The organism is Asanoa iriomotensis (assembly GCF_016862515.1).
GTDB classification, from domain to species: domain Bacteria; phylum Actinomycetota; class Actinomycetes; order Mycobacteriales; family Micromonosporaceae; genus Asanoa; species Asanoa iriomotensis.
Window position 1 is genome coordinate 1 of the sequence record NZ_BONC01000018.1, and the last position, 57,364, is coordinate 57,364.

At 71.7% G+C, this 57,364-nt stretch carries 50 protein-coding genes, 2 pseudogenes and 1 riboswitch (1 of these 53 cut by a window edge); of the genes and pseudogenes, 27 read left to right on the top strand and 25 right to left on the bottom strand.

Translation table 11 applies throughout. The features are described from left to right. Positions 1 to 145 precede the first annotated feature (145 nt). From pstA to pstS, 3 genes are all read right to left on the bottom strand, one after another. Positions 146 to 1,222: a phosphate ABC transporter permease PstA gene (pstA, locus tag Air01nite_RS14745; RefSeq protein WP_203702815.1), complete on the bottom strand. Its 1,077-nt coding sequence runs from the start codon at positions 1,220 to 1,222 to the stop codon at positions 146 to 148. A 70-nt stretch (positions 1,223 to 1,292) separates the two neighbouring features. Continuing rightward, a complete protein-coding gene (pstC, locus tag Air01nite_RS14750) occupies positions 1,293 to 2,411 on the bottom strand; it encodes a phosphate ABC transporter permease subunit PstC (protein WP_203702816.1) in 1,119 nt (372 codons plus the stop codon). Between the two features lie 54 nt (positions 2,412 to 2,465). Continuing rightward, positions 2,466 to 3,575 (bottom strand): phosphate ABC transporter substrate-binding protein PstS, encoded by a 1,110-nt coding sequence (gene pstS, locus Air01nite_RS14755; RefSeq protein WP_203702817.1) that lies wholly within the window; start codon positions 3,573 to 3,575, stop codon positions 2,466 to 2,468. A 281-nt stretch (positions 3,576 to 3,856) separates the two neighbouring features. Between pstS and Air01nite_RS14760 the strand changes: the two genes are divergently transcribed. After that, entirely contained in the window at positions 3,857 to 4,357 is a 501-nt protein-coding gene (locus Air01nite_RS14760) for an anthrone oxygenase family protein (protein ID WP_203702818.1), read from the top strand. On the opposite strand, the gene mshD is transcribed toward Air01nite_RS14760, so the two are convergent. From mshD to Air01nite_RS14775, 3 genes are all read right to left on the bottom strand, one after another. After that, complete coding sequence (gene mshD / locus Air01nite_RS14765) at positions 4,346 to 5,275, bottom strand: mycothiol synthase (protein WP_203702819.1); 930 nt, start codon at positions 5,273 to 5,275, stop codon at positions 4,346 to 4,348. The genes Air01nite_RS14760 and mshD overlap by 12 nt on opposite strands. A 17-nt stretch (positions 5,276 to 5,292) precedes the next feature. Then, entirely contained in the window at positions 5,293 to 6,351 is a 1,059-nt protein-coding gene (locus Air01nite_RS14770) for a polysaccharide deacetylase family protein (protein ID WP_203702820.1), read from the bottom strand. A gap of 104 nt (positions 6,352 to 6,455) precedes the next feature. Further along, complete coding sequence (locus Air01nite_RS14775) at positions 6,456 to 7,163, bottom strand: winged helix-turn-helix transcriptional regulator (protein ID WP_203702821.1); 708 nt, start codon at positions 7,161 to 7,163, stop codon at positions 6,456 to 6,458. 232 nt (positions 7,164 to 7,395) lie between these two features. Here Air01nite_RS14775 and Air01nite_RS14780 point away from each other — a divergent pair, with 232 nt between their 5' ends. From Air01nite_RS14780 to Air01nite_RS14805, 7 genes are all read left to right on the top strand, one after another. After that, positions 7,396 to 8,298, top strand: coding sequence for a hypothetical protein (locus Air01nite_RS14780; RefSeq protein ID WP_239090718.1), 903 nt, complete (start codon positions 7,396 to 7,398; stop codon positions 8,296 to 8,298). A gap of 40 nt (positions 8,299 to 8,338) precedes the next feature. Beyond that, positions 8,339 to 9,127 (top strand): LmeA family phospholipid-binding protein, encoded by a 789-nt coding sequence (locus Air01nite_RS14785; protein ID WP_203702824.1) that lies wholly within the window; start codon positions 8,339 to 8,341, stop codon positions 9,125 to 9,127. Between the two features lie 80 nt (positions 9,128 to 9,207). Then, entirely contained in the window at positions 9,208 to 9,285 is a 78-nt protein-coding gene (locus Air01nite_RS41930) for an Ms5788A family Cys-rich leader peptide (RefSeq protein ID WP_322791022.1), read from the top strand. 165 nt (positions 9,286 to 9,450) lie between these two features. Continuing rightward, on the top strand, positions 9,451 to 10,299 hold the full coding sequence (locus Air01nite_RS14790; protein ID WP_203702825.1) for a sulfurtransferase: 849 nt from the start codon (positions 9,451 to 9,453) through the stop codon (positions 10,297 to 10,299). Between the two features lie 5 nt (positions 10,300 to 10,304). Further along, complete coding sequence (locus Air01nite_RS14795; RefSeq protein ID WP_203702977.1) at positions 10,305 to 10,619, top strand: DUF1416 domain-containing protein; 315 nt, start codon at positions 10,305 to 10,307, stop codon at positions 10,617 to 10,619. A 64-nt stretch (positions 10,620 to 10,683) separates the two neighbouring features. Continuing rightward, positions 10,684 to 11,460: a hypothetical protein gene (locus Air01nite_RS14800; protein WP_203702827.1), complete on the top strand. Its 777-nt coding sequence runs from the start codon at positions 10,684 to 10,686 to the stop codon at positions 11,458 to 11,460. 21 nt (positions 11,461 to 11,481) lie between these two features. After that, positions 11,482 to 13,758, top strand: coding sequence for an ATP-binding cassette domain-containing protein (locus Air01nite_RS14805; protein WP_203702829.1), 2,277 nt, complete (start codon positions 11,482 to 11,484; stop codon positions 13,756 to 13,758). Here Air01nite_RS14805 and Air01nite_RS14810 read toward each other — a convergent pair. Continuing rightward, positions 13,745 to 14,554, bottom strand: coding sequence for an NUDIX hydrolase (locus Air01nite_RS14810; RefSeq protein ID WP_203702830.1), 810 nt, complete (start codon positions 14,552 to 14,554; stop codon positions 13,745 to 13,747). The genes Air01nite_RS14805 and Air01nite_RS14810 overlap by 14 nt on opposite strands. Positions 14,555 to 14,596: 42 nt before the next feature. Here Air01nite_RS14810 and Air01nite_RS14815 point away from each other — a divergent pair, with 42 nt between their 5' ends. Then, positions 14,597 to 15,562 (top strand): Gfo/Idh/MocA family protein, encoded by a 966-nt coding sequence (locus tag Air01nite_RS14815; protein WP_203702832.1) that lies wholly within the window; start codon positions 14,597 to 14,599, stop codon positions 15,560 to 15,562. 647 nt (positions 15,563 to 16,209) lie between these two features. Continuing rightward, positions 16,210 to 16,716, top strand: a complete 507-nt coding sequence (locus Air01nite_RS14820; RefSeq protein WP_203702834.1) for a hypothetical protein — start codon at positions 16,210 to 16,212, stop codon at positions 16,714 to 16,716. Here the strand turns inward: Air01nite_RS14820 and Air01nite_RS14825 are convergent. From Air01nite_RS14825 to Air01nite_RS14835, 3 genes are all read right to left on the bottom strand, one after another. Further along, positions 16,713 to 17,714 carry an inorganic phosphate transporter gene (locus tag Air01nite_RS14825; RefSeq protein WP_203702836.1) on the bottom strand — a complete coding sequence of 334 codons (1,002 nt, stop codon included), beginning with the start codon at positions 17,712 to 17,714 and terminating at the stop codon, positions 16,713 to 16,715. The two genes, Air01nite_RS14820 and Air01nite_RS14825, sit on opposite strands and share 4 nt — an antisense overlap. A 4-nt stretch (positions 17,715 to 17,718) precedes the next feature. Further along, positions 17,719 to 18,345, bottom strand: coding sequence for a DUF47 domain-containing protein (locus tag Air01nite_RS14830; RefSeq protein ID WP_203702839.1), 627 nt, complete (start codon positions 18,343 to 18,345; stop codon positions 17,719 to 17,721). Positions 18,346 to 18,495: 150 nt separating this feature from the next. Then, positions 18,496 to 19,374, bottom strand: coding sequence for a PPK2 family polyphosphate kinase (locus Air01nite_RS14835; protein WP_203702841.1), 879 nt, complete (start codon positions 19,372 to 19,374; stop codon positions 18,496 to 18,498). Between the two features lie 77 nt (positions 19,375 to 19,451). Here Air01nite_RS14835 and sigJ point away from each other — a divergent pair, with 77 nt between their 5' ends. Then, positions 19,452 to 20,420, top strand: a complete 969-nt coding sequence (gene sigJ / locus Air01nite_RS14840; protein ID WP_203702843.1) for an RNA polymerase sigma factor SigJ — start codon at positions 19,452 to 19,454, stop codon at positions 20,418 to 20,420. Here the strand turns inward: sigJ and Air01nite_RS14845 are convergent. After that, a complete protein-coding gene (locus Air01nite_RS14845; RefSeq protein ID WP_203702845.1) occupies positions 20,417 to 20,920 on the bottom strand; it encodes a DUF402 domain-containing protein in 504 nt (167 codons plus the stop codon). The two genes, sigJ and Air01nite_RS14845, sit on opposite strands and share 4 nt — an antisense overlap. A 101-nt stretch (positions 20,921 to 21,021) precedes the next feature. Between Air01nite_RS14845 and Air01nite_RS14850 the strand changes: the two genes are divergently transcribed. Next, positions 21,022 to 23,142 carry an ATP-dependent DNA helicase gene (locus Air01nite_RS14850; protein WP_239090719.1) on the top strand — a complete coding sequence of 707 codons (2,121 nt, stop codon included), beginning with the start codon at positions 21,022 to 21,024 and terminating at the stop codon, positions 23,140 to 23,142. A gap of 578 nt (positions 23,143 to 23,720) precedes the next feature. Here Air01nite_RS14850 and Air01nite_RS14855 read toward each other — a convergent pair. Beyond that, entirely contained in the window at positions 23,721 to 25,001 is a 1,281-nt protein-coding gene (locus tag Air01nite_RS14855) for an AI-2E family transporter (protein WP_203702847.1), read from the bottom strand. Between the two features lie 139 nt (positions 25,002 to 25,140). On the opposite strand from Air01nite_RS14855, the gene Air01nite_RS14860 reads away from it, so the two are divergent. Beyond that, a complete protein-coding gene (locus Air01nite_RS14860; RefSeq protein ID WP_203702849.1) occupies positions 25,141 to 25,473 on the top strand; it encodes a GroES family chaperonin in 333 nt (110 codons plus the stop codon). On the opposite strand, the pseudogene Air01nite_RS14865 reads toward Air01nite_RS14860, so the two are convergent. After that, a pseudogene (locus Air01nite_RS14865) lies at positions 25,464 to 26,810 on the bottom strand (PrsW family intramembrane metalloprotease); the annotation flags it as partial. The gene Air01nite_RS14860 and the pseudogene Air01nite_RS14865 sit on opposite strands and share 10 nt — an antisense overlap. Positions 26,811 to 26,882: 72 nt before the next feature. Here Air01nite_RS14865 and Air01nite_RS14870 point away from each other — a divergent pair. Then, positions 26,883 to 27,524, top strand: coding sequence for an HD domain-containing protein (locus tag Air01nite_RS14870; protein ID WP_239090720.1), 642 nt, complete (start codon positions 26,883 to 26,885; stop codon positions 27,522 to 27,524). Here Air01nite_RS14870 and Air01nite_RS14875 read toward each other — a convergent pair. Next, positions 27,493 to 27,777 (bottom strand): DUF4031 domain-containing protein, encoded by a 285-nt coding sequence (locus Air01nite_RS14875; RefSeq protein WP_203702855.1) that lies wholly within the window; start codon positions 27,775 to 27,777, stop codon positions 27,493 to 27,495. The genes Air01nite_RS14870 and Air01nite_RS14875 overlap by 32 nt on opposite strands. A gap of 23 nt (positions 27,778 to 27,800) precedes the next feature. Here Air01nite_RS14875 and Air01nite_RS14880 point away from each other — a divergent pair, with 23 nt between their 5' ends. After that, entirely contained in the window at positions 27,801 to 29,195 is a 1,395-nt protein-coding gene (locus Air01nite_RS14880) for an FAD-binding oxidoreductase (protein WP_203702857.1), read from the top strand. Between the two features lie 53 nt (positions 29,196 to 29,248). On the opposite strand, the gene Air01nite_RS14885 is transcribed toward Air01nite_RS14880, so the two are convergent. Next, a complete protein-coding gene (locus Air01nite_RS14885; protein ID WP_203702979.1) occupies positions 29,249 to 31,054 on the bottom strand; it encodes a glycerol-3-phosphate dehydrogenase/oxidase in 1,806 nt (601 codons plus the stop codon). A gap of 69 nt (positions 31,055 to 31,123) precedes the next feature. Between Air01nite_RS14885 and Air01nite_RS14890 the strand changes: the two genes are divergently transcribed. Next, complete coding sequence (locus Air01nite_RS14890) at positions 31,124 to 32,047, top strand: GNAT family N-acetyltransferase (RefSeq protein WP_203702859.1); 924 nt, start codon at positions 31,124 to 31,126, stop codon at positions 32,045 to 32,047. Positions 32,048 to 32,111: 64 nt separating this feature from the next. Then, complete coding sequence (locus Air01nite_RS14895) at positions 32,112 to 32,294, top strand: hypothetical protein (RefSeq protein WP_203702861.1); 183 nt, start codon at positions 32,112 to 32,114, stop codon at positions 32,292 to 32,294. A gap of 73 nt (positions 32,295 to 32,367) precedes the next feature. Here the strand turns inward: Air01nite_RS14895 and groL are convergent, their stop codons facing one another. Both groL and Air01nite_RS14905 read right to left on the bottom strand, forming a co-directional pair. Then, on the bottom strand, positions 32,368 to 33,987 hold the full coding sequence (gene groL, locus Air01nite_RS14900) for a chaperonin GroEL (RefSeq protein ID WP_203702863.1): 1,620 nt from the start codon (positions 33,985 to 33,987) through the stop codon (positions 32,368 to 32,370). 533 nt (positions 33,988 to 34,520) lie between these two features. Further along, positions 34,521 to 34,724, bottom strand: coding sequence for a cold-shock protein (locus tag Air01nite_RS14905; RefSeq protein WP_203702865.1), 204 nt, complete (start codon positions 34,722 to 34,724; stop codon positions 34,521 to 34,523). A gap of 242 nt (positions 34,725 to 34,966) precedes the next feature. Here Air01nite_RS14905 and Air01nite_RS14910 point away from each other — a divergent pair, with 242 nt between their 5' ends. Genes Air01nite_RS14910 through Air01nite_RS14920 form a run of 3 tightly spaced genes read left to right on the top strand, consistent with a single transcriptional unit; the run spans position 34,967 to position 36,757 of the window. Next, positions 34,967 to 35,827, top strand: coding sequence for a serine hydrolase (locus Air01nite_RS14910; protein ID WP_203702866.1), 861 nt, complete (start codon positions 34,967 to 34,969; stop codon positions 35,825 to 35,827). An 8-nt stretch (positions 35,828 to 35,835) separates the two neighbouring features. Continuing rightward, complete coding sequence (locus tag Air01nite_RS14915) at positions 35,836 to 36,174, top strand: gamma-glutamylcyclotransferase family protein (RefSeq protein WP_203702869.1); 339 nt, start codon at positions 35,836 to 35,838, stop codon at positions 36,172 to 36,174. A gap of 43 nt (positions 36,175 to 36,217) precedes the next feature. Then, positions 36,218 to 36,757, top strand: coding sequence for a GNAT family N-acetyltransferase (locus Air01nite_RS14920; protein WP_203702871.1), 540 nt, complete (start codon positions 36,218 to 36,220; stop codon positions 36,755 to 36,757). 773 nt (positions 36,758 to 37,530) lie between these two features. Here the strand turns inward: Air01nite_RS14920 and paaN are convergent. The 6 genes from paaN to Air01nite_RS14950 form a co-directional block, all read right to left on the bottom strand. Beyond that, the gene (gene paaN / locus Air01nite_RS14925) at positions 37,531 to 39,210 is read right to left on the bottom strand and encodes a phenylacetic acid degradation protein PaaN (RefSeq protein WP_203702872.1); all 1,680 of its coding nucleotides are present in this window, start codon (positions 39,208 to 39,210) and stop codon (positions 37,531 to 37,533) included. 57 nt (positions 39,211 to 39,267) lie between these two features. Then, positions 39,268 to 40,287, bottom strand: a complete 1,020-nt coding sequence (locus tag Air01nite_RS14930; protein WP_203702873.1) for a GNAT family N-acetyltransferase — start codon at positions 40,285 to 40,287, stop codon at positions 39,268 to 39,270. 41 nt (positions 40,288 to 40,328) lie between these two features. Further along, positions 40,329 to 41,408: a cellulose binding domain-containing protein gene (locus Air01nite_RS14935; RefSeq protein ID WP_203702874.1), complete on the bottom strand. Its 1,080-nt coding sequence runs from the start codon at positions 41,406 to 41,408 to the stop codon at positions 40,329 to 40,331. A gap of 338 nt (positions 41,409 to 41,746) precedes the next feature. After that, positions 41,747 to 43,036, bottom strand: coding sequence for a threonine synthase (gene thrC / locus Air01nite_RS14940; protein WP_203702875.1), 1,290 nt, complete (start codon positions 43,034 to 43,036; stop codon positions 41,747 to 41,749). A 12-nt stretch (positions 43,037 to 43,048) separates the two neighbouring features. Further along, positions 43,049 to 43,184, bottom strand: a riboswitch (SAM riboswitch). Between the two features lie 82 nt (positions 43,185 to 43,266). Further along, positions 43,267 to 44,130 (bottom strand): ABC transporter permease, encoded by an 864-nt coding sequence (locus Air01nite_RS14945; RefSeq protein ID WP_203702876.1) that lies wholly within the window; start codon positions 44,128 to 44,130, stop codon positions 43,267 to 43,269. After that, positions 44,130 to 46,919, bottom strand: a complete 2,790-nt coding sequence (locus Air01nite_RS14950) for an alpha/beta fold hydrolase (RefSeq protein ID WP_203702877.1) — start codon at positions 46,917 to 46,919, stop codon at positions 44,130 to 44,132. Before Air01nite_RS14950 ends, Air01nite_RS14945 begins: the two co-directional genes overlap by 1 nt. 301 nt (positions 46,920 to 47,220) lie before the next feature. On the opposite strand from Air01nite_RS14950, the gene Air01nite_RS14955 reads away from it, so the two are divergent. From Air01nite_RS14955 to Air01nite_RS14990, 7 genes are all read left to right on the top strand, one after another. Next, positions 47,221 to 48,423, top strand: a complete 1,203-nt coding sequence (locus tag Air01nite_RS14955) for a hypothetical protein (protein WP_203702878.1) — start codon at positions 47,221 to 47,223, stop codon at positions 48,421 to 48,423. After that, complete coding sequence (locus Air01nite_RS14960) at positions 48,410 to 51,427, top strand: sensor histidine kinase (RefSeq protein WP_203702880.1); 3,018 nt, start codon at positions 48,410 to 48,412, stop codon at positions 51,425 to 51,427. The genes Air01nite_RS14955 and Air01nite_RS14960 overlap by 14 nt, the downstream gene beginning before the upstream one ends. Next, positions 51,424 to 51,900, top strand: coding sequence for a roadblock/LC7 domain-containing protein (locus Air01nite_RS14965; RefSeq protein ID WP_203702882.1), 477 nt, complete (start codon positions 51,424 to 51,426; stop codon positions 51,898 to 51,900). The genes Air01nite_RS14960 and Air01nite_RS14965 overlap by 4 nt, the downstream gene beginning before the upstream one ends. Continuing rightward, positions 51,897 to 52,358: a DUF742 domain-containing protein gene (locus Air01nite_RS14970; protein WP_203702884.1), complete on the top strand. Its 462-nt coding sequence runs from the start codon at positions 51,897 to 51,899 to the stop codon at positions 52,356 to 52,358. The genes Air01nite_RS14965 and Air01nite_RS14970 overlap by 4 nt, the downstream gene beginning before the upstream one ends. A 121-nt stretch (positions 52,359 to 52,479) precedes the next feature. Next, positions 52,480 to 53,091 carry a GTP-binding protein gene (locus Air01nite_RS14975; RefSeq protein ID WP_203702980.1) on the top strand — a complete coding sequence of 204 codons (612 nt, stop codon included), beginning with the start codon at positions 52,480 to 52,482 and terminating at the stop codon, positions 53,089 to 53,091. 32 nt (positions 53,092 to 53,123) lie between these two features. Further along, positions 53,124 to 53,441 (top strand): hypothetical protein, encoded by a 318-nt coding sequence (locus tag Air01nite_RS14980; protein WP_203702886.1) that lies wholly within the window; start codon positions 53,124 to 53,126, stop codon positions 53,439 to 53,441. Between the two features lie 10 nt (positions 53,442 to 53,451). Next, positions 53,452 to 56,091 (top strand): AAA family ATPase, encoded by a 2,640-nt coding sequence (locus tag Air01nite_RS14990; protein ID WP_239090721.1) that lies wholly within the window; start codon positions 53,452 to 53,454, stop codon positions 56,089 to 56,091. Here the strand turns inward: Air01nite_RS14990 and Air01nite_RS14995 are convergent. Continuing rightward, a pseudogene (locus Air01nite_RS14995) lies at positions 56,088 to 56,324 on the bottom strand (DUF3263 domain-containing protein); the annotation flags it as partial. The gene Air01nite_RS14990 and the pseudogene Air01nite_RS14995 overlap by 4 nt on opposite strands. Positions 56,325 to 56,482: 158 nt before the next feature. Continuing rightward, positions 56,483 to 57,364, bottom strand: partial view of an ABC transporter permease subunit gene (locus Air01nite_RS15000; protein WP_203702890.1) — the 3' portion only. 135 nt of this gene lie beyond the right edge of the window; 882 of the gene's 1,017 nt are visible here — the last part of the coding sequence; the start codon falls outside the window, past its right edge; it ends in the stop codon at positions 56,483 to 56,485.

Sequence of the window (57,364 nt, forward strand, 5' to 3'; positions counted from 1 at the left end):
GCCGCAACCCGACGGACCGATCAGCGCGGTGACCGTCTTCGGGTCCACGTGCAGGTTGATGTTGTCGATCGCCTTGAACGAACCGTAGTAGGCGGTGACCCCGGTCGCTTCGACACGCTTGGCCATTTGTCAGTCCTTCAGGTTGCTAGCGAGGGATGCGGTTGCGGCGGGCGAGCAGCTTGGCCGCGATCGTGAGGATGAGGACGAGTGCCACCAGGGTGAGCGCCCCGGTCCAGGCCCGTGCGGGCGCGAAGCGCGAGGCGTCGCCGGCCTGCTGGAAGACGAACAGCGACAGCGAACCCTGCTGCCCGGTGAAGGGGTTGAAGTTGATCGCCGCACTGCCGCCGGCGACCAACAGCACCGGAGCGGTCTCGCCGGCCGCGCGGGCGATCGACAGCATGATGCCGGTGACGATGCCCGGCAGGGCGGTCGGGATGACGATCTTCAGGATCGTCTTCCACTTGGGTACGCCCAGCGCGTAGGAGCCTTCCCGCAGCGGTGCCGGCACCAGGCGCAGCATCTCCTCGGTCGATCGCACGATCGTCGGCAACATCAGCACGCTCAGCGCCAACGCCGCCGCGAAGCCCGAGAACGCCGGTGCGCCGTTGTTGAACCACGGCGAGACGATCAGCACCCAGAACGCCAGCACGAACAGGCCGGCCACGATCGACGGGATGCCGGTCATGACGTCGACGAAGAACCGGATCAGGAAGGTGAACCGGCCGCGGCCGTACTCGACGATGTAGATCGCGCCGAGCACACCCAGCGGGATCGTGATCAGGGCGGCGATGCCGACCTGCTCCAGCGTGCCGATGATCGCGTGGTAGGCGCCGCCGTTGGGGTCGCGGGCGCCGATGTTGTTCATCGACGAGTTGAAGAAGTCGCCGTCGAACCGCTCCATGCCCTTGGAGATCAGCGTCCAGGTCACCGACGCGAGCGGCAGCACCGCGAGCACGAAGGCCGAGTGGATCAGGGCGCTCCACGTGCGGTTGCGCGCGGACCGGCTGCCCTCGACGGCGCGGACCGCGAAGTAGACGCCGACCATGTAGAGGACGAGGCCGATGACCAGGGTGAGCACCCAGCCACCGAGGCCGGTGCCGTAGCAGATCGCGGCCGAGACGCCGAGCGCGACGACGGCGATGCCGAGGAACGCGACGGCCGGCAGCCGCTTGGTGTGCAACGTCGGATTCTGCCCGGGAGCGGGCAACGTTGTCGTGCTCATACCCGAGCCTCCCTACGGTCGGCGCGGGATGAGCACCGGTGACTGAGCTGGCTGCGCTCGCTTCGCTCGCTCATGCGGCGGACTCCGTGAACTCGCGACGCCGGTAGATGATCGCGCGGGCGATCATGTTGACGATGAGCGTGATCGTGAACAGCACCAGGCCGGAGGCGATCAGTGCGCCGCGACCGATCTCGCCGGCCTCACCGAAGCCGTTGGCGATGTTGGCGGCGATCGAGTTGCCGCCGTTCTCGATGACGTTGAGCGAGATCACGTTGAGGAAGCCGAGCGTCATCGCGAGCGCGATGGTCTCGCCGAGCGCGCGGCCGAGGCCGAGCATCACCGAGGCGATCACACCGGGCCGCCCGTAGGGCAGCACCGCGGTGCGGATCATCTCCCACTTGGTCGCGCCGAGCGCCAGGGCCGCCTCTTCGTTGGCGGTCGGCGTCTGCATGAACACCTCGCGGGACAGCGAGGTGATGATCGGCAGCACCATGATGGCCAGCACCAGGCCGCCGAGGAGCAGCGACCGGCCGAACGGCGCCTCGCCGTTGAAGAACGGCAGCCACGAGAAGTATTTGTTGAGCCAGACCGACAGGTCCCGGACCGGGTCGATGAAGACCATCAGGCCCCACAGGCCGTAGACCACACTCGGGACGGCGGCCAGCAGGTCGATCAGGAAGCCGAGGACGGTCGCGATCCGCTTGTTGGCGTAGTGCGAGAGGTAGAGCGCGATGCCCAGCGCGATCGGCACGGCCACGAGCAGCGCGATGACCGCGCTGACCACGGTGCCCCAGGCGAGCGCCGCGATGCCGAACCGGGCCGGCGTCTCGTTGGCGAACCACTCCTTGGTCGTCAGGAAGTTGGCGTCGTTGGCCTGAAGCGCGGGGATCGCCTTCGCGACCAGGAAGATCGTGATCGCGACGATGATGACCAGCACCATCGTGCCCGCGGCGAGGGTGAGACCGCGGAACGCGTTCTCGGCCCCGAAGCCCTTGCGGCGCGGCAGTGACCCGCCACCGCCCAGCCCACCACCGGTGTGGCGGAGATCCGGCGGCACCGGAGCGTCGCCGCCCGACCGCCCGTCGAGAACGCCGGTCGACGCCGTTGCACCGGCGGGCCGGGCGTGACTGTTGGTCACGCCCGGCCCCCCGGTGCTGACGTCGGCCGAGCGGGAGTGCCTGTCGGCCATCTGCTCGCTCGTTTCGTCTTCGGTTCGGTTGAGGTTCCTAGCCGCCTATGTCGCTCAGGCGAGGTTCTTGATCGAGGCCTGGACCTTGGTCTGCACCTCGGTCGGCAGCGGCGCGTAGCCCAGCTCGGTCAGCGAGCCCTGGCCCTCGGCGCTGGCGGCGTAGCTCAGGAAGCCCTTGACCAGCGCGAGCTTGTCGGCCGGGGTGCCCTTGCTGCAGACGATCTCGTAGGTGACCAGGACGATCGGGTAGGCACCCGCGGCCTTGGTCGCGTAGTCGATCTTCATCTTCAGGTCGTCGCCGGTGCCGGTGACCTCGGCGCCCGCGATGGTCTTGCCGGCCGCCTCGGCGGTCAGCTCGGTGAACTCACCGGCGCCGTTCGCGATCTTGGCCTTGGACAGGCCACCGTTCTCCGCGTACGACCACTCCATGTAGCCGATCGAGCCCTCGGCGCCCTTGACCGACGTGGCAACGCCGTCAGAGCCCTTGGAACCGGTGCCGCCCGGGGCCTTCCACGCCTTGCCCTTGCCGAAGGTCCAGTCGGCCGCGGCGACGGTGCTCAGGTAGTTGGTGAAGTTGTCGGTCGTGCCCGACTCGTCCGACCGGTGCACGGTCTGGATGTTGGTCGACGGGAGCGTCGCGCTCGAGTTGTCGGCCTTGATCGCCGGGTCGTCCCACTTCTTGATGGTGCCCGCGAAGATCTTCGCCAGGGTCTCCGGCTTGAGCTGCAGGCCGTCGACGCCGGGCAGGTTGTAGGCGACCGCCACCGGGCCGATCACCATGGGGAGGTGGATCGCCGGGCCGGTGCCGCACCGGGCGTCGGCCTTCGGCTGCTCCTCTTCCTTGAGCGCCGAGTCCGAACCCGCGAAGTCCGCCGTCTTGGCGATGAACGACTGGATGCCCGCGCCCGAGCCGTTGGGCTCGTAGTTGATGGTCGTGCCGGTGCAGAGCTGCTGGTAGGCCTTGCGCCACTCGTCAACGGCGTTCTTCTGCGCGGACGAGCCGAACGCGTTGAGCGTGCCCGTAGCGCAGTCGGCCGCCGCGGTGGAGGCGCCGCCACTCGCCGACGGCGAGCTGGGCGCCTCGTTGTCCGAGCCGCAAGCGCTGAGCGCGAGAGCGGCGGTCAGCGCGAGGCAGGCGATGGTGCCGTGCCGCTGGAGCTTCACCTGAGGGATATCCCTTCGAAACGGGGTTTCTTCGGTAGGGTCCCGAGGACTGGATGCCCCCGGGCTGAACCGACGCGTAGCCGGCTACCAGGCAAGTTAAGAGGGGTAGGTAGCCGACTCCCCGGGCCCGAGTGAACTGAGGGTGAACAGCTTCGCCCATCGAGGTGGCTACATGCTGAGCCATGGATGTCGATTCCGTTAACCGGTCGCAGACGACCGCGTATGCGCCTGAGCGTGTCAGCGATGGTCACGGCGGGTAGACGGCCAAGAGACTGTTCTCTATGACTGACGTGCTGACCGTACGTGGCGGTTTCCTCGCGCTGGCGGCGCTGGCCACCGGCCTGGCCGCCGGGCTCTTCTACACGTTCGACGTCGCGGTGATGCGCGGCCTCGCGAGCACGGACGACCGTACCTTCGTCACCGCCATGCGCCAGATCAACATCAAGATTCTCAACGGCCTGTTCGCGTTCTCGTTCGGGGGCGCGCTGGTCTTCACGCTGATCGCGCTGGGCCTGAACCGCGAGGGACCGACCGTGTGGTGGATCGTCGCCGCGGCCGTCCTCTACGCGGTGCAGCTCGGCATCACGTTCCGGGTCAACGTGCCGCTCAACGACGCGCTGGTGGCCGACGGGGATCCGGCGAAGATGACCGACCCACATCGGGTACGCACGGCGTTCGAGGCGAAGTGGGTGCGCTGGAACCACGTGCGCACGTGGCTGTGCCTGGCGGCGTTCCTCAGCCTGCTCGGCGCGCTGGCCGAGTACGGCCGGTCACTCCCATGACCGCCGGTAGCTCACGTCCGTCGACCACACGGCGAAACCCAGCCCTGTGTAGAGCCGCACCGCGGGCGTGTTGGACTCGTCGACGTAGAGCATCGCCTGGTCCAGCCCGGCCCCGCGCAGGTGGCGCAGCCCGGCCACGGTCAGCGCGGCGCCCAGCCCGCGACCGTGCGCGTCCGGGTCCACCCCGACCACGTAGACCTCGCCGATCGGGTCGTGCTGGTGGCCACCCTCACCGTGCACCTTGGTCCAGTGGAAGCCGAGCATCGCGCCGGTGTCCGCGTCGACCGCCAGCAGGAAGCCGGCCGGGTCGAACCACGGCTCCGCCATCCGGATCCGCAGGTCGTCGATGGTCCACCGGCCCTGGTCGGGGTGGTGGGCGAAGGCGCGGGCGTTGACGCGTACCCACTCCTGCTCGTCGCGGCCCGGCTCGAAGGCGCGCAGGGTGACCCCCGGCGGCAGCTCCCGCTCGGGCAGCGGTGCGAACAGCGACCGGCGCATCTGGAACAGCACCCGGGCCCGGGTGAAACCGAGCTCGACCCCCAGCGCGCCGGCCGACGGGTGGTCGCCGTGCGCCCACAGGCGCAAGGACCGCAGGCCCGCCTCCTCGGTGGCCGAGATGGCGGCGTCGACCAGGGCCCGCCCGAGACCGTGCCGGCGATGTGCGGGGTGCACGACCAGCTCGGCGGCCGCGCCCTCGACCGCGTCGGTGGTGTCGACGTGCGCGTAGCCGGCCAGCGTGCCGTCAGGCTCGCGGACCAGCAGGTGGACGGCCGCCTGCTCGCCGCCGCGCCGGATGTGCAGCACGACGTGCTCCGAGAACGGGTAGGTGCCGTCGGTGTCACCGGCCTGCGCGGCCAGGTCGAGCACCGCCGCGACGTCGTCGTCCGACAGGTGCGCGAGCCGGATCACGTTGGTCACGTGATCACGTTAGCCCCCTATTTCTGACCACCGTGGATGGGCAGGTCCCGGCCGTGCAGCTTGGGTGGGTCGATGCCGGGCGGCAGGGCGGCGAGGGCGAACTGTTCCTCCAGCTTGGGCAGCATGTCCTTGAGCGCGTCCACGGTGTTCTCCCGCTTGCCGCCGGCGTCGTGCATCAGCACGATCGAGCCCAGGGCGGTGTCCGTGGTGAGCACCTTCTCGACGGCAGCCGCACCCGGCGTGGTCCAGTCCTGGGTGTCCACCGTCCAGTGCAGCGACGACATGCCCAGCTCCTTGGCCACGTCGACGGCCGCCTGCGTCCAGGCGCCGCCCGGGTGCCGGAAGTAGGAGATCTTGGCGTCGGGCACCGCGGCGTGGATGGCGTCGTTCGTCTTCACCATGTCGGCCCTGATCACGGCCTTGCTCTTCGTGCCCAGCGTGACGTCGTGGTTCCAGGTGTGGTTGCAGAGCGTGTGTCCCTGGTCGACGATCTCCCGCACGAGCTCCGGGAACTGCACGACCATCTCGCCGACGAGGCAGAACGTCGCCTTGACGTTGTACTCGTCGAGCAGCGCGAGCACCTCGGGCGTGTACGTCGGGTCCGGGCCGTCATCGAACGTCAGTGCCACCTGGACGGTGCCGGTGGTGGTCCGGCTACCGAACGGGCCGGCCGTGTCGGGCATCAGCGGCGGCTTGCCCGGCCCGACCACGACTGACTGGTTGAACGACGCCGGCAGCGGTGGTCCGGCCGCCACGCCCTGCTTCTGCGGTCCCGCGCCGCCCTGCGGTGCATCGGTGGCGGTCGGCGCGGAGTCGCCCGGCCGCGCCGGGTTGCGGGCGGCCGACTGCGTCGCGCGGGCGCGGCTCGACGGGGACGCCGGCGAGCCGGTGCGCTCGTCGCCACGGTGCCGGGCGCCGCGCACGGCGTCGCTGTCGTAGCTTTGTGCGGCCGACGTGTCGCGCTCGCGCTCGTGCTCCTGGTTGGACGCGTTGCCGACCAGGTAGGAGCTGCCGAGGATCGCCGAGACGATGACCGTGACGATCGCGATGGTCCTGGTTGTGGGTCCGATCTTCACATTGGCTAGCGTATGGATTTTTCGTGTTTAATGTAGCCAAACCAGGACAAACGACGAAGGCCACCCCGAAGTTACGGGGTGGCCTTCCTTGCGATTGCCGAACGTCAGACCGGCAGCAGCTCGTTGTCGGGCAGCGACCGCGTCGGCGGCACGACGAACTTGTAGCCGACCTGGCGGACCGTGCCGATCATCGACTCGTATTCGGAGCCGAGCTTGGCCCGCAGCCGCCGCACGTGCACGTCGACCGTGCGCGTGCCGCCGAAGTAGTCGTAGCCCCAGACCTCGCGCAGCAGCTGGTCGCGGGTGAACACCCGGCCGGGGTGCTGGGCGAGGAACTTGAGCAGCTCGAACTCCTTGTAGGTCAGGTCGAGCGGGCGGCCCTTGAGCTTGGCCGCGTAGGTGTCGGGGTCGATCGTCAGCTCGCCGGCCCGGATCAGCCCGTTGGCCGCGTTGGTGGCGTTGGTCAACCGGCCGACCGCCAGCCGCAGCCGGGCCTCGACTTCGGCCGGGCCGGCGCTGGCCAGGATCACGTCGTCGACACCCCAGTCGGCGTTGAGCGCGATCAGCCCGGCCTCGGTGACCACGGCGATCAGCGGGACGCCGAGCCCGGTCGCGTGCAGCATCCGGCAGGTGGCCCGGGCCTCGGACAGCTCCGAGCGGGCGTCGACCAGGACGGCGTCGGGGCTCGGGCCGCTGACCAGCGTGCGGACGTCGCGAGGCGCGGTGCGGACCGAGTGCGGGAGCAGGTCGAGCGCGGACAACACGCTCGACGGCTCGCCGGCGCGGGCGGTCACCAGTAGCAGGATCTCCACGCGTCAGTCACCTCCGTCGATTGCGGCGCGGGGGCCGCGGCGGGGACCCGGCTTCGCTGACGGGGTGGTGCCAGCCTCGCTCAGCCGTGTTACGCCTGCGTAAACGCCCTCCGCGAGTCGAAATGAGCTTAACCGATGAGAGTGCCGTAACCACCCCGTGGCCGTGCGTTCATTCGGGGCACCGGGACGCCGCCGGAAGCACGGCTTGGGCCGGTCTGGCACGATCGGAGCCGTGTTTCCCTCAGGCTCCCCGGAGGCAGCGCTCGGCGCCGACCCCACCGACGACGACGATCTCGACGAGATAGAGATCACGCCGGTACGGCCGGCGCTGTCGATCGCCATCGCGGCGTTCGCGGGTCTGGTCGGCATCGGGTTGATCTTCGGCGCCCAGACGTCCAGCCCGGGCGCGCGGGGATCGTTCGCCCTCGTGCTGGCCGGCGTCCAGGTGCTCTACGTGCTCGCCTGGCTGATGGCCACCCGCCCGCCGGTGCCGCTCGTGATCGGCGGCATCTGCCTGGTCGCCGCCGGCTGGAGCGACCTGCACGCGGTGGGCTCCGCCGAGCCCGGGGTCGGGACACTCGCCTTCATCGCGGTGGCCGGCACCGCGGCCGCGGTGATCGCCCAGGCGATCCGCCCCGCCGACCGGCGCCGGATCAGCGAGTCGCTGCGGGCGACCCTGCTGCTGGTGGTCGGCGTGGTCGCGATCGCCTCGCTGATCATGCTGAGCCGCAAACCGCTGGGCACCCAGGTGATCTTCCTGGCAGTCACGGCGAGCGCGGTCGCGCTGATGGTCGCCCGGCTGGTCGACGCGGTCTATCCGAAGCCGCGGCTGGCGCCCCAGGTGCCCCGCGGCGCGAGCGGCGTGATCTTCGGAGCGATGGTCGGCACGCTGCTCAGCGCCGTCCTCGGCTCCTTCCTCTACTCCTTCAGCCCCAGCAGCGCGGCGATGGTCGGCCTGGTCACCGCCGTGGCCGCGGTGCTGGCCGACCTGGCCGCCGACTACGCCGAGGCCGGCCGGCAGATGGCCGGCGACCCGCCGACGCTGTGGGTCGCCCGGCACATGCAAGGTCCGCTCGGCGGCTTCGCGCTGGCGGCTCCCGCGGCGTACGTGATGACGGTCCTGTTCCTGACTTGACCCGGCTGGGTAAGGAGGAAGCTGACAACGAGGAGGAACGGTGACGACCACCTACTACGCGGAGGAAACCCGCCCAGCCCGCCGCCGCGGTCGGCGCGTGCTGATCACGCTGCTGGTGCTGCTGGTCGTGCTCGGCGGCGTCCTGGTCGCGGGCGACCGGGTGGCCGCCAACTTCGCCGAGAAGAAGATCGCCGAGCAGGTCAGCCAGCAGGTCGCCGCACAGAAGGTGCAGTCGGGCCCGCCAGAGGTGTCCGTCGGCGGCTTCCCGTTCCTCACCCAGGTCGTGGCCGGCGAGTACGAGAAGATCACGATCGGCCTGCCGGACGTCAAGGGCGACGTCGAGGGCAACACGGTGAGCCTGCCGCGGCTCGACCTGGTGGCGCACAACGTGGTCGCCTCGATCGACACGTTGCGCAGCGGCCAGGGCGACATCGTCGCCAAGACCGTCGACGGCAGCACGACCATCGGCTACGACGAGGTCGCCAAGCTGATCAACCAGCCGGACATCGAGCTCAGCGAGCGCGAGGGCAAGCTGTGGGTCACCGCCCCGGTCCAGATCCCCCTGGTCAACCAGACCTTCACGGTCCGCGGTGCGGCGGAGTTGTCGGTCGAGGGCCGGCAGATCCGGATCCAGCTCAAGGAGGCCACCGCCGACGGGCTGCCCGCGGTGCCGCTGGCCCAGCAGGTCGTCGAAAACTTCATCAAGAACACCTCGATCGCCTTCGATCTGCCGGTGCTGCCTTTCAAGATGGAGCTCAAGCAGGTCAGCCCCACCGCCGACGGGCTCGCCGTCACCGCGACCGCCACCGAGGTGCCGCTCAACGGGTGACCCGGCTCACCGCGCCCACCCCTCCCGGATGGTGGTCAGCTCGGTGACCACGCCTTGCACTGCTGGTAGCCTCTTCACCCATGGGGACGCTCCTCACCAAACGGCGCGCGGTCGACCTGTGCCGCGTGGCCACCTGCCTGTGTTGCCCCGTCATCTGACGGCGGCAAGCTGAGGTCTGTCCCACCTATCTCCTTCCCGGCAGTGCCGCCGTCGCTCGTACCCGTGATCCCTAGTCCCTGGGTCGCGCGCGTGGAGCGGCGATATCAACATCCCCCGCGCGCGTTGGCTCACCACCACCTCCGTACACACACAGGAGTGAACTGATGAGTCGCGACACCGCACTCGTTTCGGCCGACTGGGCCGAGAAGAACCTCGGCGCCCCTGGCGTGGTCTTCGTCGAGGTCGACGAGGACACCAACGCCTACGACGGCGGCCACCTGCCCGGCGCGATCAAGCTGGACTGGAAGACCGACCTCCAGGACCCGGTGCGCCGGGACTTCGTCAACAAGGAGCAGTTCGAGGCACTGCTGTCGGCCCGCGGCATCGGCAACGACGACACCGTGGTGCTCTACGGCGGCAACAACAACTGGTTCGCCGCGTACGCGTACTGGTACTTCAAGCTCTACGGCCACGGCGACGTCAAGCTGCTCGACGGTGGCCGCAAGAAGTGGGAGCTGGACGCGCGCCCGCTGGTCAAGGACGTGCCGAGCCGCGAGCAGACCAGCTACTCGGCGCAGGAGCCCGACACCTCGATCCGCGCGTTCCGCGACGAGGTCGTCAAGGCGATCGGCGCGCAGAACCTGGTCGACGTCCGCTCGCCCGACGAGTACGCCGGCCGCCTGCTGGCACCGGCCCACCTCCCGCAGGAGCAGGCGCAGCGGGCCGGGCACATCCCGACCGCGGTGTCCGTGCCGTGGTCCAAGGCGGCCAACGAGGACGGCACGTTCAAGTCCGACGACGAGCTGCGCGCGATCTACGCGGCCGCCGGGCTCGACGAGGGCAAGGACACGATCGCCTACTGCCGGATCGGCGAGCGCTCCTCGCACACCTGGTTCGTGCTCAAGGAGCTGCTCGGCCACTCCAGCGTGAAGAACTACGACGGCTCCTGGACCGAGTACGGCTCCCTCGTCGGCGTGCCGGTCGCGCTCGGCGACGAGCCGGGGAAGGCGTGACCACGATGACTGTCGACCAGAGTTGCGCCGCTCCGGACCAGGCCGCACCGCTGCCCGCCAGCGTCGACCTGGAGAAGGAGACGGTGATAACCGGCACCGTGACGGCCACCGACGGCACCGTCGTCGGCGGCGCCTACGTGCGGCTGCTCGACGCGACCGGTGAGTTCGCCGCCGAGGTGGTCACCTCACCGGCCGGCCAGTTCCGGTTCTTCGCCGCGCCCGGCACCTGGACGCTGCGCGCCCTGTCCCGGCACGGCAACGGCGACACGACCGTCACGGCGGTCCGTGGCATCACCGAGACCGGCGTACGCGTCGGCTGACCCACACCTGAACACGACGGCGCCCCGGTCACCGGCCGGGGCGCCGTCGTGTCACCATGGCCCGGTGACCGCGACGCGCCGACGACTCTGGGTGGTCGCCGGCCTGGCGACCTGGGCCCTCGTGCTCGGCGCTCTCGCCGTGCTCTCGCACCGCACCGACGAGCCGACGGTCCGCGAGCAGCGCACCCTGACGCAGGCGCTGCGGGTGGTCAAGGAGTCGGTCGGCCACACGGTCAGCCAGGCCGGCGCCGACACCGTGCCGGTGATCTCGCCGCTGTCGATCGACACGGGCTGCCGGATCACGCCGATGCGCTCGGGGGCGACCGCGACGGGCGTGGTGCGCTTCTTCACCAGCGACCCCGACCTGCTCCGCCGGCTCGCCGACGGCTATCCCTCGGCCTACCAGGCCACGGTCAGCACCGACGGTCGCACGATGCGGGCCGACGCCGGCGAGTTCGTCGCGGTGCGCGGCAAGCTGGTCGCGCCGGGCGAGGTGCAGGTGACCGCGACGACCGGCTGCCGCCCGGCCGACGCCGAGATCCAGTACCCGCCGCCGGACACGACGGTGGAGCCCGTCCGGATCCTCACAGCCCTCGGTGCGACGTCCGTCGAGCCCGCGCTGACCGGGGTCGCGCGATGCCCGGCCGGCGGCCCCGCGAGCACGGTCTCGGCGTCCGGCCGCATCACGGCCCCGCCGGCCGACGCGGGCACCCTCGACCAGGGCCGCCAGGTCCTCGCGAACGACAAGGTGTACGCGTACCGGCGCGGCGCCGACGAGGCCGTGGCCGTGGTGCCGACCGGCGAGCACGATGTGCGGGTGTACGTCACGAAACTCTGTTGACGCGTTCCGTACAGTGTACGGGTGCTGACGGACTACATCGAGATCACCGGAGCCCGCGAAAACAACCTCAAGGACGTCACCGTCCGGATCCCGAAGCGCCAGATCACCGTGTTCACCGGTGTCTCTGGCTCAGGCAAGTCGTCACTGGTCTTCGACACGATCGCCGCGGAGGCACAGCGGCAGCTCAACGAGACGTTCACCGCGTTCGCCCGCAACTTCCTGCCCAGCTACGGCCAGCCCGACGTCGACGCCATCGAGAACCTGTCCGCCGCGATCGTCGTCGACCAGAAGCGGCTGGGCGGCAGCTCCCGCTCGACGGTCGGCACGATCACCGACATCAACCCGCTGATCCGGCTGCTCTTCTCCCGGGTGGGCCGGCCGCACGTCGGCTTCTCGAACGCGTTCTCGTTCAACGACCCGCAGGGCATGTGCCCCGAGTGCGACGGGCTCGGCCACGTCACCACCATCGACCTCGACAAGCTGGTCGACCGGTCCAGGTCGCTCAACGAGGGCGCGGTGCTGCACCCCGACTTCGCCGTCGGCGGCTGGTACCTGAGCACCTACCTCATGTCGGGCTGGTTCGACGCCGACAAGCCGCTGCGCGACTACACCGACCAGGAATGGGAGGTGTTCCTGCACGGCACGGGCAAAGTGCCGGTCGAGTGGCAGGGCGGCAAGATCAACACGACGTACGAGGGTCTGGTCGACAAGTTCACCCGGCTCTACGTCAAGAAGGACCTCGGCGCGATGTCCGAGCGCAACAAGGCGTCCCTGCTCCGCTTCGTCACGACGGGCACCTGCCCGCTGTGCAAGGGCGGCCGGCTGTCCCAAGCGGCACTGGCCGCCTCGGTCGAGGGCTACCACATCACGGACCTGCTGGCGATGGAGGCGACCGACCTGCTCGCGACCCTGGGCGAGCTGGCCGGCACGGTCGACGGTGCCGGCGGGCCGATCGTGGCGAGCCTGATCGACCGCGTGCGCAACCTGGTCACGATCGGGCTCGGCTACATCCGGCTCGACCGCGAGACGACCAGCCTCTCCGGCGGCGAGTCGCAGCGCATCAAGATGGTCCGGCACCTGAGCAGCAGCCTGATCGACATGATGTACGTCTTCGACGAGCCGAGCATCGGCCTGCACGCCCACGACGTGCAGCGGCTCAACGAACTGCTGGTCAAGCTGCGCGACAAGGGCAACACGGTGCTGGTCGTCGAGCACGACCGGGACGTGATCGCCGTCGCCGACCACGTCGTCGACCTGGGCCCGAAGGCCGGCGCGCGCGGCGGCCAGGTGGTGTTCACCGGCAGCTTCGCCGAGTTGGCCGAGGCGCCGACCCTGACCGGCCGGTTCATGAAGCACGCGCTGCCGCTCAAGGAGTCGGCGCGGACGCCGACCGGCGCGCTGACGATCCGCGGCGCGACCCGCAACAACCTCAAGAACGTCACCGTCGACATCCCGACCGGCGTGCTGACCGTCGTCACGGGCGTCGCCGGGTCCGGCAAGAGCACGCTGATCAACGAGGTGTTCCTGGGTCTCCATCCGGACGCGGTCGACATCGACCAGTCGGCGGTGGGCGCGTCGATCCGGTCCAACCCGGCCACGTACACCGGGCTCATGGACGACATCCGGCGGCTGTTCGCGAAGGCCAACGGCGTCAACGCGGGCCTGTTCAGCTTCAACTCCAAGGGCGCCTGCACCAACTGCCAGGGCCTCGGCGTGATCTACACGGACCTCGGGTTCATGGAGGGCTTCAAGTCGCCGTGCGAGATCTGCCACGGCCGGCGGTTCTCCGAGGAGGTGCTGGGCTACCAGCTGCGGGGCAAGTCGATCGCCGACGTGCTCGAGCTGACCGCGGCCGAGGCGGCGGAGTTCTTCACCGAGAAGAAGCTGCGCACGGTGCTGTCCGCGGTCAACGACGTTGGCCTCGACTACCTGCGGCTCGGCCAGCCGCTCAGCACGCTGTCCGGCGGCGAGTGCCAACGCATCAAGCTCGCCACGGAGCTGCACAAGACCGGCACGGTGTACGTGATGGACGAGCCGACCACGGGCCTGCACATGTCCGACATCCAGCACCTGCTGGAGATCGTCGACCGGCTGGTCAACCAGGGCAACTCGGTGGTCGTGATCGAGCACAACCTCGACGTCATCAAGAACGCCGACTGGATCGTCGACCTGGGCCCCGAGGGCGGCACCAAGGGCGGCGAGGTGCTGTTCACCGGGCCACCGGCCGCACTGGTGAAGGCCGACACCTACACGGCGGAGGCGGTGCGGCGGGACCTGGCGGCGTTCAGCCGTACCTGAACCGCGGCTCGCCCGTGAGGTCCAGCGTCGGTGTCACGGCGGCGGCCGGCTCGCGCCGCGCCGCCGCCGCGAACACCGCCGGGATGTCGGCACACTCGGCGACCTGCTTCAACGTCATGATCGTCGGCGGCAACATGGCGACCTCGCCGCGCTCGGCCCGCTCGACGGCGTCGGCGGGCCGGATCCACATCGTGTGGTCGGCCTCGCCGGAAACGTCGCGGGTGACCTGCCCACCGGGCAGCGCGGCGACGAAGAAGTAGGTGTCGAACCGCCGCGGCTCGAACTCCGGGGTGATCCACCGGCTCCACGGCGCCAACAGATCGGCCCGCAACGTCAGCGCGCGCTGCTCGAGCAGGTCGGCGAAGGACAGCTCGCGGGCGACCAGCGCGCGCCGGGCGGCTTCCCAGTCGTCACCGCTGACGTCACCGACGACGGTGCCGGAGGACGGGCCGGCGAGCAGCACACCGGCCTCTTCGAAGACCTCGCGGGCGGCGGCGCAGACGATCGCCTGCGCGCGCTGGGGGTCGGTGGCCAGCCGCTCGGCCAGGCCGGTCGGGTCGGCGCCGAGGTCCTTGCGGGAGTCGGTCGGGTCGACACCGCCGCCGGGGAACGCGTAGCGCCCGCCGAACGCCATCGCGGCGACCCGGCGGATCACGTACACCTCGAAGCCGTTGCCCGCCTCCCGCAAGAGCAGCACGGTGGCGGCCAGCCGGGGCGTGACTGGCGTGCGGCCCTCGGCCGCGAACCGTCGCGCATGGTCGACGATCTCGGGTGGTGCTGCGAACTCCTCGACCACCGGCTGAGCCTATCCGCACAGGCGTGGGCTAGCGTGCCTGCCATGACGAGGTGGGGAATTCTCGCGACGGGCACGATCGCCGCCAAGTTCGCCGCCGACCTGCGCCACGCCCCGGGCGCCTCGCTGGTCGCGGTGGGTTCGCGGTCGGTCGAGGCGGCGAAGTCGTTCGCGGGCCGGTTCGACGTGCCACGCGCACACGGCTCGTGGGAGGCCCTGGCCGCGGACCCCGACGTCGACGTGATCTACGTGGCGACCCCGCACTCGGCCCACTTCGAGGCGGCGATGACCTGCCTGCGGGCGGGCAAGCCGGTGCTCTGCGAGAAGCCGGTCACGCTGGACCGCGCCAGCGCCGCGGAACTGGTCTCCACGGCCCGCTCCACCGGCGTCTTCTTCATGGAAGCGATGTGGACCAGGGTCAACCCGACGGTCCGCACGGTCCTGGACCTGATCGCCGACGGCACGATCGGCAGGGTCACGACGGTCCAGGCGGACTTCGGCATCTACGGCCCGTTCCCCCCGTCGCACCGCCTGCGCGCCCGCGAACTGGGCGGCGGCGCACTGCTGGACCTGGGCATCTACCCGGTCACGATGGCGCACCTGGTGCTCGGCGCACCGGACCACATCCGCGCGTGGGCGAAAATCGGCCCGGAGGGCACGGACGAGAACACGGGCATAGTCTTCGGCTACGACGAGTCAGCCGCGGTGGCAGCGCTGACCTGCGGCCTGGTAGGCACGACGCCGGTCGAGGCAACGATCACGGGCACGGACGGCCGCATCGAACTGCCGACGTTCTTCATGGCGGACCGCTACACACTGCACCGCCCGGGCAAGGACCCGGTCACGGTGGCCAACCCCCACCCGGGCCACGGCTACCAGTTCGAAGCGCTCGAGGTGCAACGCTGCCTCGCGGAGGGCCTCCTCGAAAGCCCGTTGGTCCCCCACGCCACCACCCTCGAGGTGATGGGCCTCCTCGACGAGATCCGCTCCCAGATCGGCGTGAACTACTAACAAGATCTATTTTCTCTCGGGTCCGCGGCGGTCCGGACCGCTCCTCCCGCGAGGGACCGCTCCGCTCGCCGGCTCCGCACCAATCCCTGCTCAACCCCGGGCTGTCACCCTGTTTCGCGCAGGCTTTGCTCTGCTTACACATACGCACCGCAGGTCAAGCGGAGTGGTGCGTGGATGGAAGCAGAGCAAGCCAAGGTCAACACCGCGCCCAGGCGGATGTGACTTTCCCGCGATACGACAAGACCGGCGCACGGGCCAGACGGGCGGCGCACCATCCGCCTTGCTCTGCTTCCACCCACGCGCCACCCCGCCGGCTCGGTTGTGCGCAACCGGCGGCAGAGCCGAACCCAAGGTCAACGCCGCCGATGGCCCGCTCGACGGGCGCCCGCCGTCCCCACCCAAACCCATGCGACTTCCTGCCGAACCAACAAGATCAGCGCACGGGCCAGACAGGCGGCGCACCACCCGCCCTGCTCTGCTTCCACCCACGCACCACCACGGCTGACCTGCGGTGCGTATGTGTAAGCAGAGCAAAGCCTGTCCGCGGGGCTGGGCCGGCGAGGTGATGGGGACTCGGGCCAAAGCGGCGCGAGCCCTCTAAAGCCCGGCGAAGATGGGGGAAAGGTCGCGTTTTCGGGGAGGCGATCATGCAGTCGCTGGTCGGGTCGTTGACCGAGGTCGAGCAAGCCCTCGTTCGGGAGACGGCGGGTGACGAGCTTGCCCTGCTCGACGAGGACGAGTTGGTCGCGCTGCATACGCGGGTGCGGCGCGCGCGGGACAAGTACGTCACGAACTACCGGCGTCAGTCGGCGTCGCGCGTGCGGGACACCGGCGGGCGCGGCAAGGCCTATCCCAAGGGCAACCGTGACCGGGACAAGGCCGAGGTGTTCGAGGAGGCGCTTGCCCGGGTCAGCCGCCGGTTGGCCGGCGCCGCCCGGGCCGCCGCGCGGGCGCTCAAGGCCGAGCGGATCGCCGAGGCCCGCGCTGCCACGTTCACGCCGCCGGCCAGCCCGCAGCGGCCCCGGCGTGGCGGGGCCGCTGCGGGCGGCGACCAGGTCGTCGACCGCGCGCCCCGCACGCCTGACCGGCTCAAGCGGCATGCCACCGCCCGCGCCGCCACCAAACGGGTGCAGTCACGCAAGGACAACCGTTAGAACATCGGGCGGACCAGGAAGTACGCCAGGGCCGCCATCGCGCCGGCGGCCGGGAACGTCAGGATCCAGGCGCCGACGATGTTGCCTGCTACGCCCCAGCGGACCGCCGACAGCTTCTTGGTCGCGCCTACGCCCATGATGGCCGACGTGATCGTGTGTGTCGTCGAGATCGGCGCGCCCAGGACCAGGGCGTTGAAGTAGAGGACGCCGCTGGCCACTGTTTCGGCGGCGAAGCCCTCCGGTGGGCCCAGGTGGATGATCCGGCGGCCCAGCGTGCGGATGATCCGCCAACCACCGGCGTACGTGCCGAGGGCCAGCACCGACGCCGACGTCCAGAACGCCCACTCCGGGATCGTGCCCGGGCTGTCCTGGTGGCCGCCCACGTACAACGCCAGCACGATGATTCCGATGGTCTTCGCCGCGTCCTGCATGCCGTGGCCCACCGACATCGCCGCCGCGGAGACCGTCTGTGCCCAGCGGAAGCCGCGGTTGAGCTTGGTCGGGTGGCCGGACCGGAAGACCCGCAGGATCAGCAGCATGGCGAGGTAGCCCAGGGCGAAGCCGACCAGCGGCGAGAGCACCATCGGGAGCACGACGCTCTCGAGGACCTTCGCCCAGAGGACCGTGCCCGATGCGGCCAGCGTCGCGCCGACCAGGCCACCGATGAGTGCGTGGGACGACGACGAGGGCAGGCCGAAGTACCACGTGATCAGGTTCCAGACGATCGCGCCGGCCACGCCGGCGAAGACCACGCCCAGGCTGCCTGCGCCGGTTGGCAGGTTGACCAGGCCGGAGCCGACCGTCTTGGCGACCTTCTCACCGAAGTGCGCGCCGATGAAGTTGCCGATGGCGGCCATCAGCAGGGCCACGCCGGGCGTGAGGGCCCGGGTCGAGACGCTGGTGGCGATCGCGTTGGCGGCGTCGTGGAAGCCGTTGGTGTAGTCGAACGCGAGCGCGACGACGATCACCGCGATAACGGCGACGAGAGCAGTGTCCAACGGGTCAGGATTCCTTGACCGCGATCGTCTGCACGGTGTTGGCGACGTGCTCGAAGGCGTCGCAGGCCGCTTCGAGCTCGTCGGCGACCTCCTTCATCTTGAGCACCGTCAGCGCGTCGTACTCGCCCGAGAAGAGCCGGACCAGCAGCATCCGGTACGACCGGTCGCCCTCGTTCTCGAGCCGGTTGCACTCGATCCAGTAGTCCTCGAGGTCCTTCATCGACTTGAGTCGGGGCATCGCGTCGGCGGTCAGCTTGGCCTGCTGGTCGAGCACGTTGACCAGCTCGTGCATCTCCCGCGGCAGCGCTGGCAGCTTCGTCAGCCCGTACAGGTAGAGCAGGTTGCCGACGGCTTCCAGGTGGTCCATCACGTCGTCGAGCAGCGAGCCGAGCCGGTAGATGTCCTCACGGTCGAACGGCGTGACGAACGTCGAGTTGATCTTCTGGTACAGCTCGTGGGTCAGCTGGTCGCTGTCGTGCTCGACCTCGGTCAGCCGCTCGCTGACCGATTGCACGTCGACACCGGGCAGCGCCAGCTCCTGCAGCAGCTCGGTGCCGCGGACGTGGTTGTCCGCCGCCCTGCTGAACAGCTCGTAGAAGGCGCCGTCGGTTGGACGGAAGGAGAACTTCACGGCACGGACCTCGTCGCGTCGAAGGGGGTGTCCGGACGCGCTGCCGGGGAACGCGTTCACCGAATGCTAAGAAACCTCAGTTCAGAACTTGCGCCGGGCTACCAAGGTCAACCCGACCGCAATCCCCCGTTCACCTTTCGTTCACCTAGATCACCCGTCCGTCTCCAATCGATGGCGCTGCGCTGTCACGTCGTAGTCCGGCTGGGGATAGGACAGCTTCAGGTCCGCGAACGTCTCGCGGAGCAGATGGGCCAGCGCCCAGTCCCGGTACCACTTGCGGTCGGCCGGCAACACGTACCAGGGCGCCTCGTCGGACGCGCACCGGGCCAGCGCCTCGGCGTACGCGGCCTGGTAGTCGTCCCACCGCCCGCGCGCGTCGAGGTCCGCGGGGTTGAACTTCCAGTGCTTGTCGGGGTTGATCAGCCGCTGCATCAGTCGATCCCGCTGCTCGTCGCGGGAGATGTGCAGCATGACCTTGACCACCGTGGTGCCGGCGCCGGCCAACCGCCGCTCGAAGTCGTTGATCTTCTTGTAGCGCGGCCGCCAGACCGACTCCGGCGCGAGCCCGTTGACGCGGACCACGAGCACGTCCTCGTAGTGCGACCGGTTGAACACGCCGACGTAGCCGGTGGGCGGCAGCGCCTTGCGGATCCGCCACAGGAAGTCGTGCCGGAGCTCGTCGGGGGTGGGCGGGCCGAACGCCGTGATCCGCAGGCCCAGCGGGTCCATCGAGCCGGCCACCCGCTTGATCGCGCCGTCCTTGCCGCCGCAGTCCATCGCCTGCAGCACCAGCAGCACCGTGCGGCCGAGTTGCGGCTCGACCGCGGCCTGGGCGAACAGCATCTCCTGCTGCGTGGCCAGCTCGGCACCGATCCGCTCGACCTCGGAGCGGGCCCACAGCTTCGGGTCGTCGCCGGTGACCTTGCGGCCGGGCAGGCCGGGTGTCGACCGGGGGTCGATCGCGCCCAAGTCGACCGGGACGTCCGGGCTGTCCGTTCCCACCCGCCACAAGCTCCGCATATCTGACATATCGGTCACTCCCCGGATCGGTGCCACAGCCGGCGACAATGCCGACGCTGGCAGAATGCCCACAAGGGGAGGTCGGCATGCAAGACCTTGCGAGCGAGTTCGAAGCCGAGCGTGACCATCTCACCGCTGTGGCGTACCGGATGCTGGGCAGTCGGGCGGAGGCCGAGGACGCGGTCCAGGAGGCCTGGCTGCGGTACGCGGGCGCGCTGGCGGACCCGGCGGCCCGGGCCGAGATCCGCGAGCTGCGCGGCTGGCTCACCACCACCACGGCCCGGATCTGCCTCGACGTGCTGCGGTCGGCCCGCGTGCGCCGCGAGGCGTACCACGGTGAATGGCTGCCGGAACCCCTGGTGAGCCGGCTGGCCGATCCGCCGGGCGCGACCGGCGGTTCTTCGCCCGACCCCGCGGAGCGGGCGGTGCGCGGCGACGAGGTCGGCATGGCGCTGATGGTGGTGCTGGAGCGGCTCACCCCGGAGCAACGGGTGGCGTTCGTGCTGCACGACGCGTTCGGTGTGCCGTTCGACGGCATCGCGACGGCGATGGGCACGACGGTGCCGGCCGCCCGCCAACTCGCCTCGCGGGCCCGCCGCGCGGTCACCGAGGGCGCGCCGCGCAACACCGCCTCACCCGCCGAGCAGCGCCGGGTCGTCGAGGCGTTCCTGGCCGCGACCGAGACCGGCGACATCGAGAAGCTGATGGCGGTGCTGGCGCCCGACGTGGTGTTCGTGGGCGACTCCGGCGGCTACTTCCCCGCCGCCCGGCGGCCGCTGGTCGGCCCCGAGCAGGTGGCCAAGTTCGTGCTCGGCCTGGTGCGGATGCTGCCGGACATGGCGGCCGACCTGCGCGCGGAGATCGTCGATGTGGACGGTGGGCTCGGCGTGCTGGTCGACGCGGTCTACAAGGACGGTCGGCCGTTCCGTTGCGTGCTCTCGTTCGCGATCGACGGCGGTCGCGTCACGGCGGCGTACAACCAACTCAACCCCGAGAAGCTGACCCGCGTGCCGGCGGCGGCGCCCGACGCGGCGGGCTGGCCACCCAGGAACTAGACGACGAGCGAGAGCCATTTCCGGTACGCGGTGGCGAACGGCTCGGTGCCGTCGCCGAGGGCCTGTAGGAGCAGCTTGGCCGCGGCCTCGGCCGAGGCGACCAGGTCGTCCGGGTAACCGAAGCGGGCGCGGTGGTCGGCGAACTCGTCCTCGTCGCGCAACTCGACCGTGCCGGTCGCCCGGCGGCGGACCACGTCGAGGTCGAGGTCGACCAGGTGCACGGTGTCGCCGCGCCAGTTGGCCGGTGTGGTGATGTCGCAGTAGACCTCGCTGGTGCGCGGCGGCGGGTTGAACATCCCGGTCCACCAGGCGTCGTGCGGCACAAGCAAGACAAACGGGATCTTCTCCACCGAAGGCCGACCGTGGTAGACGGACTCGGTGCCGGTGGTCACGCCCAGCCAGACGCCCAGGTCGTCTTCCGCCAGGCGACGAGCGGGATAGTCCCTGTGGGCGGAACCGTCATATTTGCGGTAGACCACCCGGACGATGTCGCTCGGCACGCAAACACCCTAGCCGATTCCGGGTAACCGCTCTCGCGTTGCCGGGTTAACGGCACGTGGCGCGGACGAGGTTCGTCGGGGGGTGCGGGTACGGTCGCACGGTGACCTCGACTGCGCGCACCCGACCGTCCGCCGAGGCATTGCTCAGCGCCGCGGTCGGCGCCGTTCCGGGCGGGGTCGCGCGCCCTGGTCAGCAGCAGATGACCGCCGCCATCGCGGAGAGCCTGGAGGCCCGCGAGCACCTGCTGGTGCAGGCCGGCACGGGCACCGGCAAGTCGCTGGGCTACCTCGCGCCCGCGCTGACCGTCGACGGCCCGGTGGTCGTCTCCACCGCGACGCTGGCGCTGCAGTCCCAACTGGTCGACCACGACCTGCCCCGGCTCGCCGACGCGGTCGAGCCGGTGCTCGGGCGCCGGCCGACGTTCGCCGTCCTCAAGGGACGACACCACTACCTGTGCCTGGCCCGACTCGAGAACACCGCCGAGGAGGAGCCCGAGGACGCGCTGTTCGACGCGCCCGCGGCCGCGCCGGCCGCCCCGGTGAAGTGGCTCGGCGAGGCCGGCCGCCTCGGCAAGCAGGTCCTGCGGCTGCAGGAGTGGGCGATGGAGACCGCCACCGGCGACCGCGACGAGCTCGACCCCGGCGTCGACGACCAGGCGTGGAAGCAGGTCTCGATGCCGGCCCGCGAGTGCGTCGGCGCGCAACGCTGCCCCTACGGCACCGAGTGCTTCGCCGAGGCGTCCCGGGTGCGGGCCCGCGAGGCCGACATCGTGATCACCAACCACAGCCTGCTGGCCGTCGACATGCTCGCGGGCCGGCACATCGTGCCGCCGCACAAGCTGCTCGTCGTCGACGAGGCGCACGAGCTGGCCGACCGGGTCTCGTCGGCGTCACAGGCCGAGTTGACCCCGGAGCTGGTCGACCGGGCCGCCCGCCGGGCCCGCCCGATCATCCAGCCGGAGCTGGCCGAGACCCTGCTCGAGGCCGGCGACGCGCTGGCCGTCGGGCTGGCCGAGGCGCCCGCGGGCCGCATCGTGGCCGGGCTGCCCGACGCGCTGCGCGAGGCGTGCACGCTGCTCGACGCCGCCACCCGGGGCGCGCTCGACAAGATCGGTGACATCAAGGGCGACGACCCTGATCCGGTACGCAAGCAGCAGGCCAAGGCCCTGGTCGACGACATCTCCAAGACCGCTCAGCGGCTCCTGGAGGAGGCCGACCACGACGTGGCCTGGGTCGAGAAGCCCGAGCGCCTGGGCCCTGGCCGGCGGGCGCTGGTGGTCGCGCCGCTGTCGGTGGCCGGCACGCTGGCCACCCACCTCTACGACGAGCGCACGGTGGTGGCTACCTCGGCGACGCTGGCGCTCGGCGGGCGGTTCGACACCGTCGCCCGCGCGCTCGGCCTGCCGGCGGGTGAGACGGTGCCGGCACCCCGCGGGGCCGGTGCCGCGGCGGCGCGCACCGCGGTCGCCGCCGCCGCGGCGGCCAAGACCTCGGCCCGGTCACCCAACCTGTCGGTCGCGGCCGGCGAGGTCGCCGAGCGCGGTGGCCCGGGGTGGCGGTCGCTCGACGTCGGCTCGCCGTTCGAATACGGCAAGCAGGGCATCCTCTACGTCGCCGCCCACCTGCCGCGGCCCGCCGCGTCGGGGCTGCCGGAGCAGGCCGGCGAGGAGCTGCTCACGCTGGTCGGTGCGCTGGGCGGCCGCACGCTGGGGCTGTTCTCGTCGCGCAAGGCCGCGCAGCAGGCCGCTGACCTGGTCCGGGCCCGCACCGACCTGCCGGTGCTGTTGCAGGGCGACGAGTCGCTGCCGCTGCTGGTCCGGCGCTTCCGCGAGGACAAGGCGAGCTGCCTGTTCGGCGTGATGTCGCTCTGGCAGGGCGTCGACGTGCCGGGCGATGCCTGCCAGCTCGTGGTCATCGACCGGCTCCCGTTCCCGCGCCCCGACGAGCCGTTGGCCGCCGCACGGGCGGCCGCGGTCGACGCCGGCGGCGGCTCGGGCTTCGCGGCGGTCAGCGTCCCGATCGCGGCGATCCGGCTGGCGCAGGGCGCCGGGCGCCTGATCCGCTCCCACGGCGACAAGGGCGTGGTCGCGGTCCTCGACAGCCGCCTGGAAACGGCCCGGGGCTACGGCGGCTTCCTCCGCAACTCGCTACCGCCGTTCTGGTACACGACGAAACAGGACGCCGCCGTCGGCGCCCTGAAACGCCTCGCCGCCGCGAACTGACCACCCTTGCCCCGGGCCGCCCGGCAGAGGCCCGCAGGGCCGGACCGCCCTGGACCAGCCTCGGACGCGCGGAGGGCGACCAGAAGGCGCGCACGCACGGACCGCGAGTGAAACAGGTTGACGCCGCGCCGGACGGCCGCAGCGGCGCCCTCGCGTTGCGGAGCGGCCGGCTCCGCGCCCGCGCCGACGCCTGCGGCACCGCCCGGACGGTCGCCGCCGCGCGGGCGCCCGGCGCCAAACCCGCGCCGCGCCCCCGCGCGCCTCGCACGTGCGGCCCGGCGTGCGCCGGGCGCCAAGGGGCGGGCGACCCGATCGAAGCCCTCGGCTACGTCGGGCTGCGGTTAGCGCCGCAGCGGGCCCCGCGAGCGCTTTCGTCGCGAGCCGGATGTGTAAACGGTGATCAGCGCAAAGGCCGCGCGGGCGGCGCCGAAGGTAGGCGGGCGAGCGCCGCCGTGGGTCTGTCTTGCTTATGAGTGGGCGCGACCCAGCGCGGGCCTGGCAGCGGAGCGCAGCGGAGCGGTGGCTGGCGGGAGCGACGGTCGTGCCCACCGCGGGCCCGAGCCATGGGCAAATTTTTGTCATCCCCGCGTACTGACCACCTCGACGCCGGGCGGGATGCTGGGTGGGCGGCGTTTGTTGAGGCGGCGGATCGCCGTGTTGAGGACCGCGATCAGGGGCACCGCGATCAGCGCGCCCACGATGCCCGCCAGGACGACGCCCGCGGCGATGCCGACGATCACCGCCAGCGGGTGGATGGCGACCGCGCGGCCCATGATCAGTGGCTGGAGGATGTGGCCCTCGACCTGCTGCACGCCGATCACCGCGCCCAGGATGATCAAGGCGACGATCGGGCCCTGTGCCACCAGGGCGACCAGGACCGCCACCGTGCCCGAGAGGGTGGCGCCGACGATCGGGATGAAGGCGCCCAGGAAGACCAGGGCCGCGAGCGCGAACAAGAACGGGATCCGGAAGACCACCAGGGCGATGCCGATGCCGACCGCGTCGATGAAGGCCACCAGCACCGTGGCCCGGACGTAGCTGCCCAGCGCTCCCCACGAGGCCTGGCCCGCGTCGTCCATCCGCCAGCGGGCGCCGACCGGGAACAGCCGCACGATGAAGCGCCAGATCTTGCGGCCGTCGCGCAGGAAGAAGAACGTCGAGAAGAGCACCAGCAGGGCGCCGGTGAGCACCTCGGCGACCGTGGCCGCGGTGGCCAGCGCGCCGCTGGTGAAGCGGGTCGGGCTGTCGGTCAGCCACGACTGCGCCTCGTCGACGTAGTGGTTGATCTGCGCGTCGGTCATGTGCAGCGGGCCGGTCTGCAGCCAGTTCTGGATCTGCCGGATGCCCTTGGCGGCGTCGGCGCCGAGTTGTGGCGCGCCGCTGACGAACTCGTTGACGACCAGGGTCAGCGTGCCGGCGACCGCGGCCAGGCCGCAGATCATCACCACCACGACGGCGAGCGTGCGGTGCAGGCGCGCCCGGAGCAGCCAGCCGACGGCCGGCGACAGGAGCGCGGTCAGCAGCAGGGCGATCGCCAGCGGGATGACCACGAAGCGCAGGTTGCCGATCACCCAGACCACGCCGTAGACGGCTGCCGCCAGCACCAGCAGGCGCCACGACCAGGCGGCCGAGATGCGCAGGCTGTAGGGCACGTCGGCGTCGTCGCGGCTGGTGGTCGACGGGTGCGTCGCCGGGGGCGGCGTGGGTGGCGGCGGTGGCTCGGCCTCGGGCAGGACCGGGCGGAACGGCTCGGGGGTGCGGGCCTCGACCTCACGGGCCGCCCGGGCGGCGCGCACGGAGTCGCGGCCTGTCTGATAGGCGCGCCGGAGGCTCGCCTGAACCTGCTGGAACCGACTCAAGACTCCCCCCTGACTCGTGAATCGCTCTCCCACCGTAGCGGCAACGCCACCGCGCTCTTAGCCCATCCGACCGGGATTTGCCCGGCGGGTGGTGGGCTTTGCGGGTCCTGCGCGGCCGCGCGGTAGCGTTCCCCGCGTGATGGCCGACTCTGAAACCGAGAAGCTGCCCATCCGGATGCTCCACGACCGCCTGCTCGTCCGTCTCGACGGTGCCGAGGGCGAGCGCCGCTCCACCGCCGGCATCGTGATTCCGGCGACAGCGTCGATGGGCCGCCGGCTCGCCTGGGCTACGGCGGTGGGCGTCGGCCCGCACGTCCGTTCGATCGTGACCGGCGACCGCGTGCTGTTCGACCCCGAGGACCGATCCGAGGTCGAGCTCCAGGGCCGGGAGTACGTGCTGCTGCGCGAGCGCGACGTGCACGCCGTGGCCGCTCAGCGGGTGGAGGACGACTCCACCGGGCTCTACCTGTAGGGCATCCGGGGGCCGTAGTACGGCACCGGCGGGGCCAGCACGACCGGGATCGGCACCACCGGGTCCTCGGGCGCGGGCAGGTCCCGCTGCACACCGTCGGGGAACATCACGCGATAGCGCTCACCGTCCCAGACGGCCGGCGGCACCTGTGGGTCGCGCCCCACGAACGCCTGGCGGTACGTCGACATCTCGGCCAGCAGCCGCTGCTCGTCGCGCTCGGCCCGGGCCCGGTCGGCCGGGCGGCTGTCGAGGCCGCGGTGCAGGCCGTCGCGGAGCAGCGCGAGGCGGGTCGCCGCGAACTGGAAACCGCGCATCGCCTTGACGCCCTGCGGGCCGGCCACCCGGCGGGCCCACTGGCGGGCCGAGTGCCGGCGGGCCAGGGAGCCGAGCGCCGCCACCTCGGGCGGGCTGAGCCAACCGGCCTGCACGTAGACCGGCAGCGCCCGCTCGGTGAGCCGCCCCTCCCAGCCGCGCAGCCAGATCGTCAGGCCGAGGACGCCGAAGAAGACCGGGACCATCAGCGCGATGTAGCCGTAGAGCAGGATCAGCCCCTCGCCCGTGGACGCGGCCAGCGTCGGCACGAGGTTCCAGGTGCCGTGCAGCATCATCGCGACCAGGAGGCCGGCCAGCGGGGCGCAGATCCGCACCCAGCGGTCGGCCGAGCGGGCCGCGATGCCCAGCCCGATGCCGGTCATCGAGGTGAACAGCGGGTGGGCGAAGCCGGTGAGGAAGATCCGGACGATGAAGGTCAGGATCAGCATCTGCGCGCCGACCGCGGGCCCGTATTCCTCGCGGCCGGCCGCGTAGCCGTGGCCGCCGAGGTAGAGGATGTTCTCCACCATCGCGAAGCCGACCGCCGACAACCCGCAGTAGACGATGCCGTCGGTGATGCCGGAAAACTCCCGGCGGTAGAGCACCAGGATCAGCGCCGGCCCGAGGGCCTTCATCGTCTCCTCGATGAACGGCGCCACCAGCACGGCGACGAGGCTGTCCGGGAGGCCGGCGTTGGCGAACAGGTGCGCCGCGCCGGTGTTGACCCCGTAGGACGCCAGGGTGGCGACGAACGCGCCCCAGGTGAACGCGACCGCGAGCAGCTTGGCCGGCTCGGGCTCGTAGCGGTCGAGCCAGAGGAAGCAGGCGACCAGCACGGGGACCGGCAGGATGGCCGCGGCCAGGCCGATGACGGTGGCCTGGACCCCGATGTTCCAGCCCAGCACGATCGACATGGCGATCGCGCAGAGGGCGATGAAGCCGATGACGCCGAACAGCACCAGCACCCGCCAGCCGCGCCCACGCTCCTCGGGCACAGCGGCGATCATGGGCTGCGTCATGGGGACAGGGTACCGACGGCGACCACGTCACCGTCGATCATGAGCACAACACGCGTCTTATCCGGCCAGAATGGTGTTGTGAGGGATCTCGCCACCGCATGGCGCGCGGCCGCCCAGGGCGCCGGCGCGACCGCCGACGACCACACCGTCGACGCCGAGGGCTCCGCGCTGCTGGCGCGCTGGGCCGAGCCGCATCGGCGCTACCACACGCTCGAGCACCTGGCGACGCTGCTCGCGATCATCGACGAGGAGGCCGACCGGGCCGACCACCCGGACCTGGTGCGGCTCGCGGCGTGGTTCCACGACGCGGTCTACGACCCGCGCACGCCCGGTGACGGCAACGAGCGGGCGTCCGCCGAGCTGGCGCTGGACGCGTTGGTCACGCTGGGTGTGCCGACCGACGCGATCGACACGGTACGCCGGCTCGTGCTGCTCACGGCCGGCCACGCCGCGCCGGCCGGCGATCGGGACGGTTCCCTGCTCTGCGACGCCGACCTGGCCGTGCTGGCCAGCCCGCCGGCGGCCTACGACGCCTACGCCGCCGCGGTGCGCGAGGAGTACGAGTTCGTGCCGGAGGCGGAGTTCCGCGCCGGCCGCGCCGCGATCCTGCGCCGGCTGCTGGAGCTGCCCGCCCTCTACCGGAACCCGGACCTGGCCGAGCGCTGGACCGAGCCGGCCCGCGCCAACATCATCCGTGAGCTGGGCGCCCTGGACCGTTGAGGTGCTTGGGCCGGCGCAGGCCCGACTCCCGCAGGATCCGCGCGATCTCCCGGCTCGGCACGACGGTCGCGCCCAGCCAGACCGCCATCGCGAACCGGTGCGCCGGCAGGTCGTAGTGGTCCCGGTCGAACGCGCGCGGCGGCGAGCCGAGCATCTCGGCGAACGCGTGCAGCTCGGCGTACGAGAGATCGCTGATCAGATGCGACCAGAGTCGCCCACGGTGCGGCCACGCCGGCGGATCGAGGAACACCACCCGCAGAGGCTAACGTCGCTGGTATGCCAGAGCTGGTGACTGAGTTGCGCGCGGCGCTGCCGGACGGTGCCGTGTTGACCGATCCCGACCTGCTCCGCGGCCACCGGCGCGACGAGGCCGACCTCGTGCCGCACGGGATGCCGGCGGTGGTGGTGCGGCCGCGGACGACCGCCGAGGTGGTCGCGGTGGTGCGCGCCGCGGCGCGGGCCGGTGCGCCGGTCGTGCCGCAGGGGGCCCGCACCGGGCTGGCCGGCGCCGCCAACGCCGTCGACGGCGCGGTCGTGCTGTCCACGGTCGCGATGGACCGGATCGTCGAGATCGACCCGGTCAACCGGTTCGCGGTCGTGCAGCCCGGTGTCGTCAACGCCGCCCTGGCCGCCGCCGTCGCCGCGTCGGGGCTGCGCTACCCGCCGGATCCGGGCTCCTGGGAGTCGTCGACCATCGGCGGCAACGTGGCCACCAACGCGGGCGGCATGTGCTGCGTGAAATACGGCGTCACCGCCGAGTACGTGCTCGGCCTCGAGGTCGTGCTCGCCTCCGGTGAGGTGCTGCGGACCGGGCGCCGCACCGCGAAGGGCGTCGCCGGGTACGACCTGACCAAGCTGTTCGTCGGCTCGGAGGGCACGCTCGGCGTGATCACCGAGGTCGTGGTCGGGCTCCGGCCGGCCGCCGACACCTCGCTCACCCTGATCGCGCTGTTCCCGACGACGGCGGCGGCCGGCGACGCGGTGGCCGCGATCTCGTCCGGCGGCCACTCGCCGAGCCTGCTCGAGCTGCTCGACCAGACCCACCTGCGGGCGATCGAGGCACTGCGGCCGATGGGGCTGCGCACCGACGCCAAGGCGCTGCTGCTCGCGTCCGTCGACACCGGCAGCCGGGCCGCCGCCGACCTGGCCGCGCTCGAGGCGGTCATGACCGCGGCCGGCGCGCTGGAGGTCTTCGCGGCGACCGACGAGGTCGAGGCGGCCGAGTTGCTGCGCGCCCGCCGGCTCGCGCACCCGGCGATGGAGAAGTTCGCCGCCGAGACCTACCCGGACGGCAGCGGCGGTTTGATCATCGACGACATCGCGGTGCCCCGGACGGCGCTGGCGGCGATGCTCGACGGCATCGAGAAGATCGCCATCGAGTACGCGCTGCCGATCGGCGTCGTCGGGCACGCCGGCGACGGCAACCTGCACCCGAACATCGTGGTGGACCGGCGCGACCCGGACTCGGTCGCCCGCGGCCGGGGCGCCTTCGACGAGATCATGCGGCTCGGGCTGGGCATGGGCGGCACCTGCACCGGGGAGCACGGCGTCGGCCTGCTGAAGAAGGACTGGCTGGCTCAGGAGGTCGGTCCGGTCGGTATGGCCGTGCACCGCGCGATCAAGCAGGCCCTCGACCCGACGTCGCTCCTCAACCCCGGCAAGGTCTTTTAAGGAACGGTCCGTTATTAACGCTTTCCGAGGAACAACGGACCGTTCCTAACTCCTCAGGGCGTGATCAGCGGCGGTGCCCCGGTCGGGATCTCCAGGCCGCGGTCGGCGGCCAGGCCCCGCACGTCGGCGGCGCCCATCCGGGCGGCGTCGGCGGTGGCGTCGTCGGGCATCCGCTGCGACTCGCGCTCGGCGTCGACGCGGGCCAGGTAGTGCTCGACCTCGCGGTCCTGCACCGCCTGGTCCCAGCCCAGCACGCCGGCCATCACTTCGGCGGCGTGCCGGGCCGACTCGGTGCCGCGGTGCGCGGTCTCGAAGGAGATCCGGGTGCGCCGGGTGAGCACGTCGTCGAGGTGCAGCGCGCCCTCCGCCCAGGCGGCGTAGGCCACCTCGGCAGCGAGGTATTCGGGCGCGCCGGCCAGCGGTGCCGCGAGCGTCGGGTCGGCCTCGATCAGGGCCAGCAGCTCGGTGGTGAGCGTGCCGTAGCGCTCCAGCAGGTGCTCGACCACGCCCGCCCGGACGCCGCGGCGGCGGGCCAGGTCGGCCCGGTCGCGCCAGGCCGACGCGTAGCCGTCGGCGCCCAGCAGCGGCAGCTCGGCGGTGCTCGACGGCTGGCCGCCGCCGAGCCGGCGCACCGCGCGGTCCACCACGTCGGCGGCCATCACCCGGTAGGTCGTGTATTTGCCGCCGGCGACCAGCAGGAGGCCGAGCATCGGCTCGATGACCGCGTGCTCGCGGGACAGCTTCGAGGTGGCCTCGGCCTCGCCGGAGAGCAAGGGGCGCAGGCCGGCGTACACGCCCTCGATGTCGTCGGTCGACAGCGGCCGGGCCAGCCAGGGGTTGACCTGGTCGAGGATGTACTGGATGTCGCGGGCCGACGCGGCCGGGTGGGCCCGGTCGAGCTGCCAGTCGGTGTCGGTGGTGCCGATGATCCAGTGGCCGCCCCACGGGATCACGAACAGCACCGAGGTCGCCGTGCGCAGGATCAAGCCGGCCTCGCCGGTGATCGCGCTGCGCGGGACCACCAGGTGCACGCCCTTGGACGCCCGGACGCGGAAGCCCGGGCGGACACCGACGTCGCCGAGCATCCGGGACATGTCGTCGCTCCACACGCCGGTGGCGGCGATGACCGTGCGGGCGCGCACCTCGAACTCGGCGTCGGGGTCACCGGGCCGGGCCTCCATGTCGCGCACCCGGACGCCGACGACCTCGCGCGCCTGGCGCAGGAAGCCGACCGCCCGGGCGCTGGTCACCATCGCGCCGCCCAGGCTGGCGGCGGTGCGGGCGAGCGTGACGACCAGGCGGGCGTCGTCGACCTGCCCGTCGTAGTAGCGGATCGCGCCCGTGGTGACGTCGCCGCGCAGGCTCGGGAACAGCCGGCGCGCGCCCTCGCGGCTCAGGTGGCGGTGCAGGGGCATGCCCCGGCCGTGGCCGAAGACGCCCGCGAACACGTCGTAGGCGGCGACGCCCATGCCGTAGTAGCCGCGCCGGAAGGTGCGGCCGGGCAGGCCGCCGGCCTGCAGGGGCACCAGGATCGGCACCGGGCGCACCAGGTGCGGCGCGAGCCGGGTGGCGAGCAGGCCGCGCTCGGTCAGCGCCTCGTGCACCAGGTGGAACTCGAGCTGCTCCAGGTAGCGCAGGCCGCCGTGGATGAGCTTGCTGGACCTGCTGGAGGTGCCGGCGGCGTAGTCACGGGCCTCGATCAGGGCGACCTTGAGGCCGCGGGAGGCGGCGTCGAGGGCGGCGCCGGCGCCGGTCACGCCACCGCCGACGACCAGCACGTCGAACCGCTCGCTGCGCAGCCGGCGCAGGTCGTCGGCGCGCCGGGCCGCGGAGAGGTGGCTGGCGGTGAAGCGGGATATCGCGGGGTCACGCACGAGACCACGGTAACCCTGCCGGCCACGCGGGTCTGCCCGGTAGCGTGCAGGCTCGTGGATCATGCGTACCAGCTCACAGAACTGACCCCCGCCCAGGTGCCCGCGGTGATCTCGCTGTGTCGCGCCGCGCTGTTGCCCGCGGACGCCGCCGAGGCCGACGCCATCGTCGAGCGGCTTCGCTCGCCGGGGCCGGTGCCGGGTTCGACCGGGTTGCGGCGTACCACCGGTTCGGTCGCGGTCGTCGGTTCGTCGGTCGTCGGGGTCGTGCTCGGGTCGACCGGCTACGGCGACGCCTCGGTCGGGCACGTGGACCTGGTGGCGGTGGACCCGGCACACCGGCGGCGCGGGATCGGGCGTGCGCTGGTCGAGCGGGTGTCGGCGGCGTTGGGGGCGTTCGGGGTCACGTCGGTGGCGTTCGTGGGCAACGCGCCCGTTTACGCGTGGCCGGGGATCGACGTGCGGTACACGGCCGCGGTCTGTCTCGCCGAGGCTTGCGGGTTCGCGCGGACGGACATCGCGTGGAACATGACCGCGGACCTGACCGAGGGGTCGCCGGCGTTGGCCTCGACGGCCGAGGCGGAGGCGCGGCTGGCGGACGCCGGTGTTGCCGTGCGCCGGGCCGTACCCGCTGATGTGCCCGGGTTGGTGGAGTTCGCGGTTTCGCAGTTCGGGCCGGGGTGGGGTGCGGAGATCGCGGGTTCCGCGGGGATCCATTTCGCGGTGCGGGACGGCGACGTGCTCGGGTTCGCGTGCTGGGGGTCGTCGCGGCCGTCGTACTTCGGGCCGATGGGCACCGCGCCCGCGGCGCGTGGGCTCGGCGTCGGCGGGGTGCTGCTGCGCCGGTGTCTGCGGGAGCAGCAGGCGGCGGGGCTGTCGTCGGCGCAGATCGGATGGGTCGGGCCGGTGCCGTTCTACTCGGCCAACGCGGGGGCGCGGATCGAGCGGGTCTTCTTCCTCTACCGGCGAGAAATGGTGTAGCCCGGGCGGTGCATTGTGTCGGGTTTCCAGGACAAAGGGGCCTGGTAACCCCTAACGTGCCGGCATGAGCCTCGAGGAGGAGCCGACCGGGGAGCTGCCCGGTCTGCCGGAGGACAACCCGGTGCCGGGCGAGGAGCCGACGCCGGAGGCCATCGGGTCTGAGGACACCGTCTGGCTGGGTGGAGACCGCACGGCACCGCGCCGCCTGACCAGCCGGGCCGACAAACGCCGCAACCAACGCCGCTAGCCCTGGCACAAAAGGCCGAGAGGGCGGCCCGCTCGCGCGGACCGCCCTCTCGGGTTGTTGCTGTTGGCTGGACTCAGAAGTCCATGTCACCGCCGCCCGGCGCAGCCGGGGCCTTCTCCTTCTCCGGCTTGTCCGCCACCACAGCCTCGGTGGTGAGGAACAGGGCCGCGATCGACGACGCGTTCTGCAACGCCGAACGGGTCACCTTGGCCGGGTCGATGATGCCGGCCTTGAGCAGGTCGACGTAGTCACCGGTCGCGGCGTTGAGGCCGTGGTTGGTGTCCAGGTTGCGGACCTTCTCCACGACGACGCCACCCTCGAGGCCGGCGTTGACGGCGATCTGGCGCAGCGGGGCGTCGAGCGCGATCTTGACGATCGTCGCACCGGTCGCCTCGTCGCCGACCAGGTCGAGCTTGTCGAAGGCGGTCTTGCCGGCCTGCACCAGCGCGACGCCACCACCGGGGACGATGCCCTCTTCGACGGCGGCCTTCGCGTTGCGGACCGCGTCCTCGATGCGGTGCTTGCGCTCCTTGAGCTCGACCTCGGTGGCCGCGCCGACCTTGATGACCGCAACACCGCCGGCCAGCTTGGCCAGGCGCTCCTGCAGCTTCTCGCGGTCGTAGTCGGAGTCGCTCTTCTCGATCTCGGCACGGATCTGGTTGACCCGACCCTGGATCTGGTCCTGGTCGCCACCACCGTCGACGATGGTGGTCTCGTCCTTGGTCACCACGATCTTGCGGGCGTGGCCCAGCATGTCGAGGCCGACGGCCTCGAGCTTGAGGCCCAGCTCCTCCGACACGACCTGGCCACCGGTCAGGATCGCGATGTCGGTCAGCATGGCCTTGCGGCGGTCACCGAAGCCCGGTGCCTTGACGGCGACGGACTTGAAGGTGCCACGGACCTTGTTGACGATCAGGGTGGCCAGGGCCTCGCCCTCGACGTCCTCGGCGATGACCAGCAGCGGCTTGCCGCCCTGCATGACCTTCTCGAGGATCGGGAGCAGGTCCTTGACCGACGAGATCTTGCTGTTGACGATCAGGATGTACGGGTCGTCGAGGACGGCCTCCATACGCTCCGGGTCGGTCCAGAAGTAGGGCGCGATGTAGCCCTTGTCGAAGCGCATGCCCTCGGTGAGCTCGAGCTCGAGGCCGAAGGTGTTGCTCTCCTCGACGGTGATGACGCCTTCCTTGCCGACCTTGTCCATCGCCTCGGCGATGATCTCGCCGACGCTGGTGTCACCGGCGGAGATCGAGGCGGTGGAGGCGATCTGCTCCTTCGTCTCGATGTCCTTGGCGATCTTGGCCAGCTCCTCCGCGACGCGCGCGACGGCGGCCTCGATGCCCCGCTTCAGGGCCATCGGGTTGGCACCGGCGGCGACGTTGCGCAGGCCCTCACGGACCAGCGCCTGCGCGAGGACGGTCGCCGTCGTCGTGCCGTCACCGGCCACGTCGTCGGTCTTCTTGGCGACCTCCTTGACCAGCTCAGCGCCGATCTTCTCGTACGGGTCCTCGAGCTCGATCTCCTTGGCGATGCTCACACCATCGTTGGTGATGGTGGGCGCGCCCCACTTCTTCTCGAGCACGACGTTGCGGCCCTTGGGGCCGAGCGTCACCTTGACGGCGTCGGCGAGGGTGTTCATACCCCGCTCGAGGCCGCGGCGCGCCTCCTCGTCGAACGCAATGATCTTGGCCATACGGCGTTGTCCTCCTGGACACTCACGGTTGCCGCGGCCTGGTCGGCCACGGATAACCGCCTGCTTTACGCACCTTCGGACGTCACTACCTGGCGACAGTGACGTCCGCCGGCCGGGCCGGATAGCCCGCGACGACCGGCCCCTTGCCGCGCCCGTCTCCGTAGGGCGTCAGCGGTGGCCCCACCGTCCCGACCATTGGCACTCGCGGTTGGCGAGTGCCAATGACTTGTTTAGCACTCGGACCAGGCGAGTGCAAGCGAAGTCGGCCGCACGGGGGCGCGCGCCCGGTCGCCCGCGCGAGGTGGGTGAGCGGGCCGAGTCCGCCGGGTGGCGAGGAGCGTTTAATGACATGTCAATTACGGAAAGGCCGCGCTGTCCGCAATGCGCAAAGTCGCGAATAGATGGCGAGACTTGTTGCATCATGCATCAAACTCAGGGTCGGTCGGCGACAAAGACAGAGAAGCGCCGACCCCGTTGTTGGGATCGGCGCTAGGTCGTCTCGGACCCGGGTGGGGTGCCCGGCTGTGCTTCGCTCAAGCGATTAGGCGAACCTGCTCCGCCTGCGGGCCCTTCTGACCCTGCGCGATCTCGAACTCGACCCGCTGACCGTCGTCGAGAGACTTGTAGCCGTCCATCTGGATCGCGGAGAAGTGGACGAACACGTCCTGGCCCCCATCGACCGCGATGAAACCGTAGCCCTTTTCACTGTTGAACCACTTGACGCTGCCTTGTGCCACGGCGCACTTCCTAACCTTTGATGCTCCTGCCGGTCCCAGACCGCCCATTCAAGGCCGTAGGTGAGCCCCGGAATATTGCGGTCGAAATCGTAAGGTACACGAGGAGTGACGACCGTGCACTACCACAAAAAGGACACCCTGAGCGCCGAGACCGGCCGCTCGCTCGTTAACCGAACGTGTTTCGAGGCAGACACGGCGCACAGCCCGGCCGGCATCGGTCCCGCCGGCGGAACACCGTCCCGGTGCTGGCGGCCACCCTGCTGATCGCCGCGGGTGCGGTCCTGGCGATCCGGTACGTGGTGCCGGAACAGCAGGTCACCTCGGCCGCGCCGAGGCTGCCGTCGCCCGCCGCGGACCGCACACGACCGCCCGAGCTGCGGGTCGGCGAGGTGACATCGCCGTTCGAGGGCTTCCGCTCCTGGGCGCTGCTGGACCGGCAGACCGGCCGGATCACGGGTTCGGCGAACCTGGCCGAACCGAGCGACACGATGTCGATGGTGAAGTCGTGGTTGGCCGCGGATTATTTACGAATATTGGCGGAGAGAGGCGAGGAGCCTTCGGATTTTCGTATCGACCGACTCCGCATCATGATCCGCGACAGCGACAACGCGGCGGCGGTCGAGACCTACGATCTTGTCGGCGGCAACGACTCGATCTTCCGCATGATCAAAATCTGCGGCCTGACCGACAGCGCGGCCCATCTCGACAACTGGAGCAACACGACGGTGTCGGCGCGCGACACGGCGCGCCTCGCGAACTGCCTGGCCGACGGCCGCGCCGCGGGCACGCGGTGGACGCCGTGGCTGCTTTCGGAGATGCGCGCGGTGCGTGGACCGGGCGATTTCGGCGTCCGCCGCGCCCTGCCTCCGATAGCTGGCGCGCAAGTAGCGATCAAGAACGGTTGGCTCCTGCGCGACGAGGACGGCCAGTGGCACATCGCCTGCCTCGCGGTGACATCCCGCTGGGCGATCGGCGTGCTGCTCCGCTATCGCGGATCATTGGGTTTCGCATACGGCGCCGCCCAATGCCAGGCGGTGGGCGCGCAACTCCTGGCGCCGTCGACCCCCGTGGTGACCGCGTCACCGACCGCCGGCCCGGCATGATCGTTGCCATGCAATTGCTCTTCTCGTACGGGACGCTGCGCGACCCAGCCGTGCAGCACGCCAACTTCGGCCGGGACCTCGACGGACGGCCGGACGCCCTGCCCGGCTACCGGATGAGTTCGCTGCGAATCACCTCGCCGGCGGTGGTCGAGGTCAGCGGGGCGGCCGAGCACCCGGTGGTCGCACGCACGGGCAACCCCGCTGATCACGTGCCGGGGATGGTCTTCGAGCTGAGCGACGAGGAACTGCGAGCGGCCGACGGGTACGAGGCAGCCGACTACCGCCGAGTGCTGCTCCCGTTGGTCTCGGGCGCGGAGGCGTGGGTCTACGTGGCCGCCAACCCGTGACGCGCATTGCGTGCTCGGCCCCCGGCCAGGTAGGCATGCCAACATGAACCGGACCGCCACCACGCGTGCGCCGCACCCACCGCCCGCGGCGGAGGTCCGCCGGGTGCGCCCCGCGGACGCGGCCCGCACCCGCGCGATCCGCCTGGAGATGCTGGCCGACTCGCCGCTGGCCTTCCTGGAGACGCTCGCCCAGGCCGCGGCCCGCCCGCACGCGGACTACGCGGCCCGCATCGCGGCGAACTCCGAGGGCGACCGGGTGGCCCAGTTCATCGCGGTAGCCGACGACCGGGTGGTCGCCCACGCCGGCGGCACGGTCATCGCCGAGGAACCGAACGTCACGGTCATCTTCGCGGTCTACGTGACCCCGGCGTGGCGCGGCAAGGGCCTGATCGCGGCCCTCACGGAGGCGGTGGCCGCCTGGTCGCGCGCCGCCGGCCGACCGGACCTGATGCTGGAGGTAGTCGTCGGCAACGACCGCGCGGTCCGCGCCTACGAACGGGTGGGCTTCGTCGACACGGGCGTACGCCTCCCCCACCCGACCACAGCCGCCATGACAGAACTCCAGATGCGCCGCCGCGCCTAACCAACCCTGGCCGCCCATTCCGCGAGTGCCGGGCCGACCCCCCGGCGAACGCACCGCAGACCACACGCCGGGCGAGGCCTGACCCGAAAGCATGCGGTCACGCGCGGCCGAAGGCGTCCCACGCCCTAGCCAGACGCTGAGCCGCAGGGGACCAGCGGTCGCGCACCGCCACACCGACGCGGCGCCTTGGGCGACCTGCCGGTTGGGCGACCCAACACGGTGGGCGACCCGGCACGTAGCGCGTCCAACGCGCAGAGCCACCAAGCCCGGGACGGCCAAACCCTCAGGGCGACCCGGCGCGCAGCATCGCGACCCGGCGCCTGGCCCGACCCAAGCGCCATGACCGACACGGCGCGAGAGGCGACCGGGACCGCGACCCGGCACAAGGCCAGACGCGGCCAGAACCCGGCACGGCGCAAGACGCGCCCCGGACCGCGACCTGTCACAACGCCCGACCCGGCCAGAACCCGACGGCGGCGCAAGACGCCACCCAGACCGCCGCCCGGCGCAAGGCCCGACCCGGGCTAAGACCCGACGCGGGGCGGCCCTAAGACGCGACCCGCACCGCCACCCGGCGCAAGGCCCGACCCGGGCCAAGACCCGGCGCGGCGCAAGGCGCCACCCGGATCGCGACCCAGCGTCGTGCGGCGCGACCCCGGACCCTGACCCAGCGCGGGCCGCGACCCGGCGCGAGACGCCGCCCGAGCCACGACGCCACCCGGGCCGTTGCCCGGCGCGGCGGCTGGCGCCGGTGGGCGTGGAGATCTTCCGGGTCAGGCCGTGGTGTGGCGGCGGGACTGGACCACGCGGAAGCGGTTGCTGACGTAGGCGCCGTCGGTCAGGGCCGCGTTGGCCGCTGGGTTGGCGCCTGTGGCATGGAAGTCCGAGAAGGCCGCGGACTGGTTGACGAAGACGCCGCCCGTCAGGTTGCAGGAAAGGTGGACGCCCGCGTCCATGGAGGCTGACTCCATCGCTGCCAGGACCGGGTCGGACGTCGAGTAGACCGACGCGGTCAGCGCGCCCTTGGACAGGACCGTCGAGCGGAAGATGTCGATGCTCGCCTCGGTCGAATCCGTGGCGATGACGAATGAGATCGGGCCGAACCACTCGCGGCCGTAGACAGCCTTATCAGCCGCCGTCAGTTTCAGGACCGTGGGTGTGCGGACCGTGGCCTCCGCGAAGGCCGGGTGGGTCAGCGGTGTCGACGGCAGGACCGCCTCGCCGACGGCCGTGACCTCCGACAGGCGCGTCAGGACGCCCTCGTTGACGATCGCGCCCGTGAGCTCGACCGCGCGGGCCGGGTCGCCCGTCAGCTTGGCGACCACCGCGGCGATCGCGGCGGCTACCTCGTCGAAGGTCTTGTGGCCCTGGTCGGTCTCGATGCCGTCGGCCGGGACCAGGATGTTTTGCGGTGTCGTGCACATCTGGCCGCTGTAGAGCGTCAGCGAGAAGCCGATGTTGCGGCACATGCCGGCGAAGTCGTCGGTCGAGTCGACGACGATCGTGTTGACGCCGGCCTTTTCGGTGTAGACCGACGCCTGCCGGGCGTTGGCCTCCAGCCAGTCGCCGAACTCCGTCGAGCCCGTGAAGTCGATGATGCGGACCGCCGGGTCGAGGGCCAGGGTCTTGGCCAGGCCCTCGCCGGGTGCCTCGGCCGCCAGCTGGATCAGGTTGGGGTCGAAGCCCGCCTCTTCGAGGGCCGCCCGCGCGTAGCGGACCGTGATGGCCAGCGGCAGGACCGCGCCCGGGTGGGGCTTGACCACGACCGGGTTGCCGGTGGCCAGGCTGGCGAACAGGCCCGGGTAGGAGTTCCAGGTCGGGAACGTGTTGCAGCCGATCACCAGCGCCACCCCGCGCGGGACGACGTGGAAGGTCTTGGTCATCCGCAGCGGGTCGCCCTTGCCGGCCGGCTTTTCCCAGCCCGCGGTGGCCGGGTGGCGGGTCATCTCCGCGTAGGAGTAGGCCAGCGCCTCCAGCGCGCGGTCGAGCGCGTGGGCCCCACCGGCCTGGAACGCCATCACGAACGCCTGCCCGCTGGTGAACTGCACCGCGTTGGCCAGCTCGAAGATGTGCGCGTGCAGGCGGGCCAGGATCTCCAGGCAGACGCCGACGCGGGTCTGCGGGCCGGCGTCACGCCAGGCGGGCAGCGCCGCCGTCGCCGCCGAGATCAACGCGGCCGGCGGGACATGCGGGTAGGACACCGCGAGCGGCACGCCGAACGGGCTGCGCTCGGTCGCCACCCAGTCGGCGATGCCCGGCTGGTCGAGCGGGAACTTGGCGTCGAGGTAGCCGCGGAACGCGGCCTCGCCGTCGGCCGCGGCCGTCTCACCGTAGACGCGGGGGCTGGGCGACTCAGGATAGGCCGACCAGTAGCCACGCTCTTTGATCGCGGTGGTGGCGCGCTCGAGCGTCTCGGCGTGGTTGGCGAACCAGGGGTGCGGGGTCTCCGTCATGAGAGCCATCATGCCTGGTCGGCCCGGGCATGGCGGCGTTGTCCACAGGCAGAAAGTTCACAGGGTGATTTGCCAGTTGTGCCAGCCGTCGAGCGGCCGGAACCCCATTGCCTCGTTGATCCCGATCATGTGTGTGTTGACCGCCGCGTTCCAGGTGTCGATCGCGCGCAGCGCGGGCGACGCGGCCAGCACCGTGCGCAGGTTCTGCACCTTGACCAGGGCGCCGAGCCGATGGCCGCGATGGTCCGGGTCGACGAGCGTGATCTGCTGGAACGCGTGCCAGGGGATCTCGACGTTCACGTCGATGGTCGTCACCGCGACCAGCCGTCCGCTGGCGTCGTGCCGTGCCGCGGTCGAGTGGATCACCCGGCCACGGGCCGCCCGCGCCGCCTCCTGCGCCCGGAACCGGTCGCCGTCGATCTTCTGGGCCTCGTAGGCCAGCTCGCCCAGCGGCGCGTCCGACAGCAACCGCCCGTCGAGATAGGCGACGTCGGCGAGGAACTCGTCGGGCACCGCCGCCTCCCAGCGCACCAGGCTGTAGCCGGCGGCCTTGGCCCATGCCGTCGAGACCAGGGCGTCCAGCGCGGCATGGTCAAGAGCCGAAACCGACAATCGCCGGCGTACGTCGGTCAGGGCGAGCGTGGCACCACGGGAGCGCGCGAACGCCTCGCCGTCGAGCGGCCGCTCCGGCCCGCCCGGCAGCCCGTGCACGGTCGTCCCGATCAGGTGCTTGCGCCCGTCGGCCCGCGCGACCTGCTCGGCGTGGGCCAGCAGCGCCCGCCCGGCCCCACGCCGCCGCCACGAGGGCAGCACGTCGATCCGCAGCTCGGCCGTGCCGGTGTTCTCCAGGAACGGCAGGCCCAGCTCGAGGAAGCCGATCGGCTCGTCGCCGAGCCACGCCAGCGCCCAGACGTGCCGCTCACCGGGCCACGGGTGCCGCAACGACGCGGCGAACTGCCCCGCCAGCAGCGGCGGGAAATCCGGCAGGTCGGCGGCGTCGCTCTGCGACCGGATGTCGAAGGCGTGCCGGACGCCGACCTCGTCGGCCGGATCGAGCGCGGTGACCACGATGCTCATGCCCGCCAGGGTGCCCAACCCCCGGCGGGCACGCGAGCCAATTACGAGGCGGTGCAGGTCAGGACGGTCGGCGCCGGGTTGGCGCCGGTCCAGCTGGCCAGGAACCCGAACGTGGTGCTCGTACCCGGTGCGAGCGATCCGTTCCACGCGACGTTGCGCGCGGTGACCGCGGACCCGGACTGGGTCGTGGCCGCGTTCCAGGACTGGGTGATCTGCTGCCCGGCGAAGGTCCACCGCGCGGTCCACCCCGACATGGCCGAGGACCCGGCGTTGCGCACGGAAACCTCACCCTGGAACCCGCCCGTCCACTGCCCCACGACCCGATAGCTCGCCACGCAACCGCCACCACCGGCCGGCGGCGAAGCAGTAGGCGAACCAGTAGGAGACGCGGTAGGAGACGGGGTAGGCAAACCACCGGACAACACAGAGGCCAACGCCGGATACCACCGATCCGACATCTTCTGGTCCCCGGACGCATTGGGATGAACCCCGTCGTAGGTGTCCGAAGCGGTGCTGAACCCAGACCACTGGTCCACGACCACAATCGGGCTGGCAGCCGTCGTCTTGCCCGCGGCCCACCCGCCGATCGCGTCGTTGAGCGCGACGACCCGCGCTCCACACTCGCCGCAACTGCTCGGCGCCATCGGGATGATCTTCGCGACCAGCACCCGCATGGCCGGGTTGCTGGCCCGCATCTGGTCGACCAGTTTGCTGTACGCCGCCAGGATCGTCGCCGGTGGCACGTTGCTCCACACGTCGTTGGTGCCGAAGTGCATGAGCACCACGTCGGGGCGGGTCGCGGCCAGCCACCCCGGCAGTTGGTTCTGGTTGGCGACGTTGGTGACCAGGTAGCCGCCGTGCCCTTCGTTGTCACCGTCGTACGGCTGCCCACACCCCTGCGGGCCGAGCGTGCCGACGAAGTCGACATTGGTGTAGCCGGTGCTCTGGAGCCTGTTCCAGAGCACCGATCGCCAGCAGCCGGGCGACCCCGTGATCGAGTCGCCGAGCGGCATGACGCGCACGGGTGCGAGGGCCGACGAGCGGGCGGGCGCCGCGACCACGACGCCGAGGAGAAGGGCGGCAGCAGCGGCCAGCGCGCCCAGGAAGAGCTTGCGATGCATGGTTGACTCCCGTCACGGTGAAGGACTTACGTGACGGCCCAAGCTCCCAAGAGATTCAAGCACGTAACTGCGCACAAGCGAAGGCCCCGTCCACCGGACGGGGCCTTCGACTGACGTTTGGTCGGAAGGGCGGTCGCACAACGCCTCCGGCGCTGGGTCGCTAGAACTTCAAAAGTCTACGGCGGCTCGCCCTCCCGCACGGAGCATCCTGCGGCGTACCCATCATGGTCGTCAAGTCCCCGTGGCCATGTTTTCTCGACGGACGGCAAAATCACCACTACGGGGCGCACATGTTGCATCACCCGAACGTATGAGTCCATCCTGGATAACGGCCTTCTTCAGCCCAGCAAACCGGCTTCCCGAGCTGCCCGAAGCGATGGCTTCACGCGGTGCGTCGGCCCGACCTGCTCCGCCACCGCATCGATGGTCTTGAGCCCCTCGCCGGTGTTGAACACGACCGTCTCGAGCGACGGGTCGAGCCGCCCCGAGGCGACCAGCTTCCGCAGCACGGCGGTGGTCACGCCGCCGGCGGTCTCCGCGAACACCCCGGTGGTGCGGGCGAGCAACTGGATCGCCGCCCGGATCTCGTCGTCGTCGGCATAGTCCATCCAGCCACCGGTGCGGCGGACCGCCTCCAGCGCGTAAAGGCCGGCCGCCGGGTCACCGATGTTGAGCGACTTCGCGATGCCCGTCGGTCGCACGGGGACGATCTCGTCGGTGCCCTTGTGCAGGGCGGTCGCGATCGGGTTGCAGCCCGCCGACTGTGCGCCGAACACCCGCCAGCCGCCGGCCGGCGCGTCCACCAGGCCGATCTCCACGAGCTCGCTGAACGCCTTGTCAATCTTGGTGAGCAGCTCGCCGCTGGCCATCGGGATGACCACCTGCGCCGGGATCCGCCAGCCGAGCTGCTCGGCGACCTCGTAACCGAGCGTCTTGGAACCCTCGGCGTAGAACGGCCGCACGTTGACGTTGACGAACGCGGTGTCCTCGAACTCGTCGGTCTCGACCAGCTCGCTGCAGAGCCGGTTGACGTCGTCGTAGGAACCCTCGATGGCGACCAGGTCACCGCCGTACACCGCGGTCGTGATGACCTTGCCCTGCTCGAGGTCGCCGGGGATGAAGACGATCGACGGCGTGCCGGCCCGGGCGGCGTGGGCGGCCACGGAGTTGGCCAGGTTGCCGGTCGACGCGCAGGCGAACCGGGTGAACCCGAGCCCGCGGGCGGCGGTCAGCGCGACCGAGACCACGCGGTCCTTGAACGAGTGCGTCGGGTTGGCGCTGTCGTCCTTGACCCACAGCGGCGCCGTGATGCCGAGCTCGGCAGCCAGCGCGGAAGCGGAGACCAGCGGCGTCAGGCCGGGGTCGAGGGTGACCCGGCTGGCCGGGTCCTGCCCGACGGGCAGCAGCGGCGCGTAGCGCCAGATGTTCTGGGGGCCGGCGACGATCTGGGCGCGGGTCACCCGGGCCAGTGCGGCCGGGTCGTAGGCGACCTCCAGCGGGCCGAAACACTGGTAGCAGGCGTGCTGCGCGGCGAGCGGGTATTCGGCGCCGCAGCCGCGACAGACGAGGGCGCGCGCGGGCGAGTCGGCGACCGGAGAGCTGGCGGTTTCGTCGATGATCGACGTCATGAGGCTGAGGTCCTCTCATCTTCCCCGCGCCGCACCTTGCGACGGGGACGGAATTGGCACCTGCGCGCCGCGCGACTCTGCGATGAGTCACCGGTGGTGGTTGCCGGGGCGTCGTCGGGCCGTATCCCTCAGCCCCTCTGGATGAGGTATGCAGTTGTGCCTTCAAGAGTAAGGCCTCCACCGGGGTGGAGGCCTGTCCCTTCCCAACGTGTGAACCAGGCCTCAGGCGCTCAACTGGTCACGTCCTTGCGGGTGAACCGCCAGAAGGCCAGCGACCAGAACAAGGTCGCGTAGACCACCGCCGATATCGCGCCCTTCACGATGTCGTCGTACTGGGCCGGCGTGGACAGCAGGCCGAGCCACGCCGTGCTGTAGTGGGTCGGCAGCAGGTTGCGCACGGCGCCCAGCGCGGTGATCTGGTCGAGGATGCTCGACAGGATCCACAGCAGCACCGCGCCGCCGACCGCGCCCAGCGGGGCGTCCGTCGACACCGACAGCAGGAACGCCAGCCCGGCGACGACGAGCAGCACGACCGCCAGGTAGCCGAGGATGCCGAGCAGCCGCACCAGACCCGGGCCGGGTGCGATCTCGTTGGCGACCGTGCTGCGCAGCGGCTCCCAGCCGTACCTGGCCGTGCCGACGGCCAGCGCGGTGCCGGCCAGCGTCAACAGCGCCAGCCCGGAGTAGCCGAGCGCGACGATCAGCTTCACCGCCACCAGCCGGGCCCGCGGCACCGGCACGGCGAGCAGGTAGCGCAGGCTGCCCCACTGTGCCTCGCTGGCCACCGTGTCGCCGCAGAACAGCGCCACCGCCACGACCAGCAGGAACGTCGCCGAGACGTACAGGCAGAACAGCGTGAAGTTGAGCCCGCCCGACGTGGCCATGTCGATCAGGCTGCCGAACTCGCCGCCGCCGTTGTCGTCGCCGCCGTTGTCGAACTGGAAGGCGACCAAGATGATCAACGGCAGCAGGAACATCAGACCAAGGGCCCATCGGGTACGCGCACGCGACCACTGCCGCCGCCACTCGGCCCGGATCGGGAGGGTGCGGGCGGCTCGATAGTTCGCAGCCGCTCCGGCCCGCAAGTCGGTCATCAGCGGTCTCCGCTTCCACTAGAGCTCTCCCCCACCAGGGCGAGAAACGCGTCCTCCAGGCGGCGTCGCGGCACCACCCGCTCCACCCCGATGCCGGCCCGCACCAGCTCGGCCACCACCTCGCTGCGCGCGGTGCCGTTGGTGTCGACGACCAACTGCCGCGGGTCGCCGTCCACGGCCACCGACCGGACGCCGGCGAGCCGGCCGAGCACACCGGCCGCCGCACCCGCGTCCGAGACCTCGATCTGCACGCTCGGCGACTCGCCGACGATCTCGTCGACCGGGCCGGACGCGACGATCCCGCCCTTGTTGACCACCACGACGTGGGTGCAGGTCTGCTCCACCTCCGCCAGCAGGTGGCTGGAGACCAGCACCGCCCGGCCGTCGGTGGCGTAGCGCCTGAGCACGCGACGCATCTCGGCGATCTGCGGCGGGTCGAGCCCGTCGGTCGGCTCGTCGAGCACCAGCAGCTCCGGCAACCCGAGCATGGCCTGGGCGATGGCCAGCCGCTGCCGCATGCCGTGGCTGTAGGTCTTGACCCGGCGGTGCACGGACTCACCGAGGCCGGCGATCTCGAGCGCCCGCTCCATCTGGGCGTCCTCCTCCGGCCGGCCGGTGGCCGCCCAGTAGGCCCGCAGGTTGGCCAGGCCGCTCAGGTGCGGCAGGAAGCCCGGGCCCTCGACCAGCGCGCCGATCCGCGACAGCACCGGCGAGCCGGGCACCAGCGGGTGCCCGAAGACGTGCACCTGTCCCGCGGTCGGCTTGGTCATCCCCATCAGCACCCGCAGCGTGGTCGTCTTGCCCGCGCCGTTGGGCCCGAGCAGTCCGACCACCTGGCCGCGGCGCACCTCGAAGTCGACGCGATCGACCGCCACGAAGTCCCCGTACACCTTGCGCAGCCCGTCGACCCGCAGCGGCAGGTCGGCGTACTCCGGATGCACCGAGGTGTCGTGCCGCCCGCGCCGGCGGCGCACCACCAGGACGACCACCACGAGCCCGACCGCGATCGCGACCAGCAGGCCGACGAGCACGTACCGCCAGATCACCTGCGGACTGGCGATCGGCTCGCCGGGCACGGTCGGCAGCGTCACCGCGGTGGCGTCGTCGGGCACCGCCACCGTGTAGACGGCCGGCTGGGCCGGGGTCGCGAACGCCTGGTCCGAGGTGGCGACGGCGATCCGCAGCGTGTGGCCGGCCTCGACCCGGTGGACGATCGCCGGCAGCGTCACCGACACGGGCTGGGCCGCGCTGATCTCGGCCGGCAGCCCGGTCAGCCGGACCGGCGCGACCAGCCCGCTGGACAGCGTCGCCACCCCGGCGGGGTCGACGTCGTAGAGCTTGACGAACAGCACGGCTTCCCCGGTCGGCGACGCGGCCCGGATCCGCACGGTGGGCGCGCCGACGATGTCGAGGGGCCGGTCGAGCGGCGTGGACGTGAACCGGGCGTGCTGCCCCGGCAGGTCGGTGACCACGCCGTTGACGAACGAGGAGAGCCCGCCGCCGGCGCCCGGCAGCGACGAGATCGCCGCCGGGTTGCCCGCCGGCGGGTTGGCGACCGTCTGCGCCGGCCCCGTGACGGTCACGGTCGAGGTCTGCGTGCCACCCAGCCCCGGGTACGCCGGGTCCGAGTAGCCGCTGGTGACCACGCCCCGGTCGAGTGCGTTGAAGCCGGTGATCCGCGACCAGGTGAAGCTGTCGGCCGGGGCGGGGCCGGTGCCCTTGACGTAGTGGTCGAGCCACTGTGCCATCAGGAACTTGATCCGGTCGCGGTCGGACTGCGGCCCATCGCCGCCGTCGTGCCCGCCGGTGAACCAGGCGACCCGCACCGGGGTGCCGGTGGCGGCGATGCCGCGAGCGTTGGCGTCCGCCTCGGAGAGCGGGAAGAGCGTGTCGGCGGTGCCCTGCACGAGCAGGGTGGGCGCCTTGATCCGGTCGAGCACCGTGGCCGGGCTGGACCGCCGCAGCAGGTCGACGGCGGCCTGGTCGGCCCGGCCGGTGGTGGCGATCCGCTGGTACGCGGCACAGACGTCGGCCGCGAACCGCCCGCACGCCGGGTCGGCGCCGACGAGCGCGCCGAGGTCGGGTGCGCCACCACCCGCGACGGCGTCGCCCAGCGCGCCGAGGCCGGCACCCGCGCCGTTGCCGAAGAACAGGCCGGCCCAGGTCTTCTTGAAGACGCCGTCGACCGCACCCTGGCCGGTCGACTCGGGCAGGAACGCGCCGGCCAGGTCGTTCCAGGTGGCCATCGGCACCGCCGCGTCGATGCGCTGGTCCTGCCCGGCGAGCATGAGCGCCAGCCCGCCGCCGTAGGAGCTGCCGACGACGCCGACCCGTGGGTCGCCCGGGGCGTCGGTGCGGATCTCGGGCCGGGCGGCCAGCCAGTCGACCAGGCGCTGCGCGTCGCGTACCTCGTAGTCCGGGTTGTCGAGGTGGATCTGCCCGCCGCTGCGGCCGAAGCCGCGCGCGGTCCAGGTCAACACGGCATAGCCGATGCCGGCCAGTTCCTCGGCATCGCTGTAGGTGCTCTCCTTGGTGCCGCCGAAGCCGTGCGCGAGCAGCACCGCCGGAACCTTGTCGGTGGCCGAAGCGCCGTCGGGCAGGAACAGCCGGGTGTCCAGCTCGACCGACTCGTCGCCACCGGGTCCGGAGCGGACGGCGATCCGCGCGTCCTGCGTGCGGTAACCGGGGTCGTCCGGCCAGACCGCCCAGGTCAGAGCTCCGGCGAGGACGAGCAGGACGGCGCCCCCGGCGAGCAGCCGGCGACGCGTGCGGGACAACGGTGGCGACATGCGCCAAAGGTACGGGCCCGTTGCTGAATATTTTCTGAGTCTTAAGAGCGGCCGTCACGTGCTTATCCCGCGAAATCCGACGAATCACGCCGAGCGGGCAATGAACCGATAGCAAGTTACTGACCGTGACGATTCCTCTCTTGATCCATCACGCAGGGCCATAGAAACCGACGGATGAAGGAGAAATGGCTGTTCGGTTTGGCCCGGCCTGGGTGCCCCTCCACTAGTTTCACCGTCCGGTGGACGGGACGGCCGGGGCGTGTTTTTCAACCCGTGCCACCACTTCGTGGAGGGGTTGCCGATGACACGTTCCGCACCGCGTTCCCGTGCCCGCTCGGGAGCGCAGTCCGCGCTGCTGTCCATCCTGGTCGTCGCGCTGCTGGTGCCCGTCGGCGCGCTGTTCGCACAGACCTGGCGCGCGGAGGGCGACCGGGCCGACGCGACCCAGCGCGAGCTCGACGGCGTGGCCTACCTGCGCACCCTCCAGCAGGTCGCGTTCGCCGTCGCCGACGCACAGTCGGCGGCCGTGGCCGGCCAGCCGGCGCGGCGTGACGCGCTCGCCGTCGCGGTGCAGCAGGCGGACGCCACCGACGCGCGGCTCGGCGCCACCCTGCGCACGACGGAACGCTGGACCGGCATCCGCAGCCGCCTGGAGACGCTGCGCAGCGCGCCCACCGGCGACAACCCCCTGGAGACGCTCGCGGATTACCGCGAGGTCGGCGACCTGGTGCTCGCCCTCTACGCCAAGGTCCGCGACGAGTCCGGCCTCGTGCACGACCCCGACGGCGACGCCTTCCACCTGCAGAACAGCGCCGCCGGCGAACTGCCGGTCGCGGTCATCTCGGCCGGCCGGCTCGCCGACGTGGCGCTGCTCGCCGCGGCCGCCAGCGCGCCGGCCACCCCCGGCCGGCCCAAGCTGCAGCTGACACCGGACCAACAGACCCAGCTTCTTTCGCAACTGGTCGCCGAACGGGTCACGCTGGTCGACGCGTCGACCCGGCTGATCGACGACCTGCGCTCCGCCGTGGACAGCACCGAGAGCCGCACCCTGGGCAGCAACCTGCTCAGCCGGCTCGACCGCTATCAGCGCACCGCCGACATCATCGCCGTCGGGTTCGCACAGCCCCGCACGTCGTCGAGCAGCGGTGACCCGTCGATGATCACGGTCCTGCGCGGCCAGCTCCAGGCCGCGGCCGGCGAGCTGTCCAGCACGATCTTCAACGAGGTCGAACGGCTGCTCAACACCCGCGCCGACGCCATCGACCGCGAGCGCATGCTGGCCGGCGGCGCGGTGCTACTCGCCGTGCTGCTGGCGATCGGCTTCTTCCTCGCCCTGTTCCTCGGCGGGCGGCCGCGGGCCGCGCGGCCGACCGGGCCGTTCCCGGAGCGCGACCCCGCCACGCCGCCGCCGGACGACGCGACGGCCTGGCCGACGGTCACGCCGATCGCGAGCGCGCCGCAGGACAACCAGTCACAGTGGGAGCGGTCCGGTGCTGCTCGGTAGGTTACGGATCCGCGGAAAGCTCGCGCTGCTGCTGATCGCGCCCCTGCTGGGGATCGTCGCGCTGGCAGTGCCGGTGGTCGGCGACCGGGTCAGCATCGCCGAGCAGGCCGACGAGACGGCCCGCACGGTCGACATCGCCGGCCAGGTCGGCTCGCTCGTGCAGAACCTCCAGCAGGAGCGGATGCTCTCGATCGGCTTCCACTACCGGGTCGTCGAGCGCAGCCGGCTGCTGCTGCAGAGCGCACAGGTCACCGACGACATCGCCGACCTGCGCGCGACCCCGGACCTGCCGCACGACCTGCGGGTGGCGCTCGACGCGCTGCCGGCGCTGGCGACCGTGCGCGCCGCGGTGCTCACCGGCGAGGCCCGGCCCGACGTCGTGATGGCGACGTTCGGCGGCGAGGTCACCCGCCTGATCAACGCACTGCAGCTGCGCAACAAGGCCGACACCACCACACCCGCCGGCCGGCAGATCATGGCGCTCGACTCGGTGCTCCGCTCCGACGAGGGGATCAGCCTCGTCGCCACCCAGATCGTGCTGCTCGCCGCGCTGGGCGAGAACGCGCCGCCCAACATGTCCACGTCGACGATGGCGATCCTGCTGCAGGACGTCGAGCGGTTCCGCGCATACGCGACACCTGAGCAGAACGGCGTGTACGACCTCGTGCAGCAGGGCGTCGACGCGCGCAGCACCAGCGGCAACTTCCTCGGCCGGTTCGCCGAGGACCCGCTGGCGGCGCTCAAGGGCATCAAGCTGGCGGAGCTGTTCCCGATCGCCGAGTCGCTGATGACGCTCGGCCGGTTCGTCGAGAAACGGATCATCGCCGACGTCAAGGTGGAGGTCGCCGAACGGCAGGGGCGGGCCCTGACCGAGGCGTACGGCGTCGCCCTGGCCTGCGTACTCCTGCTGCTCTGTGTCGTGCTGTTGAGCATCGCGGTGGCCCGCGCGGTGGCCCGCCCGCTGACCCGGCTGACCGAGTCGGCCGACGGCGTCGCCCGGGTCGCCGAGGCCGAGCTGACCAAGGTGGCCGACGGCGAGGTGGACCCGTCGGTGCCGGTCCGGCTGGAAGCCGTCGACGTGCGCGCCCGCGACGAGGTCGGCGACCTCGCGCGCGCGTTCGAGCGCGTCCAGGCGACCGCCGCCCGGCTGGTCGAACGCCAGGTCGCCGGCCGCCGCAACGTCGCGCAGATGTTCGGCCACGTCGGCCGCCGCACGCAGAACCTGGTCGGCCGGCAGCTCGCGCTGATCGACCGGCTGGAACGGCAGGAGACCGACCCGGGCCGGTTGCAGCACCTCTACCGGCTCGACCACATCTCCAGCCGGCTGCGGCGCAGCGCCAGCAGCCTCGTGGTGCTCTCGGGCTCGGCCGGCGCCGACAGCCACGTCGCGCCGCTGCCGCTCACCGACGTCATCCGGCTCGCACTCGGTGAGATCGAGGACTACCTGCGGGTCGACATCAAGGTGCCGACCGAGGTCAGCATCGCGCCGTCGATGATCGGCGACCTGGTGCTGGTGCTCGCGGAACTGATGGAGAACGCGACGACGTTCTCGCCCCCGCACACCCGGGTCACGGTCACTGGCGTGGTCAGCGACCCCGGCATCCGGCTGCTCGTGGTCGACCACGGCCTGGGCATGTCGGCCGAGCGGATGGCCGAGGAAAATGCCCGGCTGGCCCGGCGCGAACGGCTCGACCTGGTGCCGACCGAGGTGCTCGGGCTCTTCGTGGTCGGCCGGCTCGCCCGCCGCCACGGCATGCGGGTCACGCTGACGACGACGCCCGGCGGCGGCGTCACCGCCGAGGTCGAGGTCAACGAGCGCGACCTGGTCACCGAGGGCGAGGCGCCGCCGGTCGCGGCGGTGGCCCGGGCCCGGGTGACCAGCCCGGCGGAGCTCGCGGAGCGGCCGATCTCCCCGCCGGTGATCGGCGGAGACGGTTCCGCCGCACCGGTCTACGACCCGTTCCGGCCCGACCGCCGCACCGGCGTCGGGCACGGTGGATCATCCGCGGCACCGGCCGCCGGGCCGGCACCTGCGCCGGCCGGTGCCGCGGATCCCCCGGCCGCGGAGGCGGCAGCCGACGCGACGCCGCCGGCGAACGCCGCACCCGAGTGGCCGATCCGCCAGCGGGTGCCGGGCCGCACCGACGAGCCCACGCCCAGCCCGGCCAAGGCGACCGAGGAGGGCGACGGCGAGTCGGCGGCCGGCCGCCGGCCCGCGCGCCGACAGGGCCCGCCGAACGGCAACGTCCCGGGCTTCGACGAGGCCGCGCTCAGCCGGGCCAGCCGGATGCTCGCCAACGGGCAGCCGTGGAACGCCTTCGTGCCGCAGCCGCGCACCGCGGGCGAGGCCGAGCCGCCCGCACCGCCGGCCAACCAGCGCCCGACCTGGCCCGCTGCCGCGTCGCCGGCAGCCGCGTCGCCCGCCCCCGCAGCGCCCGTGCCTCCCGCGTCGGTCATACCGGTCAAGCCCGCCCGGCCCGGCAAGCCGGCGCAGGCCAAGGCGAAACCGGAGCTGTCCGACGAGGAGACGCAGGCCGTCCTGCGCCGCCGGGTGCCCGGCGCCAAACTGCCGACCGACGACCCCGAGCCGACGCCGACCTCCGGGCCGCCGTCACCGGCCGACCCGGCCGCCGCCCGCGCGCTGGTCGAGGAGTTCGAGGCCGGCGTGCGCTACGCCGAGCGGCAGGTGCGGGGCGGCTCCATCCCCGGCGCCCAGCCGCTGAACGTGAACGGCTCCGCCAACGGATCCACGGTCGCCGCCGCGGCCGCGGTTCCCCCGGCGACCAACCGCAAGCCCGCGGCGGCCCAACCCGGCCAACCGCTGCGCCGGCGCCAACCGGGCGCCACCCTCGACGACCCGGCGGTCGACACCGAGCGCCGGACGTCGGACCAACCACCGGACCCGGACGCCGCACGTGACCTGGTCCAACAGTTCGAATCCGGTGTGGCGCGCGCGATGCGCCAGATCAGCGCCGGCCTTGGCGACGAAGAGGGAACCCGATGACGAGCCCGTACATCCACGAAAGCATCGAGCGGCCGGATGCGGACGTGTCCCACGGCCAGCTCAGCCAGGAGGCGCAGACCTTCAACTGGCTGCTCGACTCGTTCACCTCGGGCACCGCGGGTGTCCTGGAAGCCATCGCCGTGTCCAGCGACGGGCTGCTCATGGCGATGTCGGCGATCAAGGACCGGGCCAACGCCGAGCGGCTGGCCGCGATCGTCTCCGGCATGACGAGCCTGGCCGGCGGCGCCGCCAACTGGTACACGCTGGGCGGTCTCAACCGCGTGATCGTCGACATGGCCGACGGCTACCTGCTGATCACCGCGATCAGCAGCGGCTCGGTGCTCGGCGTGATCGCCGACCGGTCGGCCAACCTGGGCACACTCGCGTACGAGATGACGTTGTTCGCGAGCCGCGCCGGCGGCGCGCTGACACCCCGCCTGATCGCCGAGCTGAAGAACTCCGTGCAGTCATGACGGCGCCGCAGGACCCCGAGCCGGGTACGGGCGTACGCCCGTACCTGCGGGCGGGGTTGCCCGGCGGAGACGCCGGCCCGGCACCACCCGACGACGCGGTCCCGCCCGCGGGAGACGTGTCGGCCGCGCTGCGCCCGTTCGTGCTGACCTCCGGCCGCACGGTCGGCGTCGACCCGGCGATCGGGATGGAGACGCAGGTGACCGTCCACGAGGGACCGCCGCGCACCCACCTGCCGAGCAGCGCCCGCGAGCTGCGGGCGATCGTGGCGCTCTGCATCGCGCCGATGTCGGTGGCCGAGATCTCGGCCAAGCTGCGCATGCACCTCGGGGTGACCCGGGTGCTGGTCGGAGACCTGCGGGCGACCGGCCACCTCGATGTACACACGTTGGATGTCGCTGACCCTCGCGACCCGGAGACGATTCGGCGGGTGATCCGTGGACTACGTGCGATCTCCTGAGTTGCCGCTGACCACGGACCGCCCGCCGGTCGGTGGCCACGAGCCGGAGCCCGGCGGGCGCCATCGGGAGCAACACTCCGCCTACGCGCCCAACGTGGGCTGGCACCACATCGGCCCGACGGTGCCGGCCGTCGACGCGCGCGTGGTCGGCCCGCCGGTGAAGCGCCGCCGCGCACCCATTCCCGTCAAGATCGTCATTGCCGGCGGCTTCGGCGTCGGCAAGACCACCACGGTCGGCGCGATCTCCGAGATCGCCCCGCTGACCACCGAGGCGGAGATGACCACCGCCTCGATCGGCGTCGACGACCTGCACCCCGACTCGACCAAGACCACCACCACGGTGGCGATGGACTTCGGTTGCGTCACCATCGACGGCAGTCTCAAGCTCTATCTGTTCGGTACGCCCGGCCAGTCCCGCTTCGGTTTCATGTGGGACGACCTGACCCGTGGTGCACTCGGCGCGCTGGTAGTGGTTGACAGCGCTCGATTGGACGAGTGTCATTTCGCCATCGACTACTTCGAACGGGCGGATCTGCCGTTCGTGGTGGCGGTGAACGCGTTCGACGGGCAGCTCACCCACGACCTCAACGCCGTGCGGTGGGCACTGGCGGTCGGCGACCACGTGCCGGTGGTGCGGTTCGACGCGCGGCAACGCCTGTCGGTCCGCGACGCCCTGCTCGTGCTCCTCGACCGGGCGTTGGATCGGGCCCTGCGCGAACGCGGAGGCATGTAGGGAGGGCTTGACGGGGACGGAGGCGGGTCCGGATGAGAGACGCGTTCGGGGATGCGCTCGACCGCATGGCACGGCGCGAGGAACTGGAACGGCTGCGGGCCGAGGCGGCGGCCAACAAGCGCACCTCCGTGGCGGCTGAGGTGGCCGAGGCGGTGCGCCGGGTCGTCGAGCGCCATCCGGACACCATGGTGACGATCTCCGTCGAGTCGGCCGGCGACAGCACGGGGTTCACGGTCGGCTGGGTCAACGACGCGGTCGCGATCTCCCCCGGCCCGGTCAAGGACGCCGCGACCAAGCTGGCCGACCTGATCCGCCGCGACCATACGCTGCTCGGCCCGGATCCGGATTAGTGTCGGCGGGGTGGCCGATCGTGACCTTGTACTGACCGTGAGCCTGCGGCCGGCGGCGCTCGACGCCCGGCGCGGCATCGTCCGGCTCCACCCCGAGGTGCTCAGCGCGCTCGGCCTGCGCCCCGGCGACCCGGTGCGGCTGACCGGGCGGCGCACCACGGCCGGGATCGTGGCGCCGGGCGAGCCCTCCGACGGGCGCGGCCTGCTGCACGCGGACGACCTCATGCTGGGCAATCTCGGCCTGCGTGACGGTGCTCAGGTGACCATCTCGCCCACCCCGGTGGTGGCGGCGCGGCGGGCGACCCTGCGCGGCGCGGCCCAGGTCGTGGCGGTGGTGTCGCCCGAGATGCTGCGGCTCGCGCTGCTGGGCAAGGTCATCTCGGCGGGCGACGACGTGTCGCTGCTGCCACAGGACGTGGTGCCGGACGAGGCCGCGCGGTCGCTGGTAGCGGCGGCGCGGCAGAGCCTGGCCAACCGGGTCGGTTACGCCTGGACCAGCACGTTGCTGAGCGTCGTGGACGTGACGCCGGGTGATGCCGCGCTGGTCACGATGGACACGGTGGTCGGCTGGGAGAACGGACAAATCACCCAAGCCTCGGGTGTACGCACGACAGGTGGCCCCACCGCGGCCGGGCCTGGTGGGCCGGGTTGGGGTGGTGGGACGGGCTCCGGCTGGGGGATCGGCGGCGCTGGCTTCCCGGGCGGCGGCGCGAGCGGATTCGGCGACGCGGGACCTGGCGGCGCAGGCGCAGGCGGCTCCGGCGGGCAGGGCGGCGCCGGCGGGCGCGGTGGCACGGGTGCAGGCGGCTCCGGCGGGCACGGCGGCGCGGCTGCAGGCGGCGCGGGTGGGCGCGGCGGCGCAGGCGCAGGCGCAGGCTCGGGCGGACACGGCGGCGCGGGCGCAGGCGGCGTCGGCAGTCGCGGCGCCGGTGCAGGCGGTCCCGGTGGATCCGGCGCTGCGGGCGCGGGCGGTGACGCCTCCGGTGCTGGCGACGGCCCGGGCGGCGCGGGTTCGGCCGGGTCCGACTCGAGCGTCATCGACGGCGAGGTCGTCGAGGGCACGGTGGTCGACGAGGCCGTCGACCCGAACGCGCCCAACGTCGACGACCTCCCCGGCCTGCGCAGCCAGGCACACCAGCTCACCGAACTGCTCGACCTCGGCTTCCACCACCGCGACGTGCTCAGCCGACTTGCCACGTCGGTCTCGCTCGGCGTGCTGGTCACCGGCCCGGCCGGGTCCGGCAAGTCCGACCTCGTGCGGGCCGTGGCGGCCGCGGTCGGCGCCCGCCTGCTGACCGTCTGGGCGCCGGAGATCGCGGCGCTCACCAACGACGCGGCCGCGGCCCGGCTGCGGGCGGTGGCCGCCGAGCGCAGCGTCGCGCCGCCGACGGTCGTCCTGATCACCGACGTCGACGCGCTCGCGCCGCGCGAGAACCCCGGACCGTTGGCCACCGTGTTCCGGCAGCTGCTCGGCGAGCTCGTCGCGGGCGGGTCGGCCGTGGTCTGCACGAGCAGCCGGCCGGAGGAGATCGACCCCGCGCTGCGCGCGCCGGACCTGCTCTCGCTCGAGATCGCGGTGCCGCTGCCCGACCAGGCGATGCGCCGCGAGCAGCTCGCGGTGTTCACCCGGGCCACCCCGCTGGCCGAGGACGTGCAGCTCGACGACGTGGCCGCGCGTACACCCGGGTTCGTCGCCGCCGACCTCGCCGCACTGGTCCGCGAGGCCGGCGTGCGCGCGGCGTTGCGGCAACGCGAAGCGGAGGCGCCGGTGGTCGCGGCCGCCGACTTCGCCGCCGCGCTGGAAGTGGTCCGGCCGACCTCGATGGCGTCGTCCACACTGGAGCTCTCCGGGCTCACCCTCGACGACGTCGGCGACCTCGTGGCGGTCAAGGAGGTGCTGACCGAGTCGGTGCTGTGGCCGCTGACGTACCCGGACACGTTCGCGAGGCTCGGCGTGCGCCCGCCGCGCGGCGTGCTGCTCTACGGCCCGCCCGGTTGCGGCAAGACCTACCTCGTCACGGCGCTGGCCGGCAGCGGCAAGGCCAACGTGCTGTCGGTGAAGGGCGCCGAGCTGCTGAGCAAGTGGGTCGGCGAGAGCGAGCGCGCGGTCCGCGAGCTGTTCCGCCGGGCCCGCGAGGCGGCGCCGACGCTGATCTTCCTGGACGAGGTCGACGCGCTCGCACCGCTGCGCGGGCAGTCCACCGACGGCGGCACCACGGATCGCGTGGTCGCGGCGCTGCTCACCGAGCTCGACGGCATCGAGACCCTGCGGGACGTGGTGGTGATCGGCGCGACCAACCGGCCGGACCTGGTCGACCCTGCGCTGCTGCGACCGGGCCGGCTGGAGCGCCTCGTCTTCGTGCCGCCACCGGACGCCGCCGCCCGCACGGAGATCCTCAAGGCGGCGTCCCGCGGCGTACCCCTGGATCCCGAGGTGGACCTGACCGTCCTGGGCCGTGAGCTGGACCGCTTCTCCGCCGCCGACTGCGCCGCACTGATCCGCGAAGCGGCCCTGGCCGCGATGCGCGAGTCGCTGGAGGCCACCTCGGTCACCGCGAAACACGTCACCGCGGCCCGCCAGCGCGTCCGCCCGTCCCTCGACCCGATGCAGGTCGCCCGCCTCGAGGCGTACGCGCAGAGTCGCGGCTAACGACGGCGGGAGCGCGCCCTCGTCGACCGGAGGCGGCGCAGGCGGCCGACCACGACCGGGTCGGCGGCCAGCGCGGCCGGGTTGTCGAGCAAGCCGTTGAGCAGCTGGTAGTAGCGCGTCGCGGACAGGTCGAACGCGTCGCGGATCGCCTGCTCCTTGGCGCCGGCATGCTTCCACCACTTGCGCTCGAACGCCAGGATCTCCAGCTCGCGCTCGCTCAGCGTGGGCGTGGAGTCCACAACGGACTCCAGCGCCTCGTCGTCGTTGGTGTCGGCCTGGTCAGCGGCGGGCATCATGGCACTCCTCGACACACGCGTCGACGTGGGGATGCACCCAGACTAACCGCGCGGCAACCCCCGTGCACCGCTCATCGAGTGTGATCAAGACGTCCCTACGTCACGTCCCGTCGACGCATCGACCACACCGCGCCGAACACGCCGAGCACCAGGACCGCGCCGAGCAGCACGGAAGACTGCTGCCAGGTGACGACGTACTCGGGCGGCGTGCACGGACCGTTGACGAAGTTGCAGGCTCGGTAGTCGATGATCGTCATGCTCTTCTCGAACCAGGCCACCAGGTACGTGGACAGGATGTACCGGTCGCCGAACTGCACCCGGAGCAGCTCGAACACGATCCGCAGCCCGATCTCGCTGACCACGATCGCGCCGATGCCGACGCCGAGCGCCATCGCGGTGTGGCGGCCGATCGAGGCCAGGCAGAAGCCGATGGTGGCGGCGAGCAGCACCAGCGTCACGCCACGCAGACCGGTGAGCCCGATCGACTGCCAGACGCCGGGGGTGAGCACGCCGAGCTGGCCGTCGAAGCGCCCGATCGCCCAGAACGCGACCGTCCACAGTGCCCCGAGCACGGCCGTCACGCCGAGCATCGAGCCGACGAGCACGCCGAGCTTCGTGAGCAGCACCGGGACCCGGCGGGGGCGCCAGAGCAGCAGGTTCATCATGCCGCCGGTGTGCCACTCGGCACCGACGAAGGACGCACCCACGACGAACGCGACCATCGCGAGGATGCCGGCCAGCACCGCGAGGGACGGCTGGAACTCGTCGCGGAAGTTGAACTCGTAGTCCATGTACTGCTGCGCGGAGAACCACTCCTGTTGCGGGCCGTACCCGGCACCGCAGTCAGGGCCGTAACGGTCGTCGAGACCGGTCTCACCGCGCGCCTTGGCGGCCTCGCACTCCGTGCGCATCTGCTCGAACTGGGCAGTGGCCAGCTCGAACTCCCGCTGCGCCTGGGCTTCCGCCGCGGCACGCCG

What these genes read in the sequence shown, in the direction of transcription:
- pstC (WP_203702816.1), bottom strand. Translation starts at nt 2,411, where the DNA reads ATGGCCGACAGGCACTCCCGCTCGGCCGACGTCAGCACCGGGGGGCCG.
- Air01nite_RS14945 (WP_203702876.1), bottom strand. Translation starts at nt 44,130, where the DNA reads ATGACCGACTTGCGGGCCGGAGCGGCTGCGAACTATCGAGCCGCCCGC.
- Air01nite_RS14950 (WP_203702877.1), bottom strand. Translation starts at nt 46,919, where the DNA reads ATGTCGCCACCGTTGTCCCGCACGCGTCGCCGGCTGCTCGCCGGGGGC.
- Air01nite_RS14920 (WP_203702871.1), top strand. Translation starts at nt 36,218, where the DNA reads ATGAACCGGACCGCCACCACGCGTGCGCCGCACCCACCGCCCGCGGCG.
- sigJ (WP_203702843.1), top strand. Translation starts at nt 19,452, where the DNA reads ATGCAAGACCTTGCGAGCGAGTTCGAAGCCGAGCGTGACCATCTCACC.
- Air01nite_RS14915 (WP_203702869.1), top strand. Translation starts at nt 35,836, where the DNA reads ATGCAATTGCTCTTCTCGTACGGGACGCTGCGCGACCCAGCCGTGCAG.
- Air01nite_RS14895 (WP_203702861.1), top strand. Translation starts at nt 32,112, where the DNA reads ATGAGCCTCGAGGAGGAGCCGACCGGGGAGCTGCCCGGTCTGCCGGAG.
- paaN (WP_203702872.1), bottom strand. Translation starts at nt 39,210, where the DNA reads ATGACGGAGACCCCGCACCCCTGGTTCGCCAACCACGCCGAGACGCTC.
- Air01nite_RS14980 (WP_203702886.1), top strand. Translation starts at nt 53,124, where the DNA reads ATGAGAGACGCGTTCGGGGATGCGCTCGACCGCATGGCACGGCGCGAG.
- Air01nite_RS41930 (WP_322791022.1), top strand. Translation starts at nt 9,208, where the DNA reads ATGGGGACGCTCCTCACCAAACGGCGCGCGGTCGACCTGTGCCGCGTG.
- Air01nite_RS14860 (WP_203702849.1), top strand. Translation starts at nt 25,141, where the DNA reads ATGGCCGACTCTGAAACCGAGAAGCTGCCCATCCGGATGCTCCACGAC.
- Air01nite_RS14965 (WP_203702882.1), top strand. Translation starts at nt 51,424, where the DNA reads ATGACGAGCCCGTACATCCACGAAAGCATCGAGCGGCCGGATGCGGAC.
- Air01nite_RS14820 (WP_203702834.1), top strand. Translation starts at nt 16,210, where the DNA reads ATGCAGTCGCTGGTCGGGTCGTTGACCGAGGTCGAGCAAGCCCTCGTT.
- Air01nite_RS14815 (WP_203702832.1), top strand. Translation starts at nt 14,597, where the DNA reads ATGACGAGGTGGGGAATTCTCGCGACGGGCACGATCGCCGCCAAGTTC.
- Air01nite_RS14970 (WP_203702884.1), top strand. Translation starts at nt 51,897, where the DNA reads ATGACGGCGCCGCAGGACCCCGAGCCGGGTACGGGCGTACGCCCGTAC.
- Air01nite_RS14880 (WP_203702857.1), top strand. Translation starts at nt 27,801, where the DNA reads ATGCCAGAGCTGGTGACTGAGTTGCGCGCGGCGCTGCCGGACGGTGCC.
- Air01nite_RS14835 (WP_203702841.1), bottom strand. Translation starts at nt 19,374, where the DNA reads ATGTCAGATATGCGGAGCTTGTGGCGGGTGGGAACGGACAGCCCGGAC.
- Air01nite_RS14790 (WP_203702825.1), top strand. Translation starts at nt 9,451, where the DNA reads ATGAGTCGCGACACCGCACTCGTTTCGGCCGACTGGGCCGAGAAGAAC.
- Air01nite_RS14760 (WP_203702818.1), top strand. Translation starts at nt 3,857, where the DNA reads ATGACTGACGTGCTGACCGTACGTGGCGGTTTCCTCGCGCTGGCGGCG.
- Air01nite_RS14930 (WP_203702873.1), bottom strand. Translation starts at nt 40,287, where the DNA reads ATGAGCATCGTGGTCACCGCGCTCGATCCGGCCGACGAGGTCGGCGTC.
- groL (WP_203702863.1), bottom strand. Translation starts at nt 33,987, where the DNA reads ATGGCCAAGATCATTGCGTTCGACGAGGAGGCGCGCCGCGGCCTCGAG.
- Air01nite_RS14935 (WP_203702874.1), bottom strand. Translation starts at nt 41,408, where the DNA reads ATGCATCGCAAGCTCTTCCTGGGCGCGCTGGCCGCTGCTGCCGCCCTT.
- pstA (WP_203702815.1), bottom strand. Translation starts at nt 1,222, where the DNA reads ATGAGCACGACAACGTTGCCCGCTCCCGGGCAGAATCCGACGTTGCAC.
- thrC (WP_203702875.1), bottom strand. Translation starts at nt 43,036, where the DNA reads ATGACGTCGATCATCGACGAAACCGCCAGCTCTCCGGTCGCCGACTCG.
- Air01nite_RS14795 (WP_203702977.1), top strand. Translation starts at nt 10,305, where the DNA reads ATGACTGTCGACCAGAGTTGCGCCGCTCCGGACCAGGCCGCACCGCTG.
- Air01nite_RS14955 (WP_203702878.1), top strand. Translation starts at nt 47,221, where the DNA reads ATGACACGTTCCGCACCGCGTTCCCGTGCCCGCTCGGGAGCGCAGTCC.